General features: G+C 52.8%; 60 protein-coding genes, 1 pseudogene and 1 riboswitch (1 of these 62 cut by a window edge). Of the genes and pseudogenes, 35 read left to right on the top strand and 26 right to left on the bottom strand.

From position 1 onward, the window contains the following. Positions 1-881, top strand: the 3' portion of a protein-coding gene (pdxR, locus tag FPZ49_RS27945; RefSeq protein ID WP_144853417.1) for a MocR-like pyridoxine biosynthesis transcription factor PdxR. Its footprint begins 556 nt before the window's first position; the window shows 881 of its 1,437 coding nt (coding positions 557-1,437); the start codon falls outside the window, past its left edge; it ends in the stop codon at positions 879-881. A 204-nt stretch (positions 882-1,085) separates the two neighbouring features. Further along, positions 1,086-1,823: a hypothetical protein gene (locus FPZ49_RS27940; protein ID WP_144853416.1), complete on the top strand. Its 738-nt coding sequence runs from the start codon at positions 1,086-1,088 to the stop codon at positions 1,821-1,823. A gap of 372 nt (positions 1,824-2,195) precedes the next feature. On the opposite strand, the gene FPZ49_RS27935 is transcribed toward FPZ49_RS27940, so the two are convergent. Continuing rightward, positions 2,196-3,353 carry an LCP family protein gene (locus tag FPZ49_RS27935; protein ID WP_144853409.1) on the bottom strand — a complete coding sequence of 386 codons (1,158 nt, stop codon included), beginning with the start codon at positions 3,351-3,353 and terminating at the stop codon, positions 2,196-2,198. 253 nt (positions 3,354-3,606) lie between these two features. Between FPZ49_RS27935 and FPZ49_RS27930 the strand changes: the two genes are divergently transcribed. Genes FPZ49_RS27930 through FPZ49_RS27920 form a run of 3 tightly spaced genes read left to right on the top strand, consistent with a single transcriptional unit; the run spans position 3,607 to position 6,999 of the window. Further along, complete coding sequence (locus tag FPZ49_RS27930; protein WP_261381663.1) at positions 3,607-4,860, top strand: hypothetical protein; 1,254 nt, start codon at positions 3,607-3,609, stop codon at positions 4,858-4,860. Between the two features lie 7 nt (positions 4,861-4,867). Next, positions 4,868-5,581, top strand: a complete 714-nt coding sequence (locus tag FPZ49_RS27925; RefSeq protein ID WP_144853407.1) for a response regulator transcription factor — start codon at positions 4,868-4,870, stop codon at positions 5,579-5,581. Then, complete coding sequence (locus FPZ49_RS27920) at positions 5,578-6,999, top strand: sensor histidine kinase (RefSeq protein WP_261381662.1); 1,422 nt, start codon at positions 5,578-5,580, stop codon at positions 6,997-6,999. The genes FPZ49_RS27925 and FPZ49_RS27920 overlap by 4 nt, the downstream gene beginning before the upstream one ends. A 139-nt stretch (positions 7,000-7,138) precedes the next feature. Here FPZ49_RS27920 and FPZ49_RS27915 read toward each other — a convergent pair whose 3' ends face one another. Then, on the bottom strand, positions 7,139-7,774 hold the full coding sequence (locus FPZ49_RS27915) for a bifunctional 4-hydroxy-2-oxoglutarate aldolase/2-dehydro-3-deoxy-phosphogluconate aldolase (protein ID WP_144853404.1): 636 nt from the start codon (positions 7,772-7,774) through the stop codon (positions 7,139-7,141). A gap of 182 nt (positions 7,775-7,956) precedes the next feature. Here FPZ49_RS27915 and selD point away from each other — a divergent pair, with 182 nt between their 5' ends. The 4 genes from selD (at position 7,957) to FPZ49_RS27895 (ending at position 11,160) form a co-directional block, all read left to right on the top strand. Then, positions 7,957-9,015, top strand: a complete 1,059-nt coding sequence (gene selD / locus FPZ49_RS27910) for a selenide, water dikinase SelD (protein ID WP_144853403.1) — start codon at positions 7,957-7,959, stop codon at positions 9,013-9,015. 69 nt (positions 9,016-9,084) lie between these two features. Further along, complete coding sequence (gene mnmH / locus FPZ49_RS27905) at positions 9,085-10,119, top strand: tRNA 2-selenouridine(34) synthase MnmH (RefSeq protein WP_144853401.1); 1,035 nt, start codon at positions 9,085-9,087, stop codon at positions 10,117-10,119. 194 nt (positions 10,120-10,313) lie between these two features. Then, a complete protein-coding gene (locus FPZ49_RS27900; RefSeq protein WP_144853398.1) occupies positions 10,314-10,775 on the top strand; it encodes a DUF948 domain-containing protein in 462 nt (153 codons plus the stop codon). Next, a complete protein-coding gene (locus FPZ49_RS27895) occupies positions 10,765-11,160 on the top strand; it encodes a YtxH domain-containing protein (RefSeq protein WP_144853396.1) in 396 nt (131 codons plus the stop codon). Before FPZ49_RS27900 ends, FPZ49_RS27895 begins: the two co-directional genes overlap by 11 nt. A 57-nt stretch (positions 11,161-11,217) precedes the next feature. On the opposite strand, the gene FPZ49_RS27890 is transcribed toward FPZ49_RS27895, so the two are convergent. From FPZ49_RS27890 to FPZ49_RS27870, 5 genes are all read right to left on the bottom strand, one after another. Beyond that, a complete protein-coding gene (locus tag FPZ49_RS27890) occupies positions 11,218-12,393 on the bottom strand; it encodes a phosphodiester glycosidase family protein (RefSeq protein WP_144853393.1) in 1,176 nt (391 codons plus the stop codon). A 94-nt stretch (positions 12,394-12,487) separates the two neighbouring features. Then, positions 12,488-14,296, bottom strand: a complete 1,809-nt coding sequence (locus tag FPZ49_RS27885; RefSeq protein ID WP_144853391.1) for a putative bifunctional diguanylate cyclase/phosphodiesterase — start codon at positions 14,294-14,296, stop codon at positions 12,488-12,490. Positions 14,297-14,365: 69 nt separating this feature from the next. Beyond that, on the bottom strand, positions 14,366-14,488 hold the full coding sequence (locus FPZ49_RS27880) for a cyclic lactone autoinducer peptide (protein WP_144853389.1): 123 nt from the start codon (positions 14,486-14,488) through the stop codon (positions 14,366-14,368). After that, the gene (locus FPZ49_RS27875) at positions 14,478-15,041 is read right to left on the bottom strand and encodes an accessory gene regulator B family protein (RefSeq protein WP_144853387.1); all 564 of its coding nucleotides are present in this window, start codon (positions 15,039-15,041) and stop codon (positions 14,478-14,480) included. Before FPZ49_RS27875 ends, FPZ49_RS27880 begins: the two co-directional genes overlap by 11 nt. Then, entirely contained in the window at positions 15,004-15,597 is a 594-nt protein-coding gene (locus FPZ49_RS27870) for a hypothetical protein (RefSeq protein WP_261381660.1), read from the bottom strand. The genes FPZ49_RS27875 and FPZ49_RS27870 overlap by 38 nt, the downstream gene beginning before the upstream one ends. A gap of 346 nt (positions 15,598-15,943) precedes the next feature. Between FPZ49_RS27870 and FPZ49_RS27865 the strand changes: the two genes are divergently transcribed. Next, entirely contained in the window at positions 15,944-16,534 is a 591-nt protein-coding gene (locus FPZ49_RS27865) for a CPBP family intramembrane glutamic endopeptidase (protein WP_144853383.1), read from the top strand. Positions 16,535-16,588: 54 nt separating this feature from the next. Here the strand turns inward: FPZ49_RS27865 and FPZ49_RS27860 are convergent, their stop codons facing one another. From FPZ49_RS27860 to FPZ49_RS27850, 3 genes are all read right to left on the bottom strand, one after another. Beyond that, positions 16,589-17,239 carry a hypothetical protein gene (locus tag FPZ49_RS27860; RefSeq protein ID WP_144853381.1) on the bottom strand — a complete coding sequence of 217 codons (651 nt, stop codon included), beginning with the start codon at positions 17,237-17,239 and terminating at the stop codon, positions 16,589-16,591. 314 nt (positions 17,240-17,553) lie between these two features. Continuing rightward, positions 17,554-18,216 (bottom strand): hypothetical protein, encoded by a 663-nt coding sequence (locus FPZ49_RS27855; RefSeq protein ID WP_144853379.1) that lies wholly within the window; start codon positions 18,214-18,216, stop codon positions 17,554-17,556. 30 nt (positions 18,217-18,246) lie between these two features. Then, complete coding sequence (locus FPZ49_RS27850; protein ID WP_144853377.1) at positions 18,247-18,912, bottom strand: helix-turn-helix domain-containing protein; 666 nt, start codon at positions 18,910-18,912, stop codon at positions 18,247-18,249. 164 nt (positions 18,913-19,076) lie between these two features. Here FPZ49_RS27850 and FPZ49_RS27845 point away from each other — a divergent pair, with 164 nt between their 5' ends. Then, the gene (locus FPZ49_RS27845; RefSeq protein ID WP_144853375.1) at positions 19,077-19,514 is read left to right on the top strand and encodes a hypothetical protein; all 438 of its coding nucleotides are present in this window, start codon (positions 19,077-19,079) and stop codon (positions 19,512-19,514) included. A gap of 115 nt (positions 19,515-19,629) precedes the next feature. On the opposite strand, the gene FPZ49_RS27840 is transcribed toward FPZ49_RS27845, so the two are convergent. After that, positions 19,630-20,487, bottom strand: a complete 858-nt coding sequence (locus tag FPZ49_RS27840) for an AraC family transcriptional regulator (RefSeq protein ID WP_144853373.1) — start codon at positions 20,485-20,487, stop codon at positions 19,630-19,632. 58 nt (positions 20,488-20,545) lie between these two features. Here FPZ49_RS27840 and FPZ49_RS27835 point away from each other — a divergent pair, with 58 nt between their 5' ends. The 7 genes from FPZ49_RS27835 (at position 20,546) to FPZ49_RS27805 (ending at position 26,787) form a co-directional block, all read left to right on the top strand. After that, positions 20,546-20,974, top strand: coding sequence for a disulfide oxidoreductase (locus FPZ49_RS27835; RefSeq protein ID WP_144853370.1), 429 nt, complete (start codon positions 20,546-20,548; stop codon positions 20,972-20,974). A gap of 127 nt (positions 20,975-21,101) precedes the next feature. Then, positions 21,102-22,403, top strand: a complete 1,302-nt coding sequence (gene melA, locus FPZ49_RS27830; protein ID WP_144853368.1) for an alpha-glucosidase/alpha-galactosidase — start codon at positions 21,102-21,104, stop codon at positions 22,401-22,403. Between the two features lie 182 nt (positions 22,404-22,585). Further along, entirely contained in the window at positions 22,586-23,200 is a 615-nt protein-coding gene (locus tag FPZ49_RS27825; protein ID WP_144853366.1) for a Uma2 family endonuclease, read from the top strand. A gap of 17 nt (positions 23,201-23,217) precedes the next feature. Continuing rightward, positions 23,218-24,261: a polysaccharide deacetylase family protein gene (locus tag FPZ49_RS27820; RefSeq protein WP_144853364.1), complete on the top strand. Its 1,044-nt coding sequence runs from the start codon at positions 23,218-23,220 to the stop codon at positions 24,259-24,261. Positions 24,262-24,464: 203 nt separating this feature from the next. After that, entirely contained in the window at positions 24,465-25,274 is an 810-nt protein-coding gene (gene racE, locus FPZ49_RS27815) for a glutamate racemase (RefSeq protein WP_144853362.1), read from the top strand. A 147-nt stretch (positions 25,275-25,421) separates the two neighbouring features. Next, positions 25,422-26,498: a M14 family metallopeptidase gene (locus FPZ49_RS27810; protein WP_144853360.1), complete on the top strand. Its 1,077-nt coding sequence runs from the start codon at positions 25,422-25,424 to the stop codon at positions 26,496-26,498. A gap of 55 nt (positions 26,499-26,553) precedes the next feature. Next, positions 26,554-26,787, top strand: coding sequence for a hypothetical protein (locus FPZ49_RS27805; RefSeq protein ID WP_144853358.1), 234 nt, complete (start codon positions 26,554-26,556; stop codon positions 26,785-26,787). A 34-nt stretch (positions 26,788-26,821) separates the two neighbouring features. Here the strand turns inward: FPZ49_RS27805 and ytvI are convergent, their stop codons facing one another. Both ytvI and FPZ49_RS27795 read right to left on the bottom strand, forming a co-directional pair. Continuing rightward, entirely contained in the window at positions 26,822-27,934 is a 1,113-nt protein-coding gene (gene ytvI, locus FPZ49_RS27800) for a sporulation integral membrane protein YtvI (protein WP_144853356.1), read from the bottom strand. Positions 27,935-27,953: 19 nt separating this feature from the next. Continuing rightward, positions 27,954-28,328: a winged helix-turn-helix transcriptional regulator gene (locus FPZ49_RS27795; RefSeq protein ID WP_144853354.1), complete on the bottom strand. Its 375-nt coding sequence runs from the start codon at positions 28,326-28,328 to the stop codon at positions 27,954-27,956. Between the two features lie 237 nt (positions 28,329-28,565). Here FPZ49_RS27795 and FPZ49_RS27790 point away from each other — a divergent pair, with 237 nt between their 5' ends. The 7 genes from FPZ49_RS27790 (at position 28,566) to FPZ49_RS36085 (ending at position 32,903) form a co-directional block, all read left to right on the top strand. Beyond that, positions 28,566-28,868 carry an iron-sulfur cluster assembly accessory protein gene (locus FPZ49_RS27790; RefSeq protein WP_144853352.1) on the top strand — a complete coding sequence of 101 codons (303 nt, stop codon included), beginning with the start codon at positions 28,566-28,568 and terminating at the stop codon, positions 28,866-28,868. Between the two features lie 43 nt (positions 28,869-28,911). Continuing rightward, entirely contained in the window at positions 28,912-29,136 is a 225-nt protein-coding gene (locus FPZ49_RS27785; RefSeq protein WP_144853350.1) for a DUF1450 domain-containing protein, read from the top strand. A gap of 193 nt (positions 29,137-29,329) precedes the next feature. After that, positions 29,330-30,580, top strand: a complete 1,251-nt coding sequence (locus tag FPZ49_RS27780; RefSeq protein ID WP_261381659.1) for an MDR family MFS transporter — start codon at positions 29,330-29,332, stop codon at positions 30,578-30,580. A gap of 82 nt (positions 30,581-30,662) precedes the next feature. Beyond that, a riboswitch (cyclic di-GMP riboswitch) is annotated at positions 30,663-30,752 on the top strand. Between the two features lie 86 nt (positions 30,753-30,838). Further along, positions 30,839-31,138, top strand: coding sequence for a hypothetical protein (locus tag FPZ49_RS27775; RefSeq protein ID WP_144853346.1), 300 nt, complete (start codon positions 30,839-30,841; stop codon positions 31,136-31,138). A gap of 98 nt (positions 31,139-31,236) precedes the next feature. After that, a complete protein-coding gene (locus FPZ49_RS27770) occupies positions 31,237-32,055 on the top strand; it encodes a DUF2935 domain-containing protein (protein ID WP_144853344.1) in 819 nt (272 codons plus the stop codon). Positions 32,056-32,397: 342 nt separating this feature from the next. Beyond that, positions 32,398-32,703, top strand: a complete 306-nt coding sequence (locus FPZ49_RS27765; protein ID WP_222429975.1) for a response regulator transcription factor — start codon at positions 32,398-32,400, stop codon at positions 32,701-32,703. A 26-nt stretch (positions 32,704-32,729) separates the two neighbouring features. After that, positions 32,730-32,903 (top strand): hypothetical protein, encoded by a 174-nt coding sequence (locus tag FPZ49_RS36085; RefSeq protein ID WP_186446140.1) that lies wholly within the window; start codon positions 32,730-32,732, stop codon positions 32,901-32,903. A gap of 48 nt (positions 32,904-32,951) precedes the next feature. On the opposite strand, the gene FPZ49_RS27760 is transcribed toward FPZ49_RS36085, so the two are convergent. Next, positions 32,952-34,139, bottom strand: coding sequence for a THUMP domain-containing class I SAM-dependent RNA methyltransferase (locus FPZ49_RS27760; protein WP_144853422.1), 1,188 nt, complete (start codon positions 34,137-34,139; stop codon positions 32,952-32,954). Between the two features lie 202 nt (positions 34,140-34,341). On the opposite strand from FPZ49_RS27760, the gene FPZ49_RS27755 reads away from it, so the two are divergent. Next, positions 34,342-34,980: an O-methyltransferase gene (locus FPZ49_RS27755; protein WP_144853340.1), complete on the top strand. Its 639-nt coding sequence runs from the start codon at positions 34,342-34,344 to the stop codon at positions 34,978-34,980. A 64-nt stretch (positions 34,981-35,044) separates the two neighbouring features. Here the strand turns inward: FPZ49_RS27755 and FPZ49_RS27750 are convergent, their stop codons facing one another. From FPZ49_RS27750 to FPZ49_RS27740, 3 genes are all read right to left on the bottom strand, one after another. Continuing rightward, complete coding sequence (locus FPZ49_RS27750) at positions 35,045-35,227, bottom strand: hypothetical protein (protein WP_144853338.1); 183 nt, start codon at positions 35,225-35,227, stop codon at positions 35,045-35,047. A gap of 34 nt (positions 35,228-35,261) precedes the next feature. Next, positions 35,262-36,482 carry an MFS transporter gene (locus FPZ49_RS27745; protein ID WP_144853336.1) on the bottom strand — a complete coding sequence of 407 codons (1,221 nt, stop codon included), beginning with the start codon at positions 36,480-36,482 and terminating at the stop codon, positions 35,262-35,264. Between the two features lie 89 nt (positions 36,483-36,571). After that, a complete protein-coding gene (locus FPZ49_RS27740; protein ID WP_144853334.1) occupies positions 36,572-37,324 on the bottom strand; it encodes a metallophosphoesterase family protein in 753 nt (250 codons plus the stop codon). Between the two features lie 297 nt (positions 37,325-37,621). Here FPZ49_RS27740 and FPZ49_RS27735 point away from each other — a divergent pair, with 297 nt between their 5' ends. The 6 genes from FPZ49_RS27735 (at position 37,622) to FPZ49_RS27715 (ending at position 42,636) form a co-directional block, all read left to right on the top strand. Continuing rightward, on the top strand, positions 37,622-39,055 hold the full coding sequence (locus FPZ49_RS27735; RefSeq protein WP_261381658.1) for a CapA family protein: 1,434 nt from the start codon (positions 37,622-37,624) through the stop codon (positions 39,053-39,055). 33 nt (positions 39,056-39,088) lie between these two features. Continuing rightward, complete coding sequence (locus FPZ49_RS27730; protein ID WP_144853330.1) at positions 39,089-39,934, top strand: AraC family transcriptional regulator; 846 nt, start codon at positions 39,089-39,091, stop codon at positions 39,932-39,934. Between the two features lie 67 nt (positions 39,935-40,001). Then, complete coding sequence (locus tag FPZ49_RS27725; RefSeq protein ID WP_144853328.1) at positions 40,002-40,637, top strand: fumarylacetoacetate hydrolase family protein; 636 nt, start codon at positions 40,002-40,004, stop codon at positions 40,635-40,637. 112 nt (positions 40,638-40,749) lie between these two features. Next, on the top strand, positions 40,750-40,875 hold the full coding sequence (locus tag FPZ49_RS37070) for a hypothetical protein (protein ID WP_261381657.1): 126 nt from the start codon (positions 40,750-40,752) through the stop codon (positions 40,873-40,875). A gap of 39 nt (positions 40,876-40,914) precedes the next feature. After that, positions 40,915-41,478, top strand: a complete 564-nt coding sequence (locus FPZ49_RS27720; protein ID WP_261381656.1) for a phytanoyl-CoA dioxygenase family protein — start codon at positions 40,915-40,917, stop codon at positions 41,476-41,478. 18 nt (positions 41,479-41,496) lie between these two features. Beyond that, entirely contained in the window at positions 41,497-42,636 is a 1,140-nt protein-coding gene (locus tag FPZ49_RS27715; protein WP_261381655.1) for an alpha/beta hydrolase family protein, read from the top strand. Positions 42,637-42,695: 59 nt separating this feature from the next. Here FPZ49_RS27715 and FPZ49_RS27710 read toward each other — a convergent pair whose 3' ends face one another. Beyond that, positions 42,696-43,868, bottom strand: coding sequence for an HD domain-containing phosphohydrolase (locus FPZ49_RS27710; RefSeq protein ID WP_261381654.1), 1,173 nt, complete (start codon positions 43,866-43,868; stop codon positions 42,696-42,698). Between the two features lie 139 nt (positions 43,869-44,007). Here FPZ49_RS27710 and FPZ49_RS27705 point away from each other — a divergent pair, with 139 nt between their 5' ends. Continuing rightward, entirely contained in the window at positions 44,008-44,820 is an 813-nt protein-coding gene (locus FPZ49_RS27705) for a DUF92 domain-containing protein (protein WP_144853326.1), read from the top strand. A gap of 196 nt (positions 44,821-45,016) precedes the next feature. Here FPZ49_RS27705 and FPZ49_RS27700 read toward each other — a convergent pair whose 3' ends face one another. The 6 genes from FPZ49_RS27700 to FPZ49_RS27675 all read right to left on the bottom strand — a co-directional run bounded on the left by FPZ49_RS27700 (position 45,017) and on the right by FPZ49_RS27675 (position 53,234). Further along, positions 45,017-47,593, bottom strand: a complete 2,577-nt coding sequence (locus FPZ49_RS27700; protein ID WP_144853324.1) for a beta-propeller domain-containing protein — start codon at positions 47,591-47,593, stop codon at positions 45,017-45,019. A gap of 235 nt (positions 47,594-47,828) precedes the next feature. Further along, positions 47,829-49,502 (bottom strand): sensor domain-containing diguanylate cyclase, encoded by a 1,674-nt coding sequence (locus FPZ49_RS27695; protein WP_144853321.1) that lies wholly within the window; start codon positions 49,500-49,502, stop codon positions 47,829-47,831. 246 nt (positions 49,503-49,748) lie between these two features. Continuing rightward, entirely contained in the window at positions 49,749-51,539 is a 1,791-nt protein-coding gene (gene pepF / locus FPZ49_RS27690; RefSeq protein ID WP_186446139.1) for an oligoendopeptidase F, read from the bottom strand. A 220-nt stretch (positions 51,540-51,759) separates the two neighbouring features. After that, on the bottom strand, positions 51,760-51,942 hold the full coding sequence (locus FPZ49_RS27685) for a hypothetical protein (RefSeq protein ID WP_144853317.1): 183 nt from the start codon (positions 51,940-51,942) through the stop codon (positions 51,760-51,762). Between the two features lie 85 nt (positions 51,943-52,027). Beyond that, complete coding sequence (locus FPZ49_RS27680; protein WP_144853315.1) at positions 52,028-52,720, bottom strand: TerC family protein; 693 nt, start codon at positions 52,718-52,720, stop codon at positions 52,028-52,030. Positions 52,721-53,000: 280 nt separating this feature from the next. Next, positions 53,001-53,234 carry a hypothetical protein gene (locus tag FPZ49_RS27675; RefSeq protein ID WP_144853313.1) on the bottom strand — a complete coding sequence of 78 codons (234 nt, stop codon included), beginning with the start codon at positions 53,232-53,234 and terminating at the stop codon, positions 53,001-53,003. Positions 53,235-53,448: 214 nt separating this feature from the next. On the opposite strand from FPZ49_RS27675, the gene FPZ49_RS27670 reads away from it, so the two are divergent. Next, positions 53,449-54,192: a class I SAM-dependent methyltransferase gene (locus tag FPZ49_RS27670; protein ID WP_144853311.1), complete on the top strand. Its 744-nt coding sequence runs from the start codon at positions 53,449-53,451 to the stop codon at positions 54,190-54,192. 71 nt (positions 54,193-54,263) lie between these two features. Continuing rightward, positions 54,264-54,461 (top strand): cold-shock protein, encoded by a 198-nt coding sequence (locus FPZ49_RS27665; protein ID WP_144853309.1) that lies wholly within the window; start codon positions 54,264-54,266, stop codon positions 54,459-54,461. Between the two features lie 279 nt (positions 54,462-54,740). On the opposite strand, the gene FPZ49_RS27660 is transcribed toward FPZ49_RS27665, so the two are convergent. Both FPZ49_RS27660 and FPZ49_RS36480 read right to left on the bottom strand, forming a co-directional pair. Further along, complete coding sequence (locus FPZ49_RS27660) at positions 54,741-55,406, bottom strand: nitroreductase family protein (RefSeq protein ID WP_144853307.1); 666 nt, start codon at positions 55,404-55,406, stop codon at positions 54,741-54,743. Between the two features lie 351 nt (positions 55,407-55,757). Continuing rightward, positions 55,758-55,978 (bottom strand): annotated as a pseudogene (locus FPZ49_RS36480) (IS4 family transposase); the annotation flags it as partial.

Raw genomic sequence — 55,978 nt, 5'->3', positions numbered from 1 at the left:
CAGGCTCACAGCAATCGCTGTATCTCATTGCGCAATGCTTGCTGAGTCCAGGCGATGCGGTGGCGGTTGAGGCGCCGTCGTATTATTTTTCCCTGCCGATGTTTCAGTCGGCGGGGCTTCGCTTTATCCGGCTACCGGTGGACGGTGAGGGGATTTGCCCTGACGACATCCCGGAGTTGCATCGGAAGCACCGGCTGCGGATGATCATCGTGAACCCGAACTATCAGAATCCGACCGGTACGGTGATGTCCGCTGAGCGGCGGTTGCGCCTGCTGGAATTGGCCGCCGAGCACGGCATTCCGATCGTCGAGGACGATCCGTTCAGCTTGACGGCCTTTGACGAGGCGCCGCCGCTCCCGCTGAAGGCGCTGGATCGCAGCAGCAGCGTGCTGTATATCGGCTCGATGTCCAAAATCGTCGCCTCCGGGCTGCGGATCGGCTGGCTGGTCGCACCGCAGACGATCGTACAGCGGCTCGCCGATGCGCGGCAGCAGATGGATTTTGGGCTGAGCGTCCTGCCGCAGTGGCTGGCAGCGCAGTATGTGGGCTCCGAGCCCTTCGGGCAGCATCTGACGCAGCTTCGTGAGGCGCTTCGCAGGAAGCGGGATCTGACGGTGGCTATACTGGAGCGTGAGCTGGCTGGGGAGATTTCGTTTTCGGTTCCAAAGGGGGGATTGAACCTGTGGTGCTCACTGCACGGGGAGGTCGATGACAGCCAACTGCTGGAGGCATCGATCCGCCGCGGGATCCTGTACACGCCGGGCAGCGTGTTCGGCTCTGGGCCAGGGCATGCGCGATTCGCGTATGCCCGCCCGCGGGAAGCGGAGCTTGCGCGCGGCCTCGCCGCCTTTGCGGAGGCTTGGCGAGCCGTTCGCGGCTAGCGCGCAGCGCGGAAAACCCGCGCTAGAGCGGGGCCGAGGCGCCCAGGCTGGCGTGCAGCGCGGATTTTCCGCGTACGAGCGACCTGCCGGCGCCGAGGCCAGCGTGCAGCGCGGATTTTCTGCGTACGAGCGACCTGCCGGCGCCGAGGCCAGCGTGCAAAGCGGATATTCCGCGTACGAGCGGCCGCCGGCGCCGAGGCCAGCGTGCAGCGCGGATTTTCCGCGTACGAGCGTCCCGGCAGCGCCGAGGCCAGCGTGCAGCGCGGATATTCCGCGTACGAGCGTTCCGTCGGCGCCGAGGCTGGCGTGCAACGCGGATATTCCGCGTACGAGCGGCCTGCCGGCGCCGAGGCCAGCATGCAGCGCGGATTTTCCGCGTACGAGCGTCCCGTCGGCGCCGAGGCCAGCATGCAGCGCGGATTTTCCGCGTACGAGCGTCCCGTCGGCGCCGAGGCCAGCATGCAGCGCGGATTTTCCGTGTACGATCGTCCCGTCGGCGCCGAGGCCAGCATGCAGCGCGGATTTTCCGCGTACGATCGTCCCGTCGGCGCCGAGGCCAGCATGCAGCGCGGATATTCCGCGTACGAGCGTCCCGTCGGCGCCGAGGCCAGCGTGCAGCGCGGATTTTCCGCGTACGAGCGGCCCGTCAGCGCCGAGGCTAGCGTGCAAAGCGGATTTTCCGCGTACGAGCGACCTGCCGGCGTCCGGGCTAGCATGCAGCGCGGATTTTCCGCGTACGAGCGGCCCGTCAGCGCCGAGGTCAGCGTGCAGCGCGGATTTTCCGCGTACGAGCGGCCCGTCGGCGTCCAGGCCAGCGTGCAACGCGGATATTCCGCGTACGAGCGTCCCGTCGGCGCCGAGGCCAGCGTGCAGCGCGGATTTTCCGCGTACGAGCGTCCACGCCCGCCATCACCGTCGAATAGCTGCTCCTGCAGCAACTAATCTATGCCTAAGTCGCGCCCAAGCGCCAATAGTTGCCCCCGGAGCAGCTATTCCCGCCGGATCCCGCCAACGCCCGCCATCACCGCCGAATAGCTGCTTCCGCAGCAACTAATCCACGCCCGAGTCGCCCCCTAGCGTCAATGGTTACCTCAAGAGCAGCTATTCCCGCCGGATCCCGCCAACGCCCGCCATCACCGTCAAATAGCTGCTCCCGCAGCAACTAATCCACGCCCGAGTCGCCCCCTAGCGCGAATAGTTACCTCAAGGCAGCTATTCCCGCCATATCCCGCCAACGCCCGCCATCACCGCCGAATTGCACGCGCGAGTCGCCCCCAACGCCCCCGCACGCTTGCATCACCTAACAGCTGCCGCCTACCTAACCACCGGCTTCTTCGCTGGAGGATCCGGCTCCACGCCGAACCGCTCCCTCAGCCGATCATACGTGGCACTCGTGACCGTCGCACCAGAGCTCGCCGCGCCACTGCCGCTGACGCTGCCAAGACCGCCGCCGGCCTGCACGCCGCCGTCTTCTCTTCGCGCCTTCAGCGCAGCGATCGCTTGCCGCAAATCGGACTCCTTGGGCACGATGTAAGGGCTTTCCCATTCGCCGTCCAAATGGATGAATTCCATGGTGGCCGGCTTCAGCTTTTGCAGCGATAACACGAAGGTGCGAAGCTGATCGGACGGAATGTCCGTTTTCACGTTGCGGCCGGCAATATCGAGCACGCCGCCCCACTGCGACACGCCGGAGAAGGAGGTCAGCTTATCGATCAGCTTACTCAGCACCTGCTGCTGACGCATATTGCGCTCCAAATCCGATGACTCCTCCGTACCACGGTTCGACTTGCGGTAGCGCAAAAAATCGAGCGTCTGCTTCCCGCTGAGCTTTTGCTGACCTTTTTTCAAATTGATGTTCGTTCCATCCTCATCGTCCACATACTTCATATCCATATCTACGTCCAGCTCCAGCCCACCCAGCTCATCGACGACCTCGCGGAAGCCGTTGAAATCGATCATCACCATGTAATCAATGGGGAGATCGAACATTTGGCTGAACAGCGCCTTCGTCTTGGACAGCGCCGTAACTTGATTCTGATTGTAGTAGTAAGCATAAAAATAATTGATTTTGTGCGGCGACAGCCCCAGCTCCTTCGGCTTCAGCTCCACATCGCGAGGAATCGAAACGATCGTGGCGGAGCTGGTTTTCGGGTTCAAAGTAGCGAGCATCAGCACATCGGTATTCATACTTCCATCGCTGCCTTCCCGGTTATCGAGACCGGTCAACAGAAATGTCATCGGCCTCCACTCCTGGCCCGGCTGCGAAGAGCTGGGGATCGGTGATGCTCCATCTCCCGACGCTCCCGGCTCAAGGGAACCCGGCGCCCCTAAAGACATTTGATTCAGTGCATGATTGGCTTTATAGACTAAATATCCGGAAAAGCCTGCAGCTCCTACCCCTAGCAGGGAGAGACAAAGCAGCGCGGTTTGCAGAACCTTACGCCGCTTAGGCTTACGTCTGGATCTAACCATGGTCCTTCCTCCCGTTTAACTTAGAAGCGACACTGTCATCTACTTTAACGTAACACCTGCAGCAAAAAGTTTCAAATTCCACAAAAATTCGACGCTGACTGTAAAGGTTTTGTTACCCTTTTCTGGATCGCCCCCATTACAATGTATTCAGAACCCCTTGGACGCATTGATTTCCAAGATGGAAAAGGCTATCATTTGGAAAATGCTTGAGATCGGGCAGTTCGAATGAAGCGGATGTACAAGGAGCGAAACGATGCCAATGCGGATAAAATGGGCAGCGCTGCTGCTGCCACTCCTCCTATGCTCGGGCTGTCAGCTGATGCAGCAGCCGCAATCGTATATGCGTTTGCCGAAGCTTCCGGCTGAGCAGGAGGCGCTGAAGGCGACCATTGAACGGACGCTGCCCGCCGGGGCCGTGCTGATCCGTCCACGCAAGGTGAGCGGGAAAGGCATGATTCCGCTGGTGGATCTGGATGGCGATGGACGGGAGGAAGCGGTCTTTTTTTATAAAACGAAAATAAATGACCAAATCCACGGAGAGGTGTGGAAACAAAGCGCCGAAGGCTGGCAGTCCTTCGATAAGTTCGAAGGGGCTGGAAGTGAGCTGGACAGTCTCCAGCTGGAGGACGTCACGCACGACGGCAAGCCGGATGTGATTGCGGCCTATGCGACCTCGTCGCTGACCTCGCCCAAGGGGCTGGCAGTGTACTCCATGGGAAGCGGCAAGCTGACCAAAGCGTTCGATCTGCCGTTTACCGAGCTGGTAATCGATGATTTGAACGGCGACGGCGTCAAGGACATGACGGTGATTGAGCTCAAGGAGCGGGGCTTGGGAGCGACAGCGACGCTGTATCAGTATGACAATGGTCTGGCGAAGCTCGGGAGCGTGAGCTTGGCAGCGGGAATTAACGGTTATATAAACGTGGTGGCAGGAAAAGTGACCAAAGACCGGCGTGGAGTGGTTCTGGATTCGGCCCTCGGTGCTCACTCGTCACAGACGGAGCTGATCGTCTTCGATCAAGGCGGGCTCCGCTCGGTGCTGGATACAAAGCTCACCATGAAAGCCTATACAGGTAAAAGCGAAGACGCCGACCGCGACGGAATTCTAGAGATCGCCGGAATGCGCGCCCCGCTGGGCTATGAAAATAAAGCGCTGGCGGTCACGCCGTGGATTTATACGTTTGCCAAATGGGACGGCGCAGCGGGACTGACTCCGGTGCTGGAGCGGTACGCCAACAATGATAAAGGCTACGAGCTCGACATTCCCGAGCAGTGGAAGCAGCAGTATACGCTGGAGGTAACAGATACCTCTGCGACCTTCTGGACTTACCCGGAGCGAAAGCGGCTGGCAGAAATTCGCACCGTGCCGGTCAAAACGTGGACCGACAATGACGCCGAGTGGACGGTGTTAAGGCGTACGGCGGACAAGGTATATGCCGTGAATCGCGACGCAGCAGGGCTGGCGGACCGGTTCCGTTTACTGTCGGAAATGAATGAAGGGACGTGAGCGGCGTATGAGTAGCATTTTATTACTCGAAGATGAAGACTCGATCCGCAGCTTTATCGTCGTGAATTTGAAGCGTCATGGTCATGACGTGACCGAGGCGGTGACGGGGGATGAGGCGCTGCGCCAGCTGCAGACGAATCCCGGGTTTGATATCGCGCTGCTGGATGTGATGGTGCCGGGCAGCATCGATGGGTTCGAAGTGTGCCGCCGGGTTCGGGAGTTTAATGAGCGGATCGGGATCATATTTTTGACGGCCAAGGTGCAGGAGCAGGATAAAGTGATGGGCTTGTCGCTGGGGGCGGACGATCATGTCGGCAAGCCGTTCAGCCCTGTGGAGCTGATGGCTCGAATCGATTCACTGCTTCGGCGGGTGAATCGCCTAAAGCCTGCCGCATCGGAAGCGGAGGGACGGATCGTCTCCGGGCCGTTTGTCATTTTGCTGGCTCAGATGCAGCTCATCAAGTACGGGCAACGGATCGACCTCACACCAACGGAATTTTCCTTAATCCGCATACTGATGGACAAAGGCCGCACACCGGTCAGCCGCAACGAGCTGCTGGACGAGGTATGGGGCATCCATTACGTAGGCGATCCCAAAATCGTCGACGTAAACATCCGCAGACTGCGGCAAAAGATCGAAGACGACGCATCCAAGCCCAAGTTTATCGAAACTGTCTGGGGCTTCGGCTATCGCTGGCAGGGGGGAGTGGGAGGCCAGTGAAGCGAAAAGGGCTCAAATTTCAGGTCGTTTCCCGCTTTTTGATGGTCGTTTTGCTGACGCTCATTTTGCTGGAGGGCGTATTCTTCGTGGCGGTGCGCCAATTTTACTACAATGGCATCGTCAGCGTGCTGTCTAATCATGCGACGGTGTCCTCGACCTTTTACGCCAAGTATGCCGGGGATTTGTTTTATACGAATTTGAACCAGCATGTGACACGGATTTTGCAAAATTTTGCGTACGAGACGGCGGAGCTTGAGATTGTCGATCCAAGCGGCAAGCTGCTGGCCAGCACCGGGGAGTTTGCAGCTTCCGGGAAGCGGGAGACGAAGGATGTGGCGGAGGCGCTAAAAGGGCAGACCGGCGTATGGACAGGCAGCAATGAGGTAACCGGGGAGCGGATTATGGCGGTGTCGAGTCCGCTGATCGTGCAAGGGCAAACCATCGGCGTCCTCCGGTATGTGACTTCCCTCGAAGAGGTCAATCGCGTGCTGCGCTCGATTTATGCGGTTTCCGCTGGAGTGGGGCTTGTCGTACTTCTGCTGGTGCTGCTTGTCAGCCTGACATTCGCCAGCTCGATGGTGAAGCCGATCAAGCGGATGACGGCGGCAAGCCGGGTCATGGCCAAAGGCCGGTTCGATATCCGGCTGGACACGACGGACGGCAACGAGATCGGGGAATTGGCGGGCACGCTCAATTATATGGCCAGTGAAATTACCCGCAGCGAGGCGCTCAAAAATGATTTTATTTCCTCCCTCTCCCACGAGATTCGAACGCCGCTGAGCAGCATCAAGGGCTGGAGCGAAACGATTCTAACCGGCCCCATGGACGATCAGCAAGAGACGAGGCTTGGCCTGCAAATCATTTCCAAAGAAACCGACCGGCTGATTGGCTTGGTGGAGGAGCTGCTCGATTTTTCCCGCTTGTATCAAAAAAGCACGGTGCTCGAGCTGACTTCCGTGAACTTGAACGAGCTTTTGAGCGAGGTGGTGCTGCAGATGCGTTCCAAGGCCGAGAAAAAGCGAATCGCCATTGCGCTAAGCGGCAATTCCGAGCCTGTGACGGTGAAGGGAGATCGGAATCGCTTGAAGCAGGTGTTCCTGAATTTGGTCGAAAATGCGATCAAATTTACCCCTCCAGAAGGGGGGCAGATCATGGCAAGCTTGTTCCCGGTGGCACCCGAAGCTGAAATGGCTCGGGTGGACGTCAAGGACCATGGCATCGGCATCGCACCAGAGCATTTGGGGAGCATCGAGGGCAAATTTTATCAAGCGGATCCCAAAGCCGAAGGCACAGGACTCGGACTGGCTATCTGCCGGGAGATCATCGATTTACATCGGGGGAGCATGCAGTTTGAATCGACGCTGGGGGAAGGGACGACGGTGAGCGTGCAGCTGCCTTTGGATGGCACGGTATCCTAAGAAGTCAAACGAAGCACGATTGTGGTGCAAAACGAATCCTGCTTTTTAGCCCAACATCCGTGCCTACGTACCGCCAAAACAAAAACCAATCGCATCCCACTCCCAGTGTGCAGACGCAATTGGTTTTTTGTACAAAAGCTTACCCTTTAGAACGCTCCACGAGCCTGGCCGCTTTCTCCCGCACCCATCCGAAGTTGCCTGCCGCAATTTCCTTCAGATTGACGAGCGAGCCGCCGATGCCGACGCCAAAGCAGCCAATGCGCATGAACTCGGCGATGTTCTCCTCGTTCACGCCGCCGACCGCCATCATCGGAATGTGATTCAGCGGGCCCATCAGCTCCTTCAAATACCCGATGCCGAGACTGGCGCCCGGGAAAATTTTCACCGCCGTCGCGCCGGCCTTATGGGCCTTCACGACCTCCGTTGGCGTCATCGCCCCCGGGAAGATCGGCGCGCCGCGCTCCACCGCATAGCGGATCACGTCCTCGTCCGTGTTCGGCGTCACCAGATAAGACGCACCGGCGTCCAACGCCTGCTTCGCGTCCTCCACGTCGAGCACGGTCCCGGCCCCGATGTACATCGTGTCGCCGTAGGCCTCCTGCAGCTTCTCGATCATGCCGAGCGCACCCTCCGTGTTAAGCGTCACTTCCATGACAGGAATGCCCCCATCCTTCAACGCCTCTGCCAAACTGAGAATGTGCTGCTCCTCTACTCCGCGAACGATAGCGACAATTCTTACCGCTTCGATCAGCTTCATGCCCTGCTCTTTGTTCATTGGCTTGTCCTCCGCTCCGATTCTAAGTCGTTCTACGGTGTTCATTATAGCACTGCAGCAGGTGAGGACACCATTTAAATTTACATTCAGAGGCGGGGGTGCAGCGCTTACTTTTTTTTACGCCCGGACTATGATAATCTGTAAGTTAGCGAAATTCAGGAAAAAGAAAGGGCTGTTCTCACATGACAACGAACGAAAAAGTGAAGCTGACATCTTATTCCACCAAAGGCGGCTGCGGCTGCAAAATCGGTCCCGCCGACCTGCAGCAGGTCATCCGCACATTGCCACCTGCACAGCCAGATCCGAATTTGCTGGTGGGTCTCGATACGAGCGATGATGCAGGCGTGTACAAGCTGACCGACGACCTGGCGCTGGTACAGACCGTGGACTTTTTTACCCCGATTGTAGATGATCCGTACGCCTTCGGCCAGGTGGCCGCAGCGAATGCGCTCAGCGATATTTATGCCATGGGCGGCAAGCCATTGACCGTGCTGAACATCGTGGCGTTTCCGATCAAGAAGCTGGACAAAAGCGTGCTCGCAGACATTCTCCGCGGCGCGGGCGATAAAGTCAAAGAGGCTGGCGCGACGCTCGTCGGCGGTCACTCCATCGACGACAACGAGCCGAAGTTCGGGCTCGCCGTCACAGGCCTGGTGCACCCGGCCAAGGCCAAAACCAACGCGGGCGCCAAGCCCGGCGACAAGCTCATTCTGACGAAGCCGATCGGCGTCGGCATCTTAACCACCTCGATCAAGAAGGACGCCTTGACCGAGGAAGAGATCGCGCGGGTCACCCAGGTGATGACCACGCTGAACAAAACCGCGGCCGAAGTGATGGAGCCGTATGACGTGCATGGCTGCACGGATGTGACCGGCTTCGGCCTGTTGGGTCACGCTGCCGAGCTGGCCAAGGGCAGCGGCGTAGGGGTGCGCATCGGCAGAGCGCAGGTGCCGGTACTCCCGCGCGTCCGCGAGCTCGCGGAGGCGGGCTTCGTCCCGGGCGGCACCAAGAACAACTTTGCGCACCTCGAGGGCACCGTCACCTTTGCACAAGAAATTGATCAACTGGATCAATGGATCTTGTGCGACGCGGTGACGTCGGGCGGGCTGCTCATCGCCGTCGCAGCCGAGAAGGCGGACGCGCTGCTCGCAGACCTGCTCAGCGCGGGCGTAGAGGCCGCAATGATCGGTGAAGCGACGTCCGACCATCCCGGAGAGATCCGCGTGTCCGCGTCGCTGTAGCGCGTTTAGCGCACGCAGCCTCGCCATTCGCGTAACTATATCGTCTCAAGGACAAAGGAGCGAAGCCTCTTGTTTCAAGACATCACTGTGCAGGAGCTCTTGGAGCTGCAGAGCAAGCGGGAGCTGGCCCTGATCGACGTCCGCTCGCCCGGCGAGTATCAGGATTTTACGATCCCAGGTAGCTTGAATATTCCACTCTTTACCAACGAAGAACGTTCCGAGATCGGGACGATTTATAAACAAGTGAGCATCCAATCGGCCAAAGACCGGGGGCTGGAGATCGTGTCAGCGAAGCTTCCAGCCTTCATCAAGCAGTTCGAAGCCATTGAGCCGCGCAAAGCGGTGTTTTGCTGGCGGGGCGGCATGCGCAGCCGGACGTCGGCGACGCTGCTGTCGCTCATGGGCATCCGCGTGTACAGGCTGAGCGGAGGGATCCGTGCATACAGGCAATGGGTTGTGAGCGCCTTGGAGTCCTTTGAGTTCAAGCCCAAGGTGATCGTGATCGGCGGAAATACCGGCACTGGCAAAACAGCCATCCTCCACAAGCTGGCCGAGCTCGGTCATCCGGTGCTGGATATCGAGAAGCTGGCGGGGCATCGGGGGTCTATTTTTGGCCAAATCGGGCTCAAGCCGTACAACCAGAAAACATTCGAGTCGATGCTGGTCCACGAGCTGCTTCAGCTGGGTGATCAGCCGTACATCGTGATGGAAGCGGAGAGCCGTCGGATCGGCAAGGTTGTGATGCCTGAGTTTCTCGTGCAAGCCAAAGAGAATGGCCAGCTGATCATGCTGGAGATGCCGATGGAGGAGCGGATTCGCCATATTATGGCGGACTACCTCCCCCACGATCGAAAGGAAGAATGCCTGGCGGCCTTCGAGCACATTCGCCGGCGCATTCATACGCCGATCGCAGCGACCATCGAGCGTCACATGCTGATGAATCAATTCGAGGAGGCCGTCGCGCTGCTGCTGGAGTACTATTACGATCCCAGATATGAGCATGCGGAGGAGCGCTATCCGACCGAGCCGATTCGGATCTCGGCCGAGAATATCGACGATGCCGTGGAACAGATTGAACGGCATATTAAAGCAAGCCAATCCTAAGGCTTCCAGTCCCAGCCCTCGCGCTGGGGCTTTTTTCTTTTCCCGCCAGACCGACGGACGCCCTCCGAAAATTTTTTCCGCGACCTTGTGTCAAGACAAGACCGTCGGTCTTATACTGTAGTATCTCATGGGCATTCGTCTAGAAGCGCTGCATGAAAACACTCACGTTGCACAGAGGACGGGAGGTGAAGACCTTGTGGTGGCAAATCGGGCTGGGGCTGTGCATGCTGGCCTTTTTACTGCTCGTCGTGTACGCCGTGAAGCTGCTTAGGAGCGCCGACGCAGCTATGAAGCAAGCGGATCAAGCGCTGCGCTCCATGCAGCTGCAGATTCAGCAAACCACCGCCGAATCGGAGCGGCTGCTCAAAGCCTCCACGCTAGTGGCGGAGGACTTGCGAAGCAAGCTGGCTGCAGCGGACGCATGGTTCCGGGCGGCGAATGAATCCGGCGAAGCGATTACCAGCGTGTCCCGTTCAGTGAAGTCGATGTCGAAGACGGTAGAGGATACAGTTCAGGAAGCCCGCAGGGCGGTACATAGCAACCAAGACACCGTGAACGACGTCATGGAGCTGACTACGGCAGGACTTCATCTCTGGCACCGCTGGCAGGCGTACAGACAGTCAAAAGCGAAGGAGCGAGAAGACCATGGCAAATAAAAGAGGCAAGGATTTACTGGTAGGGGCAGTGGTAGGGACGGTATTGGGAGCCGTAACGGCACTCTTGTTTGCACCGAAATCCGGGCGTGAGCTGAGAGCGGACATCTCGGAGGGCGTTCAGAACATCAGCGAAAAAACACAGCAAATCGCCGGAGATGTAACGGAAAAATCGAAGCAGCTGGCGACAGACGTCATCGAGAAAACACAAGCCGCAGCAGAAACCATCGGACGTCATACCTCTGAGTGGGCAGGCAAGGCGAAAGATGCAGCGGTTCATGTCAGCAACGAAGTGAAGTCCTGGAGACAAAAAGAGCTTGCGGAAGACGAAGTAGCGGTAGCGGAAGCATCCGTAGCTGCGACAACGGTAGAGCAAGAAGAGCAATAAGTTTAAAAAAGAAACCGCCGAAGGGAAGCCAGACTTCTCCTTGGCGGTTTTGCTTTGTTACCATTTGGATGGATCGATTTTGCTTGGATCGAGGCCTTCCCAAATGTTCTTAATATTGGCCTTCTCCGGCTCATCAAACACAAGCCAAGCGGTTGGAAGGTAGCGTTCGCCGTACTCGCTGGATGGCTTATTGATAATCTTGTTATCCTTCACAAGGACCGTAGAGGAGCCGCCATCCATATTTGCTGCGGTCACAGCGCCGTGCTCGAGGAAAATCTTCTGGATATCAAACAAGGTCGCGCCAATACTATAACCTGGTTGACGGCCGTCCACGATAGCGAACAAAATGGTGCCATCCTCCGTCTGCGCCATACAAGTCCGCGGAGCGATTCCCCAGCCATCGGCTTGATTCTTGATCTGACCGACGCCGTTCACGATAAATTTGGGCGCAAATGTCACCGCTTCCTGCACGCCCATCTTAATCAGCTCGTTCGGAGAATATTTTCCGGCGATCATCCGTCCATCTTTGTCGATCCCGACCATGTGATTCGGAGTATTCATCCCGCCGTCGTTATAAAATACTTTCCCCCCGGACATCACTAGCCCGGTCGGTTGAAACCCGTTGCCCATCCATTCCGGGTCTACGAAGCCGCCGGCATTGACCCCAGCGATCGCACCGAGGCGCTGCACCATGGAAGATACCTTCTCGCCTTTGCCGACCTTCCCTGGGACGGCGATGCGCAGCTTTTTGGGATCGTGAATGATCAGCAGTTGTCCTTTGAAATTCGGCCCTGAGATCGGTTCCATCTCCACGAGATCTTGCTTCGGCGGAACCGGTACGGTTACTGCAGCGGCACCTGTTGGTGTTGGCGTCGCGGTAGGCTTGCGCTCGATATGGACAAGTCCTTTGTCCTGGATGGCAGAATAGCGATCGAATTGGGCCCAGTAGCGCTGCACCCGTCTATCCAGCTCATCGCTGCCGATCAAATATTTGGCCCAGTCCCGGTGCTGCGTCGTAATCAGCGTATCGGCCATCATGAAGCGGATGTTCGAACCGGTCTCCGTGAGGAAAAACCATAAACTAAACAGCATACTAAAAAGAAAGAGTGCAGCCATCGTATAAAAAAAGAGCGTAACCAGACTGGAGGAGCGTCGTTTAGAGGAGGCAGGCTTCTTCTTGCTCGGAGCCGCTGCCGTCTGCACTTGGGGATTGCCGGATAAATTAACGGACATTATCGGCTTCCTTTCAATAATTTGGTAGATAGGCCATCACTCATTAAACGAAAAAGAGAGCAAAAAGTTTCAGTTGGACACTGTCTTTTTGCTCTTAATTTAAATACAGCTGCTTATTCTCTTTCATCAAGAGCTCAAAATCGGACGCCGGAATGGGCTTACTAAAGACGTAGCCTTGAATTTCATCACACCCGTGGGAGATGAGGAATTCAAGCTGATCCTTCGTTTCCACGCCTTCGGCTAGGGATTTGATCTTAAGTCGATGAGACATGGCGATCAAGGCGGTAACGATGGCGGCATTATCTTCATCGGAAGTGACGTCGCGAATAAACGATTGGTCAATCTTTAGCGTATGCACACGGAAGCGCTTCAAATAGCTGAGTGAAGAATAGCCGGTGCCAAAATCATCAATCGAGATGCGAACACCCAGCTGCCTCAGCCTTTGCATCGTATCAATAATGTGAGGGACGTTGTTCATAGCGATATTTTCCGTAATTTCAAGGCAGAGCTGATCCGGTGCCAGTCCTGATTCATGCAAAGCGTCCATGACCAATTGAACAAAATTCACTTGATGAAATTGAATCGCCGAAATGTTGACCGAGACCACCAATGGAGGGTAGCCCATCATTTGCCACACTTTATTTTGCTCACAGGCCTGCTTTAGCACCCAGTTGCCGATCGGATTAATTAAACCGGTTTCTTCTGCGAGCGGAATGAACTCAGCCGGCGACACCAGACCCCATTCGGGATGATTCCAACGAACAAGCGACTCCATGCCGAACACCATACCATTACGAAGATCAATCAGAGGCTGATAGTACACCTCAAACTCATTGCGTTCGAGCGCTTTACGCAGCTGAATCTCCAGGTTGAGCCGGTGAATGGAGCGTTTGTTCATATCCGGCTGATAGTAGTGATACGAATTGCCGCCCTTCTCCTTGGAACGGTAGAGCGCGATGTCCGCATTTTTCAGCAGCGTGTCCGAATCAGCCGCATCATTGGGGAAGATACTGATCCCGATACTGGCGGTGACGAACAACTCATGGGTCTCGATGATAAAAGGTTCCTTCAACATCTCCGGGATCCCCTTGGCGAACTGGGCCGCGTCGTCGATGTTTGAAAGATGATCTAACAATATGATAAACTCGTCCCCGCCGAAACGGGCAGCGACACTGTTTTCGTTGACATAGAGCTGCAGGCGTTGAGCCAGCAGTCGAAGCAGCTGATCTCCAACATGATGCCCCAGAGTATCGTTGATGACCTTGAATCGATCCAAGTCGAAGAACACGACTGCAAGCATATGGCCATTTCGCTTCGCATCTTCAAAGCTTTCATTCAGCCGTTCATCGAACAATAGCCGATTCGGAAGGTCAGTCAGCGAGTCGTGATAAGCCATGTGGGCGATCTTTTCTTCCGCGCGCTTGCGTTCATTCACAGCACGAATCGTAGCGTACGATCGCAGCAGCTGGGCATCGTCGGTTTCATCCATGATTTTTGAAAATAATATCTCATGAAGCTCCGGATCGTGATCCTCGGAAGTAGTGTCAGCCGTTTTGATCAGCTGTACGGCGTTTTCCAAGTGCTCCTTGTGAATCCGTGCAGCGGAAGCCGTTTTTACAGGCTTTTGTTGCTGAGCCGTCAGATAGACAAGACCCTTCTTGTGATCGTATTCTTGAACATGATTTATATTAACAATATTAGCACTGTCTAACAGACGAAACCCGTCCTCAAATAACCATTCCTCCAGATTATCGAATGAGAAGTCAAGGTAATATTGTTCCGTTTTCGTATGGATGATAACTTCGCGGTCCCGAATAAGGTCGATTTTCACTACTTCGCTTGCATCGATAACCAGGACTTCAGACCCTCTTTTGCCATCTCGGGTGACAGGAATCTTTTGCATAGGGATTTCAGCTCCAGGGGAACAAAGATGAGGCTACCGAACCTTGCTCGGCAGCCTGCTAAGTATGTATTACTTTTTTAAAAGTTCTTCGGGAGTTTCAGGACGATTAAAAGTAGCTGTATTTGTAAAAACAAATAAAGAAGCAATAATTAAAAGTGCTGCATTTGCAATCTTAGCTGCCTTAAGCTTCATGTCTCCACCTCCCTTCTAGCATGGATACTAAGTAATATCCGACTCTAGTTAATGTAACTGCTTGCACAATAAAAATAGCTGATAGCATTGACGACTGAATGATAAAATTGCTACATACAATGCAAACACAAATTAATTTGAGAAAAGGATAATATTTCTTGTCAATTTTACTAACGTTCTCTATACCATTTGGGGCTTTTAATAGCATAATTACTAAACTAAAAAAATTCAATCCAAAACCAATATACATGAACTCAAAGTCAATGTGTGCTAAACCAGTTAATAAAACTATTGAAAAAAGACAGCAGGATAGTGAGGAACCTAGATGAACTCCACCACTAAAGTATCTTAAAACTAAGAAACAAATAAGAGTTATTAAAGCCTCTTTCAAATGATGGGTAGCAGAGCAAATCAAAAGCGTCATTAAGAATGAGGTTGCAGAATTTAATAATAAACTTAAAGCATAAAATAGCGCTTTTTCAGAAGCGGCTTCAGGATAAGTATCGCGAATCTTTCTAGCGATTTTCATCGCGGAGTAATCGATGAAGTTCATCTTTTACAGGCCTCTCATATTTATCTACAATAATTTTTTTGTTATGCTTATAAGCTGCAGCTATACCAATTAAAAATATTCCAGCCATTACAATCGAAAGCAGGTTATTAACTGAATCACTGTTTATTGACATTAATTCTATTTGCACAAGAACTAAACTAATTACAAGCACAGCTGATAGAATAAAATTATACCCTTTTAATGCTCTTCTTGATGCTAGATTTTGAACTTTAAAAAGAAAACCTATTTTCCTTCTGCGGAGGAGATAAATGAAAAGTAAAGTAATTACGGTAGAGGCTATTTGCAAAATTGCAAGTGATGTTGCTGAAGTGCGAATTAGCTCCTCATTGTATATGTGAAGCTTCGAGCCAGTCAAAAATACTATGGCTTCTATAATTGTTACAGCTAGAAAACCGGGGATACAGACTAGCATCGAGTAAAATATTGGAAGGCGATAAACAATCATAACTAGTATAATCTCTGTTGTTATCACCGGCATAATTGCAAAATCGCTAAGTTCATTTATATCTCTAAAATAAAATGAAATAAGAGACATGAGCAGCGCTATCCCTGAAATCTTATGTAAATAGTATAAGAATTGAAATCGAAACATGGAGAGTGAGAGAACCATCATTGCTGTTAATTCTATAGTGGAGAAAAAAACCTTTACGAAATAAGAGACTAACATATTTATCTCCCTTAATTAAGTTATTTTAATTGGCAATGATTGCATGTAAAATAGTAAAAAAGTCATATGATTCATTACAAGAAGTATATTAAGTTTAATACACTTTGAAAAGTGTTACAAGCATAAGATGTCGAAACTTGACTGTAAGAAATTTCATTTTGTAAAACCCTTATCATGTTAGACATAATAATAAATTGTTATCAGAGGTGAACATATGAATATTAAAAAAATGATTTATTTAGTAGCATTTTTTATCTTTATGGGGCCAAAGCCTACTAATATTGTTTTTTTTAATAATAAGATTTTTATTGCTTTTGCTCCATTATTTGTTTTGTTAGTTCTCTGGTATTGTTACAAAGAAGAAATTAGGAAGTATAATTTCAATGATATTAAAAATAGAGAATTCTTTTCAATTTTTATAAATTGCCTGCAATTTTCAATATATTCGCAAGCTTTGACAAGCATTATATTAGGTCAATCTGCAGGAGCATATGACAGCATTTTACAAACTTATCTTATCATGCCATTATATGCAATTATGGTTGCACCGCTAGCTGAGGAAATCGTATACCGCAAGATAATATTTAAGTATTTAGATAAACATTTGAATTTTTGGTTATCAGCAAGCATTTCCTCGGTAATTTTTGCTATTGGACATTTTAGTTTGAATCGGTTTTTGGGTTATTTTTTAACTGGAATGATATTTTGTTATTATTATAAAAAATCGCGATCCATTGTACCTTTAATAGCTGCGCATAGCGCGATTAATTTTATTTCTATTTTTGTAGCAACTATAAAATCATGAGTCGTTTGTAAAGTATCTTAGTAGATTTTGATTATAAAGTTCATGATGTATTTTCTAATACTCCATCTCTCTGCGATATGATAAGCGAAATAACGCTAACCACAATAGTGCGATAATAGTATCGGCCAGTATTACATAATGGCTGAAAAAGAAAACAGTTAGATTGGCAACCGCAAGCATTACAAAACTTGTTATAACCCAAAAAATCATTCGCTGATTTAGTTTAACAGCAGCTATGGGTTCTTTTGAGCGGGTATTAACGAATGAAAAACCAAATCTATACTTCTGCAAAATGTAAGACAAAATGATATTAAGTACAACAATAGCATAGGCAAGTCGGAATTCTTCACTTTGTAAATATTCCAACGTACTCTGCATACTGAAAAACTTAAACGCGAAAGTGGTAAAGAACTCAAAAAATACTTGAATGCAGTAAACAAAAACAACGATTAATATCGCATGTAGTAGGCGAAATCTAAAAATCAGATAGAGGCAGATAGAAGCAGCAATAGGTTGTATGAGTGCTGATAAATAAGTCACTTTATACAACTGAAGCAAAGTGGAGATATAAACAAGTGGCACCAATGACAGCGCAATTTGAGTTACAAAACTCAATACTTTCATACGAAATAACGATAAGCCTAGGATACAAAAACTAGTCCAAAACAAACTAAAGAAAATGGTTAATTCAATAATATTTGCCACAGTTACACCCCTACTCCGACATTTCTCTACGATAAGCCAACTGCAAAAGCAGCAGCCAAGTGATCGATATGAAAGGTATTACTACCAATGTATACTTGCTCATAAAATGTAAAGTGAGACTAGCGAGACCAATAACAAAAATTCAAGAAGAACGATTGCAATCATCTTTTGGCTAATGGTCCTGTAATCATATCTATGGGATTCGCGGGGATGAATAAAAACCCCCATCGAAGCTTTTGAAATACGTAAATAAATAACGCCATTGCAGCAATCAATATTAAGCTGACAGAAAACAAGGCATCGTCTTTAAAATCCTACTCCTCCAAATCCTTACGAAAAGCCACCCGCAAAAGCAGCAGCCAAATGAATAGCACCATCAGCATGGTCCATATGTAAAATTGGTTCTTGTAGTATACGGCCAAGCTGGATAAGCCAATAAAGAAGAAGCAGGAAAAGACGAACGCGAGCAGCTTCTCATTGCCGTTTTTGAAGCCAATGGGTTGTTTACTCGACCGAGGAATGAATGAAAATCCCCAACGCTGTTTGATCAAAACATAAATTAGGAGGAAGTTCATGATGCTGATCAGGAACCCGACGGAGAACTGATTGTCTTCCTTCAAGTTGTGGAGCACCTGATTCATATCAAACCAGGTAACAGCATAGTTTAATAGAAACTCCCATACAATGTTTACAGCAAATGGAATGACTACCATAATAAGAGAAAATACCCATTTAAAGCGAAAAATCAGCCCGAAGCACGCAATCGCGCATAGGGGCTGAATAATGGCGGTTAAATCAACTAGACCAAAGATTTGAAGCATGACGGATATGAAGGTTAAGGGTATTACCGATAGGATCAACGGTGTTATGTATGAAGTCCATTGGAAGCGGAAGAACGTAAGGCCCAGTACCAGCATCGACCACCAGATTAAGATATAAAGAAATACGTATTCCATTGGACTGATATTGCCCATCATTTAATCTCCTTGTGCCTTGGACGGCAGAACTTAAATATTTTTCTCTGTTGCCGAGAAGGACACTGTTTTTCTGGTTTTGCCGAAGGAGATCTCAAGACTCTTGCCCGTATTGTTAGCTACTTTACGCAAGATGAGGTCATGATATTTCCGCTGTCGAATGGCCGAGATCGTGACGCTCGAGCCTGCACCTTCCTCGTCGAAGTAAATCAGACCCTTGCGCTCATCATACTTGCGGATATGATTGAAATTCACGTACAAATCCATATCCATCTTCTTGAACTCGTGCTCTTCCAGCTGGTCCAAGAACGAGCTGAAATCAATCAGCGATTCAATGCTCTGGCATATTTTGATCTTATGAGTGTAGTATGTAATTTCCTTGGCACCGAGTTCGATATAATGAACGCTTGGCAAGTCCACATTGGCGGATTGCTTCGTAGGCGCATTGTGAAGATCGCCGCTTACCAGATGGCCGGCTTTTATCATCAGCTCCGTGTAAGGATAGCCATATGCGGCGGAAAGTTTCTGTAACGTATCTGGAGATGGAGTAATGCGGTCGTTCGTCGAACGGTTTCGTTCCAGCTCGAGATCACGGATATACGCATGAGAAAGCCCGCTTTTTCTAGCTGCCTCTCTTAAAGACATGACTCCTCGAAGATTTTCAAGAAATTTGCCAAAATCAGGGATAGGTTGTCCCATCCTGTTCAACTCCCCTCTAATTGCTATTGTAAAGGACAAAAGTCCTAAAAGGAATAGGATTCTAAAAAAACGTTAATCTGATTAACTAACTCTTGACTCCATGTAATATCGATACTACATTAGAAATAGTATATTTTTTTTGAGTATGGAGGGAGGGAGCAATAGTGAGAGACAAGATCATGAACCGTTGGAGCACTTATGAACCCTTCTATGTAAGCTTTAACGGCTATAAAGTAGCGGATATCGTGATCACAAGCCACGCGCTGAGCCGATGGGACGAACGTGTGGAAAGCGACCAAGGCGGTATTGAGCATATATGCGAATTTCTGTGGGACAAATTGAAGCATGAGCGCATTGTACCGTATTACGCGAACGAGAAGGATGTTTATTTGATAGATGACGATTTGGTTATGGTCGCAGAGTTTCTCGAGATGAAGGATGAAATCGATATCGCTGGTAATCCGCTGCACAAGATGGTTGTAGTGACGTTCCTTGGACGCGTATCCCAGGATATTCAACTGCGTGATCTAAAGGCTTACTACTCCTGGCTGCGGCATACGCGTCGAATGACGCTGGTCAAACATGGACGAAAACGCAAGTAAACATAGATCGCTTCACATGAAAAGAGGCTGTCCCTGTGGTCAGTCTTTTTTGCTGTTTTGAATTATACCATAATATCCCAAGTGGTGGAACTGGTTTTGCTAAAAAAACTTTAGACTATGTGCAGTCGTAGGGATTGAATTGCTGATCGTGCCGGTAGTCTGAAGGGGATTTGCCGAACCATTTTTTAAACTGCTTGGAGAAGTAGAGCGCATCAGAGAAGCCGACGGAGGATGCAACCTGCTCGATGGTTAAAGGCTCCTGCAGAAGCAGCTTGGCGCGCTCCATCCGGATTTTTAGCAAAAACTGCATAGGTGACATGCCGGTATGCTGCTTGAACATTTTGGACAAGTGGGTTCGGTGGTACCCTAGCGATTGCGCCATTTGCTCAATGGAAATTGGCTGGTAATACTGCAGCGTCAGCCAGCGGATCGCCTGTTCGACCTGCTGCACAATGATGGAGCTTTCCTCGTTCTGCACCGCTTCTCCAGCTTGATCCTGAGCGTATTCGGCAAACAGCAAGCGCAAATAAGCGCCTGCCTGCATGTCCGTTCCAGGCTTCGCTGCCTGAAGAGTTCGCTCGATTTGATGATAGAGGGCAGCCATGCGTCGCTGCTGCTTGGCCGCCGTCACCGGCTGATGCTGTGAGATCTCAAGCTGCTGCAGGTATTCATCTGCACGTGCCCCCTTGAAGCCCACCCAACGGTAGGCCCACGGTTCGTGCTCATCCGATCCATAGCTCACCAGCTCGCCCGGAAAAATAAAGAAGCTCTGGCCCTTTTCCAATCGATAATCCCGCCCACGGCTGCGAAACACGCCTTTGCCAGCTACGACAAAATGTACCAAATGATAGTCCAGCACCTGAGGACCGACCAGATGTGAGGCTTTGGTTTGTGCATGACCGCTGAACAGTACGGAAAGCTCGCCCCTGCCCGGAAAAGGATTGAAGGAGGCAAAATGAGTCACATGTGCCATATTGGAACACCCCGCTGCGTTTTGATATGATGGAAGAAGAAGGGAAGGGATTAAGAGAATGAACTGGAAAGCTACGATCCGTGAGAATGGTATGCATTTATCTTGGTTTGTCGCGCTGGTTGCGACGCTTGGGAGTCTGTATTTCTCTGAAATTTTACAATATGCGCCATGCAAGCTCTGCTGGTATCAGCGCATTTTGATGTATCCACTCGTGATTATACTGGGCATCGCAGCGGTGCGCAAGGAACGACATATGTACTTATACATTTTGCCGATGACGGTGTGGGGGGCGGGAATTTCACTGTATCACTATTTGATGCAGAAGACGGAGTGGTTCAAGAGCGGTGCAGCCGCATGCGGTCCCGTTCCGTGCGATGTAGATTACATTGACTGGTTCGGATTCGTGACGATTCCGCTGCTGGCGTTGACGGCGTTTGTTATCATTACCATCCTGCAGCTGCTGCTTTGGGCGGCCGATCGAAAATAACGACAAGTGCATCTCACTACATTTCTCCATATAAAAATGGTTTGTGTCCATATGCAATCCTAGCGGGTCGGAGTATAGTCGAATCAAGGAAATCAACTATACCGAGATTCTGGGAGGCATGTAACCGATGGCTAACAAGATTACGTTTTTGGGAGCAGGAAGCAGCGTATTTGCAAAAAATGTGCTAGGTGACGTTATGCTTACGCCTGCGCTGCAGGAATTTGAGCTTGCACTCTTTGATATTGATCCGGTTCGATTGAAAGATTCGGAGAATATGCTCAACAATTTGAAGGCATCGGTTGGCAGCCGCTGCAGTGTGAAAGCGTATTCGGACCGCAAGGAAGCGCTTCGCAGCGCGAAATATGTGGTTAATGCGATCCAAGTCGGGGGCTACGACCCTTGTACGATTACTGATTTTGAGATTCCGAAGAAGTATGGCTTGCGTCAAACGATTGCAGATACGCTCGGGATTGGCGGGATTTTCCGTAACCTGCGGACGATTCCGGTAATGCTTGATTTTGCCAAGGACATTCAAGAGGTTTGCCCGGATGCCTGGTTCCTCAACTATACGAATCCAATGGCCGTGCTGACAAATGCGATGATCACGTACGGCGGAGTGAAGACGGTAGGACTTTGTCACAGTGTGCAAGTGTGTATGCCGCACCTGTTCCGCCAGCTTGGAATCGATACGGAAGGCGTGCAAACGAAGATCGCCGGGATTAACCATATGGCGTGGCTGCTTGAAGTGACGAAGGACGGCGTTGACTTGTATCCGGAGATCAAGCGTCGTGCGAAGGAAGCTCAGAAGGAGATCCATAAGGATATGGTCCGCTTCGAGCTGATGTTTCGCTTCGGGTATTATGTCACGGAGTCCTCTGAGCATAATGCGGAATACCATCCATACTTCATCAAAAAGAACTATCCAGAGCTCATTGAGCGCTTTAACATTCCTTTGGACGAATATCCAAGACGCTGCATCCGCCAGATTGAGAAGTGGAAAACGATGCGCGAGGAGCTTGTCAACAACAAGAACTTGGAGCATACTCGCTCCAGGGAATACGCTTCCTACATGTTCGAGGCGATGGAGACGAACGTTCCGTTCAAGATCGGCGGCAACGTGATGAACACGGGCTTGATCACAAACCTTCCGAAGGAAGCAGTCGTAGAGGTGCCTTGTATCGTCGATTCCAGCGGTGTAACTCCGACCTATGTCGGCGACCTGCCGCCGCAATTGGCTGCGCTGAACCGCACGAACATCAACACCCAGCTGCTCACGCTGGAAGCTGCGATTACAGGCAAGAAAGAGCATATCTACCATGCGGCTCTGCTTGACCCGCATACGGCTGCCGAGCTGTCGATCGACGACATCGTGGCGCTTTGCGACGAGCTGATCGAAGCGCACGGCGATTGGCTGCCTAAGTTCAACTAAATCGATTTGTTATCAAAAGCCGGCCAGCGATGGCTGGCTTTTTTATGCTGTTTTTTCAGCTGATTTTTCGTGGCGGTATCATGTCGAAATCAGGGGGATATTCGGGGATTATCATTGTAAGCAACTGCATCCTTTGGTAAAATATATGCGAACAGGAATTCGGTTTCTAGGGGGCGTTGTGAATGGCATATCGGAAGGAAAAGCCTAAGCAGGGGAGCGAGCTGGAGAAGTTTCTGGTACGTGAACAACCCTATACCTACGAGGATTATGCTGCGCTGCCGGAAGACGAGCTGCTGCGGTATGAGTTGGCCGACGGCAAGCTGGAGCTGATGTCCAGTCCGACGCCAAGGCATCAGCTGGTGATATTGCAGATTGTTATTGCTGTGACGCAAACGTGCGGTAAAGAGTACTTTCTGATTCAGGATGTAGATCTGCTGATCTCCAATACCGAGGTGCGAAGAGCTGATCTTTCCATCATTCACAGGTCCCGTAAAGCGATTATAACGAACAAAGGAATCACAGAGCCGCCAGAGGTTGTGGTGGAGATCCTGTCACCTTTAACCGCGCGGACAGACAAGTATAGCAAAGCCAAGTCCTATACAAGCTTCGGCATCCCCGAATATTGGATCCTTGATCCACTGAACGGCCTGCTCGAGAAGCACGTGCTGGACAATAACGCATACCGACTTGCGAATCTTTATATGAAGGATGACTGCATCGACTTGGAGCAGCTGCCCTGTGCCTCGTTTACGTTGAATGAACTCCTGAGTGAAGCCGCTGAACTGCCGAACGATTAAGGAAAAGGAGGGCTCCGTTGAAGAAGACAAGCTGCGTCTTAATATTTGCTGCCTTAGCGGTCATGCTCGCTGCCTGCAATGGAGGCCCGAGCGCCGGGGGAACGGTGGCGGAAGGCCCGGCTAATCCCCCACCGTCCAACCATGACGCTTCCTCTGTAGAAGCTGCCGTTCCGCCGCAACCGATTACACCGGTGACTGGCAGCATGGAAGCGCCGAAAGAGCCGGCAGCCACGCCGCAGCCGAAGGAAACCGCAGCCAGCACGCCTTCATCGGCGACAGGCTCAGTCTACTCGAGCGGGCCGAAGAACCCGATCGCTGCGGTGGTGAACGACGGCAAGCCGAAGGAGCCGCCTAAGAGTACAGCCACCGGCGACCGCAAGGCGCTGTCCTGGTACTACATGAAGAAGCCGAAGGGGCAAGTGCCGAATTTTCCTCCGGAAACGAAGAACTTTTCTAGCGATATGAAAGCGCTCTGGGTCGGCACGGGGAAGAAGGTATACCTGACGATCGATACAGGCGGTCCGATGGGGGATACGGACACCCTTGTCAAAGCGCTCAGGGATAACCACGCCAAGGCGAATTTTTTCATTGCGGGATATAACGTGAAGAAGGATCCGGATTTTGTTCGCACACTGGTCGCGGATGGCCATTTGGTCGCCAACCATACGATGACGCACACGGATATGAATCTTCAGACGGACGACCAGATCCGTAAGGAAATTCAGGATTACGAGAAGCTGTACAAAGACGTGACCGGCAAGGACATCGAGCCTTACTTCCGCTTTCCGTACGGACGCTATAATACACATATTTTGAAGCTTGTTTCGGATATGGGGTATACCTCCGTATTCTGGTCGACCGCAATGGTGGACTGGGAGCCGCGCAAGAATGGGGCGGAGGATCCGTATAACGACATCATGAACAATCTGCATGACGGGAATATTATCCTGATGCACCAAGGCTCGCCGGAAAATATCGTGGCGCTGGATCGGATCATTAAAGCGGTCCGAAAGGCCGGCTACGAATTTGCATTGATGAGCGATATTGAACCGCCTAAATAGTCGAATCATGCCCTTATCTACATCCTCCGCTGCAGGTCGGCGGGTTTTATTTTTGCTATGGATTCTGTTAAGATGGAAGGATTGGCTCGGGCGCCTCGGCGCTTCTGCGATGAATGGCCATGGTACCTTTCATTTGAGTCGTTCATAAACTATACCATTATCAATACGTTTCATTACCCCAAGACAAAGGAAGCGAACACATCGTGCAGCAAGCGATAGCCATACTGGATTCAGGAGTCGGCGGTCTAACGGTAGTCAAAGAAGTCATGCGCCAATTGCCACAGGAGAAAATCATCTACTTCGGCGATACCGCCCGCACGCCTTACGGTCCCAGACCGGCTGAAGAAGTGACCCGCTTTACCCATCAAATCGTTGATTACTTAAAACAATTTCAGCCGAAAATGATCGTTATCGCCTGCAACACCGCTACTGCGGTAGCCATTGACGAGATTCGCGCCGAGCTGACCATTCCGGTCGTCGGTGTGATTCACCCGGGAGCGAGAGCGGCCATCAAGACGTCGCGCACGCAGCGTATCGGCGTCATCGGCACCGAGGGCACGATCAAGAGCCGCGCATATGAAGTAGCGCTTCGCCAAATTTCCCCTAACATTCAAGTGGTCAGCCAGGCCTGCCCATCGTTTGTGCCGCTGGTAGAGAAAGGCTTATTCCGCTCCGAGGAGACGCGGCGGACGGTCGAAGAGACGCTGTCCGAGCTGCGGCGGTATCCGATGGACTGCTTAATTCTGGGCTGTACCCATTATCCGTTCTTATCCGAGCTCATCTCCTCAGTGATGGGGCCGCAGGTTACGCTGATCAGCTCGGCGGAGGAAACGGCGCGCGAGATCAGCACCATTTTGTATCATAAAGGGATGCTGGCTACGTCCAATTCGATGCCTGTACACCAGTTTTTTTGCAGCGGGGAACCGCGGATGTTCAAGGCGATAGCACAGTCCTGGCTGAACGAGCAAATCAAAGTGACACCTGTAGTTTGGCAGGTACCGAATATAATTTAGCTTATCCGCATACACATTAGCTTACCTAGGCGTCCGTTGCGCCGCGGATCAGGGCCGAACGTGAAACCGGCGGCGAGTTCGTACGTACTGCCTAGGTGAGCACCGTGGTGGAAAACACCGGGTGTAATCTGTAAGGAGGGCTGCAGCATGTCTAGCCGACGTCACTTGGTACAAGCAGGAGAAACGCTCGCGGTCATTGCCGGCCGATACAACCTGGCGCTTGCAGAGCTGACCGCCGCCAACCCTGGCATCGATCCCCGCAGGCTTCGGATTGGACAAGCGGTCATGATTCCGGATCGTCCTGCGGAAGCGGTGGTGAAGACGACAGGGAAGTATGGATACGCGGAGATGGTAAGGGATCTAGACGCCCTGAAGGCAGCCTACCCGTTCCTTATCATGGACTCCATCGGCCACAGTGCAGCAGGGAGGACGATCCCTGTCGTCAGGCTGGGTACGGGCGACAAGGAAGTGCATTACAACGGGGCCTTTCACGCCAACGAATGGATCACCGGCTTACTGCTCATGAAATTTATAGAAGATTATGCTTCAGCATATCACCGAGGGCAACCTCTGGCTAACCGCGACGTGAGGGAGCTATTTGAGCAAACCTCGCTCTACGTGGTTCCCATGGTGAATCCGGACGGCGTGGAGCTGGTTCACCACGGACTGGAGCCTGGCGATCCCCACTACGAGCAGGTATATCGCTTGAATCAAGGCTCAAGTGACTTCTCCCAGTGGAAAGCGAACATCCGCGGCATCGATTTAAACGATCAGTTCCCTGCCCATTGGGAAGAGGAGCGCAACCGTCGATCCGTAGCCGGTCCCGGACCGCGGGATTTCGGCGGTGCCGCACCGCTCACGGAACCGGAAGCAATCGCGATCGAGGCGTTCACGCGCAGCCGGGATTTTCAGCTGGTGATGGCCTTTCACACGCAGGCGCAGGAAATTTATTGGAATTACCGGGATCTCGAGCCGGCCGGAGCAGAAGCCGTCGTTCAGCGCCTAGCGCAGGTCAGCGGGTATGTTCCTGTGAAGCTGACGGGAAGCGATGCGGGCTATAAGGATTGGTTTATCCAGGAATACCGGAGGCTCGGCTTCACCATCGAAGCGGGAATCGGCGTGAACCCGCTGCCGATCGAGCAGTTCGACACCATCTATGCGGATCTAATCGGTTTGATGCTGGAAGGGCTGGCGATTGGATCTGGGAAGGACAGCGCATACTAGGAAAACCGTGGGCTGGGCGAAACCCGGTCTCCACGTCACGAAGGAGGGATGCATCATGTGGAACCGCCTGCTGTCACTGAAACAATGGGGACATACCTTTCGCAGAATAGTCCCGCTGCTGCGGTCACCTCGCGTGCCTCTTCGGGAGAAGCTGCTGTTCGCCGTCCCGGCCTTGGTATACATCGTGATGCCGGACGCCCTGCCGATGCTGCCGATCGATGATATTGCGGTGACGCTGCTGCTGATGCAGTGGTTTACCGCTCGAGCGGAGCGGAAATACGGGGCTTAAGCCAATTCAGATAAAGAAAGACTTAGCCTTGAGGCTAAGTCTTTCTCCATTGTTCGGGCTCGTATTCTCCGGCCGGCATGCGGATCCACTTGTTCAAGTAGCCCTGCTCGTACAGCGCCTTGATTAAAATAATTAGAATCGGGGAAAGAATTAAGCCCGCGACTCCGAAGAGGGAAAGCGAAATGATCATGAACGAAAGCATCGTAAAGGCGGAAACGCCGAGCGAATCGCCGGTAATTTTGGGCTCCAGAATTTGTCTGACGGTCACCACAACAGCGAGCAGCACCGCAAGCGAAATGGCCAGGGTCGTCTGGCTGACGATCAGCAAATAAATGATCCAAGGGATGAACAGCGTGGACACGCCGAGCAGCGGGAGCACGTCGAACACGGCGGAAATGACGGCAATCGTGAAGGCATTGTTCACATTCAAGACGAGCAGCGCGACGAAGATCACGATGAAGGTAAGGCTGATCAGCTTGGCCTGCGCCTTCAGGTAGGTAAGGATTCCGGCCAACACGTTCTCCCGCAAGAACTGGAACGCCTTCTTGAACGTTCTCGGAGTCTTGTCCTCTGCCGTTCGTTTCCAAGCTTCAATCTCGCTGCTCAGGAAATAAGCGAGCACGATGCCGATCACGAAATTGACCACGAAAGTGGAAATGGAGGTCAAGGTGTTGAAGGTGGCGGTCAAGAAGCTCCGGGCAATTTCTGTCGCTTTTTTCGTAATGTCAGCGGAATATTCCTTGGCCTTCTCCAGCAGGTCCAGTTGGCCGGGCAGTGCGTCAAACTTGGTGTTCAGCTCGTCCGTCCGCTCGACCAGCTCCTTCTGCAGCACAGCGGCGTAATCGGGCAGCTTGTCCTTGAGGTTAATGATCTGGCTCGTAATGATAGCCCCGGCTCCCGTTATAACCCCCAAAATGACCAATATGAAAAGCACGGTGGCAATGGCCGAAGCGATTGACTTCTTGAGGCCCCTACGATGCAAAAAACGGGCCAGCGGCTCAATAATCATGTAGATTACGAAGGCCAGGAAGATCGGTGTGGCGATCCGGTACAGGTAGCTGAACAAAAACATAAACAAATAGATAGTCACGATCAACAAAGCAATATCGAAAATCGTCTTGTAATACTTCTTGTAAAAAGAAAGCATCGGTTCACCTCAGCAGCAATTAGACGTCAGAACACCATTTGGCAGCCCATAATTTCATTTCTTTGAGCATCTGGTGCAAGTCTTCCCCTTTAGGTGTCAATTTGTACTCCACGGTCACTGGGACCGTAGGATAGGCGGTACGCTCCAGCACGCCGTATTCTTCCAGATGACGCAAAGTGTCGGTCAGCGACTTCGGGCTGATCGATTTGATCTTGCGCTGCAGCTCGCCAAACCGTTTGGTCCCATCGAACAGCTCTTTCAAAACAAGGAACGACCACTTGCCTCCGATGACGTCCAGCGCTTTTTCAATTGAGCATGCGATGCGTTCGGGCTTCTTGGGGATGTAGTTTTGCAGGTTGCTTTTCTTGGATTGTTCGCTTTCTAACATGGACATAGCATTCATCCTACCTTTCACAAATGGTTCTGATAATCATAGTTAGTTAACTCAAGGTAAGTAGATATCATTACTGCTATTACAATGGATAAGATTCACTACTTTCCATTTTAAAGGAGAATGAAGCGAATGGCAAACGATGAATGGTACGAAAGACGGGAGGAGATCGGCCCAAATGTTGCTTTCGTGTCTTGGTTTTAATACAATGTATAAAAACGATAGTGGGAGATGTACCTGATGAATTGCAAAATTTCTCGCAATGCCGCCAAAGTCATCTTGGCCGAGTTGGAACAAGAAGAAGACAAGGAGCTTAAGCTCCGCATCTATATTACACACTCGCATGGTGACCATGCGCACTATGGCATGAAGCTGGATACGCCAACCGACAATGATGTGGTCGTATCTACCGATAAAGGGATCGATGTCATTCTGCAGAAGGACGAGCCGCTCTTGGACGGCATCCGCATCGATTATTTCTACGTGCCGGAAGAAGGATTTGCGGTGACCAATCCAAGCAAGGGGAATCACGGCGACCACTAAGCGCTGCTGATCCGCTCTGCTAGGAAGGGATAGTACACGAACAATGGCTAACGATATTCGCGTTTGCGACAAATGCAAGCACATGAAAATGAAAACGACGCTTCCTAAGCTGCAAAAGCTGGCGCCGGATGCAGACATCAAGGTAGGCTGCAAGTCCTACTGCGGTCCTTGCTCCCGGTTCGCTTTTATCTTTATCAACGGGCGGTACGTCACCGCGCCGACGGAGGATGAAGTGATCGAGAAAGCCAGCAAGTACATCAAAAAGTAACGGCAGCTGGCTAACGAATCAGGCTGTTCCTTAAGTAGAGCATCTACTTGAGGGACGGCCTTTTTTGTATTTCGACTGCATACTCATCCACTGCACATGGAAAATTCCCTGTGTCCACCCTCCACACAATCATGTATAATGAGCTTCAATGTCTATTTTAACCGGCGGTCGAAAACATGAGGAGGAACTCACGGTGCTAGCTACTCTGCGCAACTACGGAACGAGCCGTCTGCTTCCGTTTCTTAAAAATTATCACCCGATCGTCCACGTACTGCTAGTCGGAACCATCATGGCGCGTGCCGCGTCGTCAATGAGTATGCCGTTTCTGGCCATCTATTTATCCCGCGAGTCGCATCTCAGTCCCCTATTGATCGGCGCTATTGTTGGGCTCGGGTCGCTGGCAGGCACGGTCGGCGGGTTTGTCGGAGGCGCATTATCAGACCGATTGGGACGCAAGCGGATCATGATGATCGCGTTATTCGGCTGGGTCGTCGTCTTTATCGGCTTCGGGCTGGCACAGGCGCCGCTCGTCTTTATGCTCCTCAACATGCTGAACGGATTATGCCGGTCGCTGTATGAGCCGGTCTCGCAAGCGCTGATGGCGGATGTCACAGAGAAAGACAAGCGGCTAAAGGTGTTCTCGCTGCGATACATTGCCATCAATGTCGGCGTGGCGGTCGGCCCGTTGCTGGGGGCCTATTTTGGTGCGTTCGAGGCTTGGCTCCCGTTCATCATTACCGGATTCATTTACTTGCTCTATACAATTTTATTGTACATGCTCCTGCAAAAATTCGGCATTCAGAGCATCGAAGGCGATCAGCGAAGCGGCATTACTGTGGGTTCAGCTTGGAAGGTTATTGTGAATGACCGCGTCTTCCGACTATACACCTCAGGAGCCATCATCGGATCGATCGGCTATTCGCAGATGACCGTAACCCTGTCACAATATATCGAGCAGAGCGTAGCTCAAGGTGCCACGCTGTTCGCGCTGCTGATGAGCTTAAACGCCGTCACGGTGGTTCTGTTCCAGGCGCCCTTGTCCCGCTGGTCGGAGCGGCGAGAGCCCATTGCCTCGATCATCGCTGGTAACGTGATGTTCGCCCTAGGGGATGTCGGGTATGCCTTCTCGCACAATTGGACCATGTTTATGATTTCAATGTTCCTATTTACGCTCGGTGAAATCCTTAACTACCCGGCTGCGAACGTGTTGATCGACCGGCTGGCTCCGGATGGCATGCGCGGGACGTACTTCGGTGCGCAGTCCTTTTCCAATCTGGGGCACTTTATGGGACCGTTAATTGGCGGGTACATATTGTCGAAATGGGGCGGAAGTCCGCTGTTCTCTACCCTTGCGGTTGTGACCTTATTCAGCTCCTTTTTCTACTTCAAGGGGGAACAATTGCATAAAATAGTCCAAAAGACACGGACGAAAACGGTAAATTGAGCAATAAGCATCATTTAAACCCTAGGGCTTATCTTTTATGCTTTAGGAGAATACCTTGCATAAAAAGACAAATTTCGATCGAACTCGATAAAGGCAAACCAAGCGAAAGCCTGGGACGCAAAACTACAGGGGCTAAAGCGCTACTGCAACGCCAGGCCAGCCAGTTACCGAAGGAACGGCGATACGCGATTATAGATGCGGACTCCCGAACCAGCGGGGGTCTTTTTCATTGTAGGATAGGAAGGAGTGGAGACAAGGATGTCGGAGATGGGGCGAAGCATGATGACCCGAAAAGGATTTTATACGAAGGTCGGCCAAGACTTTGTGGGTGTGTATTCATCCAGCGAAGGACCCAAAATGTTCATTAACCGTGAGGTCTACGAGCTGATGTCGCCTTGGTGGGATGTGGAGATGGTCGCAGGGCGCAACCAGCACATCATTAACTTTTACTGGCGCGGAGAGGTCAAGCTCTCGGTCAAATGCCAAGCGGATAATAACGTATTTATGACACTGTACGACTACTTAAATTGCCGAATGAAAACGATTCGAAACGCCTAAAGGAAAAATTGGATTCGAACTAGGCACCTGCGGAGCGGCCAAAGCATACGATGCTTGTAGATTGTAAGCTTAGAGCCGTGAGGCAGGAGGAACGCCGAATGAACCACACCGAATCCGATTTTGCAGCATCGGCCTTGTTTGAGCATCGCTTCTGGCTGCAAGTACTGGGGGATCATGGTCGCTTCATCAAGACTGCGCTGTCACCGGACGAGCCGGAGGAGATCGGGCGGGCCGCTCGATTCATTCAAGGGTTTGACGCCCTGCTCCAAAGGGCACGGATCGAGTCCTCCCTTGAAAGCGTGCGTGAGCTGACCCGAGAGTCTTATGAAATGGCGAAAGAGCTCCGGGTGTTCAAGCTTCTCTTGCTTCACCGGCAGCTGCTGGGGAAGATCGGGCTGCAGCTGACGCCAACCTTTTTGAATCATATGGTCAATGAAGTGGAGCAGTATTTACGGCTATTCAGCCATCTGCTTCATGGGCTGCCTGCGCCGGTCGGCGAGGAGATTCACCACCACTTAGTTTGGCTCCAGGATGCGTATGGGCATGCCTCGGGGATCGCGGGGAATCTGGATTTGACCGAAAGCCGTCTGTTCGAGATGGCACGGACGTTCGATCAGCATTTTCGCGAATATTATGTCAAAGCGGTGGAGCTTGCCGGATATATGCGTGCCAATGTGCATCGATTCCCAGCTTTAACCCGGTTCAACAAGGAAGTGGAGCTGGAGATGGCGCTGTTCATGCAGTTCCTGCGGGAGCTCGAGGAGCTGCGGCTGACCCGCGAGGCGCTGGGGACGTTATCGCCGCTGATGGCGGATCATATGGCCAGAGAAGAATGCTATTACTTAATCAAATTAGCGCAGGCGAGCGAGCGGAAAGCACCGAACTGCAACCCTGCTAAACCTAGAACGGAAGCCTGATCACGGTCGTTGTCTAATAGTAGAAAAGCGGACACTCGTGGGTTGAGAAGCATGCGCTGCTCAATCTATTTTTATGCAGGACGAGCCTGCTCATAATTGCCTAACATTATCATGGCCCTAGAAAAACGAGGCTTAGAATCCACCGATCATGTGAAAAAGTGTTAGCCATTTATGAGGATGGCGACTACAAAATTAACAATCGGTACGCAAGAGTTTTAATAACTTCAGGGTAAGATGAAATTGTTGAAACAACGAGTGTCCATGATGATTCCACAGACGACGAAGCTGATCCTTAGGTTCCAATTTCCATAAAATAATATTGAAGATTAGGGTGTGATCTTATTGCGAACGGACTATATTTCTAAAGCATGCGGTAGAATCGCAAAAATCTACAAGCTGACCAATAGAGAAACCGAGATTTTGCAATATCTCTGTTTTTATGGCTGCAATAACATTGAACTGGCCGAGCGGATGTTTATTTCCGTCAAGACGTTGAAGAATCACATTCACTCCATTCAGATCAAGACCCAAAGCACATCGACTCGTAACTTGCTCGCGATGGTCATTCGTCGCATTTCGGAGGATCTGTCGGGCGGCGTTGAAGCGGTTAGCCCCATGGCCGAGCTGCCGCGGGTAGCAGCAAGATAATATTAGCGGAATCGGAGGAACCATTCATGACCAATCAGGGCATTTCGGAAGAGGAACTACACCTGCTGCTCGCGAAGGATCCACATGCGCCATCCAACGAGAAGCTTGACGACCAACCGGCAGGCGAGTCTGCCTTCTTGCCCCGTTCCAAGCGCCACCGCCGGAAGCTGAGCTGGCTGATCGGTATGAATCGTAAATAAGGCCACTTCAGTGAAGGCCGCTCAATCATATAAAAAAGCCTCGGTCTCCTACTTGGAGCCGGGGCTTTCCTGTTGTTCTTTGTCCTTGCGCCAGCCGTACAATCCGCCCGGAGCGAAGTATTGATATAATGCGCACTCGATGCGGCCATTGAACAGCTTGCGCCGCTTGTCGGCCGGCCGGCTCATATAATGCTCCACTTGTTTGCTGGGGCTTAAGATGAACGATGACCAGGTGGGCAGATGCAAGTAAACTTCGCCGAGCTGTCGCAGCGCCCGCTCGACTTCTTTGGCTTCGCCGAGCCGTTCACCGTACGGCGGGTTCGTAATGATGCAGCCATAGTCGCCCAGCGGTCGCGCTTTGCCGACGGGCAGCACCTGCAGGCTCACTTCGTTCGCCAGCCCGGCCGCCTTGGCGGCGGCCAGTGCCACATCGATCGCGTCCGGATCGATGTCCGAGCCTGCGATCTGGAGCGGGACATCATCCCGCACCAGATCGTAGGCTTCCTCGCGGGCCTGCTCCCACAGTGCCTCCGGCACGAGCGGCCACGCCTCGGCGTTGAAGCGGCGCCGTAAGCCCGGCGCCAGATTCCACCCGATCATCGCGGCCTCGATCAGGATCGTGCCCGACCCGCAGAACGGGTCGTAGAGCGGGCGCTCCGGCTGCCAGCGGCTGAGCTGCACGAGCGCGGCGGCCATCGTTTCCTTCAGCGGTGCTTCGGTAACAAGCTTACGGTAGCCGCGCTTGTGCAGGCCGGGGCCGGTCGTGTCCAGCGTGATGGTGGCGATGTCGTTCAGCAGCGCCACCTCAATGACGAAGCGTCCGCCGGTCTCGCGGAACCACTCGGTGCCGTAGGCCAGCTTCAGCTTCTCCACGACCGCTTTCTTCACGATGCCTTGGCAGGCCGGGACGCTGGACAGCTGCGACTTGTGCGAGCGGCCTTCAACCGGAAACTCAGCGTCCTCGGGAATCCAATCGGCCCAAGGAAGCGCTTTGACGCCTTCGAACAAGTCGTCGAAGGTCGTTGCCTTGAACTGGGCCATCTTGATCAGCACACGGTCGGCGGAGCGCAGCCACAGGTTGGCTCGGCAGATGGCTAGCGCATCGCCCGTGAAGGTGACGCGGCCGTTCTCGACGGTCACGTGCTCGTAGCCGAGCTCGCGGACTTCGCGGGCGACGACGGCTTCGAGGCCCATCGGCGTAGTAGCGATTAATTCTATGGGTCCGTGGCCCGCCATAGGTGCTTGCGGTGCGGCGGACGACACAGGGGAATTCGTTGACATAGTCGTTATTCACTCCATTGGATCAGTTCCAGCAGGTTATTGAAGGTGATTGAAGTTGAAGCATAAGATCAATTTATTTATTATAGGATATTAGATAGAATTATACAAACGGCCGCACCTTTAGAAGGGAAAGGCGGCAGGGAAGGTAGGAACGAACATGTCGACACCTCAAACGGCAGAGCAGTATGTAGACGCGCTGCTCGAGCAGGACGAGCAGCTGGAACGGGTCAAAGCGGGGATTCGAGCGAAGGATATGCCGGAAATTTCGATCGCGCCAGGGTACGGTCGATTGCTGACACTGCTGGTGAAGATGATCGGGGCGAAGCAGGTGCTGGAAATCGGCGCGCTGGGCGGCTACAGCGGGATTTGCTTGGCCCGCGGACTGCCGGCGGATGGCAAGCTCATCTCCTTAGAGCTGAAGCAGGAGTATGCGGACCTGGCTCACCAGCATTTACGCGAGGCCGGGTTCGGCGATATCGTGGAATACCGCATCGGGGAGGCGCTGGACAGCCTGGAAGCCTTGGGGGCGGAAGGGCAGCGGTTTGATCTCTTTTTCATTGATGCGGATAAGGGGAATTACCCGAATTACTTGGAGTGGGCCATCAAGCTGGCCAATCCTGGCGCCATTATTCTAGGAGACAATGCACTGATGCACGGCAAGACGATGGACCCTGCATCGAAGGGAAACTCGGTGACCCGCATGCGTGAGTTCAACGAGAGGATGGCTCGGGATCCTCGGCTGGAGGGCGTCCTGCTTCCGGCGTATGACGGATTGGCGATGGCCAGAGTCCGATAATCGACTGGCAATGAAAAAGCGGTCCCTGTGCAGCACTGTGCATGGGAACCGCTTTTTTCGTGCGTCAAGAAGCTTTCTTAAGGCCATGCTTCGGATGCGTGATGGGCGTTTGCTTGGCTTGGGATGGCTGGTCTTGCTGCAGCACGATGGGCTGGGGGGAGTGATGAACCTCCAGGCTGCCGTAATACCAAATCATGAATTCTGCACACACCAGGATGAATAACACCTTTTTGACATTGATTTTCAAAAAAAGAGCACCTCCTGCGGGGTAAAAACAGCACTTACGGTGAACGGTCGGAAGCGGGCTTCGCCGCTGCACGGTGAAAGAGCGTTTGGCGAACCCAGAGCGCATTGAGAAACAGCAGCAACGTGGCGATCAAGAAGATTCCGCGAATGCCAATCCAGCCCGAGAGCGCCCCGCCGATAATCGGCCCCAGCATGTTGCCCAGAGAGAGCGCGCTGGAATTGAACGCGAAGGAGCGGCTCTCCATCCCGTTGGGCGTATACTGGCGGATGAGCGTCTGGACGGAAGGCAGCAGCCCTCCCATGAACACTCCGAGCATAAAGCGTGCGGCAAACAGCTGCCAAATGTTCGTCACCATCGCCTGCGGGATGAAGAAAATGCCTGCCCCGACAAGGGCGATGGCCAGCACCTTGTTCGGACCCCAACGGTCGCCCATGCGGCCAAGCAGCGGAGAGGCGATCATATTGGAGAACCCGGTGACCGAACCGACCAGCCCGGCGTAGAACGCCAGCATTTCGGCGCTGTGATGCAATTCCTGGACGAAGAGCGGAATGAGCGGCATCGAGCTCAGGATGGAAAACTGAATCACGAAGGTGACGGAGTACAATGCCGGCAGCTCTTTGGTCTTGCTGAGCTCCTTTAAGGTTTGGAAGAGGGACTGATTGGATCGGGCTTGGGCTTTTCCTTTGTCGAACGTCTCCTTTACGAGGAACATGGTCAGCAAGGAGGCGATGAACAGTAAGCCGCCGGTTATGTAGAAGATCGGCCGAAAGCCAATCCATTCCGCAAGCAGGCCGCCGAAGAGCGGTCCCAGAATCGTTCCGGCCACCCCCCCAGACTGCAAGGTGCCCATAGCCAGACCCATTCGCTCCCGCGGTGTATTGGCGGAGAGCAAGGCGACGGCTGCCGGCACAAAGCCGGAGATCGTTCCGTTGAGCATGCGAAGCAGGAGCAGATGCCAGGGTGTGAGTGCGAAGCCCATGAGCGCCATGACGAACGCCATCCCGAAGCCGGAGCGCAGCAGCATCACTTTGCGTCCGTAGCGGTCAGCCATGCCGCCCCAGATCGGCTGGAAGACAAAGGAAGTGACGAAGTTGGCCGCAAAAATAAAGCCCGCCCACATCGCTACTTGGTGTTGGTCATGGATCCCCATTTCTTGGATATAAAGCGGCAGAAAAGGGACAATCATCGTCATGCCGCCCATCACCAGAAAATTGCCGAACCACAGGACAATCATGTTGATTTTCCAGCGAGCCAATGTGGTACCTTCTTTCACAATTTACCAATGGTATTATAATCTCCAATTATTGTAACACAATTATGACGTTTGCACACAGGATCGCTGGATTATTGCTCCAGCCCATGACGCATCTCATAGCGGAACCGATTCAGCCCCGGCATCTGCAGCTGCTCGGCCAAGGCGATGACCTTCTCGATATCGTAAGGGACGCGTACCAGCTGGATGGAAAAGGGAGCCGGCGCCTCGCTGTCTTTGACCCCCTCCAGAATGACGTAGCTTGCTTGAGGGAGCCCGTCATAGGGAGCCCCGACGCTGCCCGTATTGAACAGCAGCAAGCCTTTCTTGTCCTTGGACTTCAGCGTCTGGACGAACGGAACATGAATATCACCGTAGCCGACCACATCCGGTGTGACTTCTGGGTCGCCGTGAAATCCGCCGGTCAGCTCGGTGTTGGTGAACATGCCGAGCTTCTCTTTCTTATCAGCTTTGCGGAGCACCCGATGGTAGATGCTGTCCGCGGAGGCGTGCAGCAGCCGGATGCGTCTAGCGCTCATGAGCAGCTCGGCGGCCAAGGGGAGCTCGGCCAAATAGCGGAGCCGTTCGGACCCCAGCTGCTGCTGCTGCCAAAGGCCGGCTTCTTTATCTTGAGGCTGATTAATGCCGTGATCCCAATTGCCTTGAATGGTCAGCTCGCACACTGCGCGAATCCGATCGACCGTCTCTGCCGGCTGAGGGCCCTTGCCCACCAGGTCGCCGAGACAGATGATCTGCTTGATGCGGCGGCGGCGGATATCCTTCAAGACGGCCTCCAGTGCAGGCAGATTAGCGTGAATGTCGGAGATGATGGCGATTCTATTCATTGGCGAAGGAGCCTCCTCGTACTCTAGTATAGCTTCTATTTTAATGAGAGGGCTTCCAGATTACTAGACGCTAACCGTCGAAAGCAATCGAATTTTGGCATTTTAGCCCATGACCACAGCGCGCTGGTTTGGTATAATAAAGCAGATTGTCGTGCAGGTTGAAAGTCAAAGGAGTAGGTTATCATTTCATCATCGCGCTCACAAAAGCATAAACAGCAGAAAGAAACGAAACTGCAGCGGACGCAGTGGCTCAAAATCGGCCTATTAACGGTGATCACCATTGGTGCATTCGCTTATTTGATTCAATATTTAGACCGCCCGTCAGGGCAGGCGCCGGGTGAGGTGGCTGCGGAGGCCCGTGGATCGGGAGGAGGCGCAGGCGGGACCAAGTCGTCGCCGACGGTGCCGCCTTCCGCCGTCAGCACGGTAGATGCGGGCAAGCCGGCGGATCCGAAGCCACCGGAAACACAAGTCAAGCTGTCGTTCGTTGGGGATGTCATGTTTGCCAGCAAGGTAGAGGAGCTGCTGCAAAAAAACGGATACGACTATCCGTTCAAATACGTCAAGCAATATTTGGAGAAGGCGGATATCGCCGTGGCTAATCTAGAGACGCCGATCACGACGAGAGGCTCTGCCCAATCGAAGGAGTATGTCTATCGTTCGTCGCCTGCTGCGCTGCCGGAATTGAAGAAGGCGGGCATCGACCTGGTCAACCTGGCGAATAATCACAGCATGGATTACGGACCGGACAGCCTGCTCGACACGCTGGACCACCTGGACGGCCAAAGCTTGCTGCATGTAGGCGCCGGGAGAACGCTTCAGGACGCGTACAAGCCGGTGATTGTGGAGCAGCAGGGGATCAAGGTGGCGTTTCTCGGCTTCAGCCGGGTCGTGCCGGAGGCGAGCTGGTATGCGGCGAAGGCGAAGCCGGGCATTGCCGGGACGTACGACGCGAAGTTGCCGCTGGAAGCCATCGCTGCGGCACGGGCGGAGGCCGATCTGGTTGTCGTGATCTCCCATTGGGGCGAGGAGCGGAAGGAACGTCCGAATAAGACGCAGACGGACCTCGCGCACCAGTATATCGACCAAGGGGCGGATCTGGTCATTGCGAGCCATCCTCATGTGCTGCAAGGGTTCGAGCAATACAAGGGCAAGTGGATCGCATACAGCTTGGGCAATTTTATTTTTACGACCAACGAGAATGCGGAAACCTGGGACAGCATGATTCTGGAAGCGGCGTGCACGAAGGCGCGGGCTTGCAGCCTCAGCATGGTTCCGATTTTAACGAAATGGGCGCAGCCGATTCGCATGGTGGAGGAGGATGGCCGCAAGCTGTTTGAGCGGATGAGCCAGCTGTCCATCAATGCCAAGGTCGACACGGAAGGCCGAATCGAGCAAGGGCCTCTTAATTTGTTCGCAACGGACCCCGTCAAATCTCCAGCGGAGCCGTCAGGCGTCAGAACGGGCACTGGCGGAGGCACGGGAGCAGCAGGAAACGGCAGTGGAAGCGGCAGTACAAGCAGCGGCTCGACGGCCAAGCCTTCGACAGAGCCGGGCAAGAAGTCCGAGCCGCCGAAATCCGGTGAGACGCCGGGAAAAGCTGTGGAGCCGCCTAAGAAGCCAACTTCATCCGAGCCGGCAGCCAAGCCTTCGCAGACGCCGAAATCAACCGAGACTGCGCCGAAGCAGCAGCCTTCGTCTGTGCCTGATACGAAGAAAACGACCGAATAGCTCGCAGGCTGAGCAGGGAAGGAGAAGGGGCCGATGTCCTACGATCTTAACCGTCTGACCTTTCATATCGAATGGGTGCTTGGCAAACCGACGGTCCCTGGCTGGACGGATGTCCGCAACAATACGGGCGTTCATACCTTCTATTGGATCCACGAGGGCAAAGGAGTCTTCGTGACGGACCAGGAGCATGCAGTCAGCGGAGGTACTCTGGCTTACATGCCGCCCGGCTTGCAAATGTCGATGCGTTCGGATGCCCACTTTCCGCTGCAGATGACGATGGTGCTGTTCGACTGCGCCGAGGTGGAATATAAGCCGGGATGGGGCGGCGTGACACCGATTAGGGAGCTGGACCTTCCGTTTCTGCGCTCGTTCGAGCCGGAGCGGGCCAAGAAGCTTGGTGCGCTGTTTCGGCACATGCATCAGGCCTGGGTTCCCGGCTCCAGCGGTGGAGCCGTGCTGAGCAAGAGCAGTCTGCTTGCGGTTATGCACGAGGTGCATACGAATCTGGAGCGGGACGGTACGGCGCCCGATTCCGGCCAGCAGGCGTACGAGAAGGTGAAGGATCATTTGGAGAACGCCTACGCCTCCGAGGTCAAGATGGAATCGCTCGCTGAGCAGTACGGCATCTCGGTCTCCTATCTCCGCAAAATGTTCCAAAGGTCGCTCGGCATGAGTCCGAAGCAGTATCACAGCCACATCCGAAATGAGCATGCGCGCCGGTTTTTGATGTACTCGGAGCTGACGATCCGTGAAATCGCCGAGGTGTGCGGCTATTTGGAGGAGTATCATTTTAGCAAAACGTTCAAAAAGCTCAACGGCATGCCGCCCACCCGATTCCGGGAGGAGCACCGCAAGCTGGAAACGCGCGTTGAGATTTGACTGAGCGAGGCATATAATGAAATCGGAATCCATACGATCCGAATTCGATGGAAAAGGATGATCAGCCATGAACAACGAGACAATTCGCAACATTTACTGCGTTGGACGCAATTACGGGCTGCATGCGGCGGAGCTCGGCAATGACATTCCGGAGGAGCCGATGATTTTCACGAAGCCGACGCACGCGCTGGTCGCGATTAACGGCGAGGACATTGAGCTGCCGGGAACCCGCGGTGAGGTGCATTACGAGGCGGAGCTGGTGCTGCGCATCGGACGCGGCTATGAGCCGGGGCTCACGGTCGATGAGCTGGTGGACGGGCTGGCGCTCGGCATTGATTTTACGCTGCGGGACGTACAATCCGTCGTGAAGAAGAAGGGGCATCCGTGGCTGCCTGCCAAAGGCTTCCTGAATTCGGCGGCGCTGTCGGACTTCCGTCCGTTTCCGGGCTTCGAACAGACGAAGCAGGTCGAATACACGCTGGAGAAGAATGGGCAAGAGGTGCAGCGGGGCAATCTGAACGACATGATTTTCGATTTCCAGACCGTTATTGATTATGTTGCGCGTCACTATGGCTTGGGCCAAGGCGATATCATTTATACCGGAACCCCGGCCGGCGTGGCCGCCATCCAGGATGGAGACCGATTGGAGCTGCTTTGGGGCGGCGAATCGTTCGGCGCGTTTACTGCACGGCTCACCAAATAAGCTGGATAAAAGCACTCGAATTCCTGTTTGAACGGAGTTGGTGTGCTTTTTTCTTTTTTCTGTTACATGCCAGTCTCAAATGCTGCCGGTACTTGCTGGGAGACACGGCGTAGTGCCGTTTAAACAGCTTGGAGAAATGAAATTCATCCTGCGCGGCTTCCACGAGCGGCATCCAGCTGCTGCTCCGTCTCCGGATGGCGGGCACCGTGGAATGCCGCGCTTTTGCGGCATGTGCTGACGGCGGGCATTTTACCGGCTTGTGAATGGAACTAACGTGATGGACTTTGTCCGTGATTTTTTGGGTGGGGAAGCGATGACCTACGATTTCAAATGGCCTCGGGCGATTGCTCAGGGGGACAACACCGGCGCGCATTACGATATTGTGTACATGGGGCGGGGGACGAAGAATCTGTATACGATGTGGACGCCGCTCGGGGATGTGCCACTGCTTCAAGGCCCGCTGGCTGTATGCGTCGGTTCACATCGGTTTCACAAAATGAAAGAAACGTACGGGCAAATGGACGTCGACCGCGACAATATCGAAAAGGGCTGGATATCGGAAGACCCGCTGGAGATCGTCGAGAAGTTTGGCGGACAGTGGGCCACAACTTCTTTTGCCGCAGGGGATGTCATTATCTTCGGGATGTTCACCCTGCATGCTTCGATGAATAACTCGACGAATCGCTATCGCCTTAGTGCGGACACCCGCTATCAGCTCTGCTCAGAGCCGGTAGATGAGCGGTGGATCGGAGCCAAGCCGAAAGGGCACTATGCCTGGAACAAAACAACCCCAATGTCCATGAGGAAGCCAGAGCCAAGTGGGGCGTGTAGGGTTAGATGAAGCACGAGGAGGATGACGATGACAGAGCTGCCGACCGTAATGCATTTTGTTCCTGAGAGCGGCGAGCGTAAATTGCCTGACCCGCTGTATACGTTAGACGGAGACCGTGTAGCTGCAGTCGAGCAGTGGAGGCAGAAGCGCCGTCCAGAGATTGTAGAGCTATACCGGACATTTGTTTTTGGTAGAGAACCGCTGCAGCGTCCATCAACCTTACACTTCCACGTAGAAACGACGCCTGGCATGATGAATGGAGCCGCTGTCCGAAAGCAAGTCGAGATCCGCTACGAAGGCTCAGGAGGCGAAGGGAGTATTAAGCTGCTCCTGTTTATTCCGACGAACCGGACGAAGCCGTCGCCTCTATTTCTGCTGATCAATAATCGCGGTTTGGAGCATATGGATCCGGAAAGGGAGAACGTGTCCCCCTTTTGGCCGGCTGAAACCATTCTATCGCAAGGGTTTGCCGCTGCGGTATTTAACAACGCGGATGTAGACCCTGATGAGCATGACGATTTTCAAAACGGCGTACATGGGATCTTCGATTCCAAGTCGGAGGGCCGTAGTCCCGATGCATGGGGAACCATTGCTGCTTGGGCATGGGGCGCTTGTAGGGTTATGGACTATTTGGAAACGGATTCCGATATCGACTCCGCCGATGTAACGCTTGTCGGACATTCAAGAGGCGGGAAAACCGCTTTGTGGGCCGGCGCGATTGACGAGCGGTTCGCCAGAGTCATCAGCAATAACTCCGGTTGTACGGGGGCGGCTTTGGCAAGAGGCAAGAAAGGAGAGACGATCGGCCAAATTAACGAAAAATTCCCGCATTGGTTCAACGAAAACTATAAATGGTTCAAGGACCGGGAATACGAGCTGCCGTTCGATCAGCACATGCTCCTGGCGTTAATGGCCCCAAGGCCGGTATATGTAACCAGCGCTACGGAGGATTTATGGGCTGATCCGGAGTCGGAGTTTCTATCGCTTGTTTATGCCGAACCGGTATATAAGCTCTATGGGCTGGAAGGGCTGGGCATAAAACGTATGCCGCTGCCGGACTCTCCAATGCATAGCCGGGCAATGGGGTATCACCTGAGGACGGGGAAGCATGATATGACCGAATACGACTGGCTGCAATTTATTACGTTCGCGAGCACAAGCCAATAAATCAATGGGGCGGTCCAAGTAGCTGAAACCTACTTGGGGACCGCCCCTTCGTATATTTTTTAGGCTAAGGCCAGATCTGAGTATTGGTCACGCACCTTCAAAATCTTAGGCAGCTGCTCCATGAACACATCCACCACCTGCGGATCAAAGTGATGACCGCGCTCCTCCTTGAACAAATTCAGAATGCGGTCCAGCTCCCACGCCTTCTTGTACACACGATCGCTCCCGAGTGCATCAAACACGTCCGCAATCGCTGTGATGCGGCCAAAGATGTGAATTTCCTCGCCCTGCAGACCGCAGGGGTAGCCGCGTCCGTTCCATTTCTCATGATGCTGATGGGCCACGATGGCGGCGGTTTTGAGGATTTGCCGTTTGGAGCTTTTGAGCAGGTTGTATCCGATGAGCGTATGCGACTTCATGACATCGAATTCATCGTCGGTGAGCTTTCCGGGCTTTTTCAACACCGCGTCGGGGATCGCCACTTTGCCGATATCGTGCATAGGCGATGCTACTTTGAGCAGGTCCGCTTCTTCTTCGCTCATGCCAAGTCCGAGGGCCAGCAGGTAGGAGTATTCCGCCACCCGTTTGACGTGATTGCCCGTTTCCTTGGACCGGCTCTCGCCGATTTCCCCCATGGTGAAAATAATCTCCTTCTGCGTCTCCTCGATCTCATTGCTGAGCAGCGCCGATTCGAGCGACTTCCCGGCATAGGAGGCAGCCAGGGTCAAGTGATCCAGGTCCTTCGGTGTGAACTGCTCACCTTTCGTGAGCTTGTTGATCGCCTGATAAGCACCCATAATTTCGCCCTCGTTATTGCGGAAGGGAACGACCATCAGCGCCTTGGTGCGATAGCCGGTCTGTTGATCCATCTGGACGGCACCTTTTTGCAGTACGTCTTTGAATTCTTCGTTCGTATAGGCATCATCGATAAAAATCGGCTGTCCCGTCGTGACGGCATGTCCGACCAAGCCGGCGCTCATAGGCAGGCGAAGCGGGGGGACGCCATGGGCTACGGTCGAATACAGCTCTTGCTTATGCCGGTCGAGCAGCCAGACGGTACAGCGGTCGGATACAATCATCTCGCGTCCCATATCGGCCATCAGCATGAGCAGGTGATCCAATCGGCGCTCGTTGGCGATTTTGGCGGCATAATCGAAAATGACACGCAGCATCTCCTGCGGTTCCAAGTCTTGCTTCACCCTTATTTCCTCCAGCTCATACGATTCGTGCACTCGGATCCTCTCCTCTGATGACCGTTTTCCATAATTACCAAAATCATATTATAATGTCTGTAGCCTTGTAAACCTAAGATTTCGTCAAAAAGCTGCAAAATTCACCGGAACGCGTAATGGAAGAGAGGTGGAGGACACTATGCTCGAAGTAGTCATTGGACTCGTTGGCAGCCTCGTGATCGCCGGAGCGGCTTACATGAAGCGCTCACTGACGCTCTCCGGAATGGTGGCAGCCGTCATTCTAGGGACGCTGATGTATGCGGCCGGCAGTCTCGCATGGTTCGGAACGCTGATCGCGTTCTTTCTTTCGTCCACGCTGCTCTCCAAGTGGAAAAGCCGCAAGAAGGCGGCGCTGGAAAGCGGCTACGCCAAGAGCGGACGCCGGGACGCGGGGCAGGTGCTGGCCAACGGCGGGCTCGGGCTTGTGCTGTGCCTAGGCAACGCCATAACGCCTCACCCGGCGTGGTGGGCCGCCTTCGTCGGCGTCATGGCCACGGTGAACGCGGACACGTGGGCGACGGAGATCGGCGGCCTCAGCCGCACGCTGCCACGCTCCATCGTCAGCGGCCGTACCGTGCCCGCCGGCACTTCGGGCGGCATCACGCCGCTCGGCTTCGCCGCTTCCTGCGCCGGAGGCCTCTTCATCAGCGCCGTGGCCTGGGCGCTGCGCGCACCCGCAGCCCCAGGCTACGCCAGCACCGCTGCGGCGCTGGCGCTGCTGGGCCTCGCCGGAGGGCTGGCCGGCTCGCTCGCCGATTCGTGGCTTGGCGCCGTGCTGCAGGCCATGTACCGCTGCCAAGTCTGCGGCCGAGAAATCGAAAAAAACCGCCACTGCGGGACAGTAGCGGTTTCGATTCGGGGGGCGGCGTTCATGACGAACGACGCCGTCAATATGATCAGCTCGCTGATCGGCGGAGCTGTCAGCTTAGCGATTACGTTAGCCATCTATTAATCGTCGTCTCGGTCTTTGCGAGCATATGCTTTATTCGTGACATAGATGGCGCTCCACGAGATGACGAGGGCGACTACAACGCAGAGAATAATAATTCCGGTAACCATGCCGATTGTGCCTCCAAACGCTGCCAAGCCAGGCAGCAACCTAATTTCTCTTTAGCCATTGTACTTGATGGAGGCCCAAAAGCCAAGCCTTACGGCTTTGGCTTTTTTGGCGTTGGGGCCGGCAGGGTCAAACTCCCGATTTCGTGCAGATCCTTCAGGTCATTGGCCTTGAGCTGGCTCTGCGAGGAGGAATACAGCGTATCGCCAATGTACAAGAGGCGCTCAATGTTTTTACCGTATACATAGCCCTTGTACCCGGATTTTTGCAGATCCTCGGCGGTGTAATGCGTAATTTTGCCGCGAAGCTGGAAGCCTTTTTCAAGATCGAGCTGGTACACATAAGCTCCTTGGAAGGCGAATTCGCCGTAGGCGGTCGGATTCGATTTATCTTTGACCTCTGTTACGGTTATCGGGAAGGCTAGCAGGTTTTTCTCTTTGGAGAAGAGCAGCGCCTTCGGGTTATGCAGCAGCTCCGAATCCGTCCCGCGATCCCCGATCGACTCCTTGAACATTTCCTTCGGATTTTCCACATCGGTCACATCAAACATCGCCAGCTTCATGCCTTGATAATAAGCGATACCGGTATCCGTGCCTGCCGGTGCGTTCTTGTTTGGAAGCACGACGGCATCTTTACCGAAGCCAATGATGTGGTTCTCATCATAAGGCTGTAAATAATCGCTGTAACCTGGAATTTTCAGCTTGCCGACGATTTTAGGTGCTGTAGGGTCCTTCAGGTCGATGACAAATAGCGGATCTACTTGCTTGAAGGTGACCATGTAGGCGCGATTGCCGGCATACCGGACAGAGTAGATCCGTTCTCCTGGCGCGATGTCCTCGATTTTTCCAGTGACGCTCATCGCTTCGTTTAAGACGTACACATTGTTTTTCGACGTGAATTCGTCGTTGCGCCATGTCTCGCCGCTCGTCGTGGCGATGCGGAAGTAGCCGTCCTGCTCATCCATGGAATATTGATTCAGCGGATGGCCCGGCACTTTGCCTCGTCCCGTGTACCGGACTGATCCATCGTTCATTGCGAATTTATAGATGGCGGTGCTGGAATCCACTGGCCTAGGAATGATCGGAACCGGCATGACGGCTGGCGTTCCTGGTGATGTTGCAGGCATAGGTACAGGGTCTGTCGTCGCTGCCGCTTTTTCATATTCGTTCACGGCAATGTACAAATTCGACTGTGAAGCGTACACGTTTTGCCCGGAGCCCAGATAGCTGGTCACCTGCATTTTTTGGTCCGAACGGCTGAGGTTCATGCCGCCTACGAGCAGGTAATTCGGTTCAATCGCTTTAGGGAAATAGCGGATATCCTCATAGCCGATCGAGACCAAACTGTCACCGGCTGCTGAATCGCGGTAAACCGGCGTAGCAGCGGCATCCTGCTTCTCGGCCGGGGTCGCGTCCGTGCGCAGCAGGCCGTAATAGTTCATATATTTATTCGTCACGACGTACAGGGAGTCGCCCACTTTGCGCGAGGAGAGATAGTTGCCCTCGAGCTCCGCTTCGCGCACCTGCTTCAGGTTCGTACGGTCCCCCAGCTCATAAACGAGCGTCTTGGTCATGGAGCGTCCACCGCGATAACCCGGATAGATCAACAGCTTTTTGCTGCTGATGCTGTTTATGCTGTCTGCAGGAAACGCCTGCACACTCGGCTGATCGACCGCCGGCATTGGCACAGCTGCTCCACCGGAGCCTTGATTCTGCTGAGGCTGTGATCCAGCAGGGACCGGGGCAGGGTAGAAGGTGCTTCCCACGACAACCAGGTGCTGATTATCCACGTAAATTTCCCTTGGGTTAAAATTAGGATCAGACCAATAGACGCTGCTGACGACAGTCATGCTCTCAGCCGGATACGCCTTGGAGACGAGGACTCGGTTCCGGTTAACTTGATAGATGTACTGGCCATCGGTTTTGATCACATCGGCCTCGTCCACTCCTTGAACCTGCACGTTCGTGGAGGAATATCCCGGTGCGGCATCCGCCACCGGAGACGCCGGAGCAGCTGTTGGTGCTTTAGCACTTGCACTTGGTGCGGCTGCACCAGCCGCTGGGGCAGCCGATTTCGCGTCCGAAGCCACGGCAGCCTCGGATCTGACCATGGAGGTGACGCCTAGCATGGCGCCGGAGCCTACACCTGTAGCACTGCTTGCGACTGCGGAATCCTTCAGCAGCTCCTGCAGCCGGTCCAGCGAGCCGACGGTCGGCAAGCTTTTGTCCGCGTCCACGATCGATACGCTTAGGTTCAGGCCGTCCCAATACACATTGAAGTCGAACGTTTCGCTGAAAAAGCGCAGCGGAACGAGCAGCTTGCCGTTTGCAATCTGCGGCCCCTCGCCGATCACGACGGATTGTCCGTTACGCTTGGCTTCCTTGCTGCCGACGGTCAGCTGAATGGAGCGCTCGCCCTTCGAGGCGGAGGCTGTCTGATCGGTCTCGTCCCAATCTACCGTCACGCCGAGCGCCTCGGAGAGGTCGCGGAGAGGTACCATCATAGTGCTCCCGACCAGCTGCGGAGCTACCGTAAAGGTCACCGGACTGCCGTTTAGGATGAGTGCGATCGGTGCAGCCTGCGCCACAGCCAAGCTGGTCGCTCCTGGAGCCGTCGAGGCCAGCAGGGACAGCGCCAAAATGCCCCCCAGAAATGGTGTCTTCCTCACAATAAATTCCCCCTTATTGCAACTGCTATCGAAGCTTTTACGATAACAGTTGTCAATGTTATTGCAACTGCCAACGAATCTTTTTACGATAACAGTTGTCAATGTTATTGCAACTTGTTCCAATCTACCTATCTAACGCAATAAGGGATCCGGATGTTTCAAATTTTTCCTCCAAAGGAACAAATTTTTTTCAACAAAAAACACCGTCCCTTCACGCCGGAAGAAACGGTGCCCGTTATTTCGATGCGTTATGACTGACGACCCGGTTGCGGCCCTCTTTCTTTGCTTGATACAAGGCTTTGTCGGCCTGGATCAGCAGCTCCAGCGGGGACAGCTCGCGGGTAGGGACTAGCGTGGCCACTCCGAGGCTGATCGTGACGAACGGCGATACATCTGAGGAGCCGTGAGGGATGCTCTGCCGTTCGATCTCGGCCCGCAGCTGCTCGGCCACGACCAGGGCGCCGACCTCATCGGTGATCGGCAGAATGATGACGAATTCCTCCCCGCCATAGCGCGCAATAATATCGCCTGGGCGGCGAGCGCCTTTGCGCAGAGCATCCGCTACACGCCGCAGACACACGTCACCTTCGCTGTGGCCATAGGAATCATTGTAAAGCTTGAAATAGTCGATATCGAGCAGGATGATCGACAGCGGCGTTTCAAGGCGGGCGGCCAGCTTCCATTCCTTGGCATAGCTTTCGTCAAAGTGACGGCGATTGGAAATACCGGTCAGCGCGTCGATCTTGGATATCATCTGCAGTCGTTCATTCGTTTGCATCAGCTGGTATTCCGCCTGCTTGCGGATTGAAATGTCCCGCGAGACGCATAAATACTCAGGCGTCCCCTCCGTTCCGGGCTGGATGATGCGAACGGTCGTTTCAAACCAGATGTACTCTCCGTTTTTTCGGCGGATGCGATAGGAAGAGACGGTCGTATCCGGCTGATTCGCCAGCAGCAGCACGCCCTCACGGACGAGCGAATAATCCTCTGGATGGATCAAGTCGTAGATGTTCCTGCCATGCAGCTCGTCCGGCTCGTAGCCAAGCAGGGCGCGGCAAGCAAGCGAGACATACATGTAGCAGCCGGTGTTATCATGCTTGGAGATCATATCCGTGCTGTGCTCCGTGATCATGCGGTACAGCGCGTCACTTTCGCGCAGCTTGCATTCGGCTGCTTTGCGGTCAGAAATATCCCGAAAGTACACGGAGAAGGCTTCGGCAGAGGGGTGGGTATGCAGCTCCAGCCAGCGATCCAGCGGGGCGTAGTATGTTTCATAAGAGCTCGGCTCCGATGAGCTTGCGGCTTTCAAATATTCGGTGTATACCTCGGATTGTTTCAATTCAGGGAATAAATCCCATATAATGCCGCCAAGCAGCTCATACCTCGAACGCCCGAGGAACTGTTCCGCTGCCTTATTCACATAGGTGAAGCAGCCGCTGGAATCCAGTGAGATAAAGCCGTCGGAGATGCTCTCCAGCGTTTGAATCATGAGTTTATTCGAGCGGTCGGCCGCGGCTTCCGCTTCTTTTCGTTCCGTAATATCTTGGACCTGTGTAAAAAAATATTTGCTGCTATTTTGCTGCGAATGAATTACAGAGGCGGTTATGTACGCCCAGATCGTATTACCGCTGCGATGCCGGTAGCGCTTCTCGAATTGGTATTGCAGCTGAATTTCATTCAGCATTTTGGAGGCGAACGAAAGACTGTATTCCAGATCGTCCGGGTGAGTGACGTCGGCGAGCTTCATACCGACCAGCTCCTCCTCGGAGTATCCCAAGATGCGGCAGAGGGCGGGATTTACACGGATAAAAACACCGTCCGTTGACATGACGGCCATACCGCTGACGGAAAGTTGAAATGCGCTGATAAACAAGTCTTTCTCCTCTTGCACAGTCCAGCTATCAACCATTTCAGCGTCTTCCTTCCTGTGAAAAAGTAGAGTAGAGCTGGTCTTAAGTAAGGTAAGCTCACAACAACTATCTTAATGAATGCGAAAGGCTAGTTCAATGAATATTGACACAATTTAGAAATTTAATCGAATCTTTAGTTGAAATTTAAAAAAAGAGGTAAAAACACATCCGCTTTGGACGCCGAACTCCGGTGCACACAAAAAAGCTGAGATCAGGCTTACCGCCAAAATCTCAGCTTTCTAAGTTTATTTCGCTAAGGTTTCCATTTGCTCCAGCAGCTCTTTAAAGACGCTCATCGCTTGCTTGATCGGCTCTGGGGTCGACATATCCACACCCGCGCGTTTCAAGATGTTGATCGAATAGTCGCTGCCGCCGCTCTTCAGGAAGCCGAGGTAACGGTCCACCGCCGGTGCGCCTTCGTCCAAAATCTGCTTCGCAAAGCTCGTCGCCGCCGAGAAGCCGGTAGCGTACTTATACACATAGAAGCTGTTGTAAAAATGGGGAATCCGCGCCCATTCCATCTCGATATCTTGATCGACCACCATGTCTTTGCCGTAGTAGAGCACGTTGAGATCATAGTAGATTTTGCTGAGCAGCTGCGGAGTTAACGCTTCGCCTTCTTCCGCTTTCTCATGGATGATTTTCTCGAATTCGGCAAACATCGTTTGACGGAACACGGTGGTGCGGAATTGATCCATGTAGTACGTCAGGAGATACATTTTCTCCTTTTTATCGGTGGATTTGTGCAGCATATAATCCATCAGCAGCGCTTCATTGAGCGTCGAGGCCACTTCCGCCAGGAAAATGGTGTACTGCGCATAGCGATAAGGCTGATTCGCATCCGATAAGTACGAATGGAGCGCATGCCCCATTTCGTGCGTCAGCGTGAACATGCTGTTGAGATTGTCCTTGTGGTTAAGCAGTACGAACGGATGCGTGCCGAAGGCCCCCCAGCTGTACGCCCCGTTACGCTTGCCCTCATTCTCGTAGACGTCGATCCAGCGGTTGTCGAAGCCCTCCTGCAGTACCTTAAGGTAGTCCTCGCCCAGCGGCTTCAAGCTTTCCTTGACCGTCTGCTTCGCCTGCTCATAGGTGATATCCATGTCGAACTCGTCGACGAGCGGAGCGAACAAATCATACATGTGCAGCTCATCGACCTTCAGCAGCTTCCTGCGAAGCTCCATATACCGGTGCATCAGCGGCAGGGATTCGTGCACCGCATCGATCAGGTTGGTGTACACTTCCTTCTTGATGTTGTCGCCGAAGAGGGACATTTCCAGAGCGGAAGGATACTTGCGAACCTTCGAATAAAAAATGTTGTTCGTCACATTCGCAGCCAGCGTCGAAGCGATCGTGTTCTTTTGTTTGGCGTACGTGGCATACATCGTCTCGAATGCCTGCTTGCGCACGCTGCGGTCCCGGCTCTCCAGGAATTGAATATAGCGGCCGTGGGTCAGCTCGACCTCTTCGCCTTTCTCATTCTTCACCTTCGGGAACTTCATATCCGCATTATTGAGCATGCCAAAAATCGTGCTCGGAGCTTGCGCCAGATTGCCTACCTGGGCGAGCAGCGCTTCTTCTCCTTTGCTTAGCACGTGCTGCTTTTGCCGGATCATTTCTTCGAGCGTACGTTTGTAAAAAGCAAGCTCCGGATCGTTCACCAGCTTCTGCAGCTGTTCGTCCGATAAGCTTAAAATTTCAGGCGAAATGAACGAGGTCGCTTCATTCGCTTCCACGCTGAGCTTCTTGGATTTATCCGATAAGGCCTGATATGTAGGGTCAGCCATGTCTTCGTGGTGCTTCATGTTGGCGTATACATACAATCGCTCCGCCTGCAGCGAGATTTGATCCTCGAGGTCGAAGCAGGTTTTGATATCGGCGGCGTTGTTCAGCTTGCCCTGAAACTTGGCGACTTCCTTCATCGCCTTCTTGTTCGCTTGATATTCCTTTTCCCAGGCTTGCTCATCCTTGAAAATGTCCTCAAGATTCCAACGGTTTTCCGCGGGAACCTCACTGCGCTTCAGTACTTGATTCATGGGAGCCCTCCTTGACGTTTGAGATGGTTTCGCGATGCCGCCCGCATGAACCGCAGATAGCATCAGCGGCCCACTAAGCAGCAAGCTGGTTAAAAGCAGCGGGATAAAACGCATTGCCGCTCACGCTCCATGGAAAAATGTGTCGCTATAGTATGACCGGAGCGCGGCTTAAATATTAGTATATGGAATTTATAGGAAGAAGTCTAATGGAGCCAAAGCGTTACCCCGCTGCAGAAAAGAAGCTGTATACCATCAGAACAAACGAGAACGCCACCATCACCAGCGCAAGGATGGCTAAGGGACGCTTGACCCCGGCAGGCAAGCTGTCTTTTTTCATAATCAGAATCAGGGCCAGCGCAAACGAAATGATCATAAACGTCACAATGGACGCGGAATTATCCATCACCAATTCACCTCAACCACTATCTTCGCCAAGGATAGCGCGTTTCCTTCCACCGCTTTTCAAAATTATGGCACAGCTGCGCCTGCTAACCCTGGCCTCGCTCTTGGACGGAGACGAGCGAAGCGCGCGTATTTTTCCAGCGACCTGCCGCGAGCACTCCAAAGACGGTGAGGGCGACGATGATCCATTTCAGCACGTCATATTCCGCGAAGAACGTTTTGACCAACGGATCGCCGGTCAGCATTTTGCCTGCTGTAAAGGCCAGCACACCAGAACCGATGTACGTAATCCAAGGGAATCGCTCGACCCAACGGATGAAAAGGGTGCTGCCCCAGACCATAATCGGCACGCTGATGACTAGACCCGTGATGACAAGAATGAAATCCCCATGCGCGGCTCCGGCTACCGCAATGATGTTGTCGAAGCCCATCACCGCATCGGCGATCATGATCGTGCGGATGGCGGCCCAGAGCTGGGACTTGGCTTCAATGTCGTGCTCCTTTTTGTCAACCAGCAGCCTGTAGGCAATCCAGATCAATGCGAAGCCTCCAACGAGCAGCAGGGCGGGGAGCTTCAAGAGCCACAGCACCGCCAGAGTCGCAGCAGCACGGATTACGATAGCCCCGACCGTCCCCAGCAGTATGGCTTTTTTCTGATAAACCTTCGGAAGATTTCGGGCCGCCAGCCCGATGACGATCGCATTGTCCCCGGCCAGCACCAAATCGATCAGGATGATGCTGAGCAACGCTGTGAAAAAATCCGCTGTCAAAAATTCCATGTGGAGCCACTCCTCTATTGTGTATTTTTTTACATAAAAAATGACCTCTACCGCATGTGGTAAAGGTCATCATCATGCAAAAAAGACCTTTACCGTTAATCGGCAAAGGTCTTGCTAACAACAGAATCGTTGCCAATAAAGCCGGGGTTCTGAATCAGGACCCGAATTGACGACTTTACTGTGACAGCTACTCCCCTTTGGAGGACATCCTTATGTAATTGAGCTCATTATATCGAGCAGACAAGCTGTGCGTCAAGCCTCTTTGTTCAGCAAGCCTGTATTACACGTTGCGGAACGCTTCCATGATGCTCTCGTGCTCTTCGCTGCTGCCATCAAATTTTTCTTTGGCAAACCGGTTCTGCGCCCAGTGCATCATCTCCGGACGGCTGAGAAACGTATGGCATTCCTCGCCCCATTGGTCAGAAATTTCCCTTAAAATCAGCTGCTTTCCGTTAACCTCAACAGTCAGCATATTCCATTTGTCCTTCTTATATATCGTATGTTTTTTGATCATGGCTGAAAGCTCCGTTTCCATTCAATAATAGGTCTATGAGCGAAAATGATACCTTATTAAACGCCGAAAATCAAGGCAGACAGGGCTCCGTGAGGAATTTATTGCCAGTATTCGTTCAGCGTGCTACAATGTGCGATAAGCTTCAGCACCATGCCGGAGGGCGGGTGGAGGCTTGGAATTCATTTTTAGATGAGTAGAGGAGAGTTGAGATGAGATGAGACATGAGAAGAGAAAGTATGAGCAGATCGGTGTAGCGATGACTTGCCGCTCCTATGAGGAGTATGTGCGCATGTTTGCGCTGCGGGAAGAGATGCTCGGCAGTGGACCGATCCTTGATGTGTCCGCGGGAGCGTCGTCGTTTGTCGCTTATGCTTGCGGAAGAGGAAAGCAGGCCGTGGCTGCGGATCCGCTCTATAGGATGGCCGTTGAGGAGATTCGGGAGCATGGCAGGCAGGAGATTGAGACTTCCACAGCCAAGCTGGCGGGACTTGAGGATCGCTTTGATTGGACGTTTTACGGCAGCTTGGATCAGCATCAGGCGATGCGAGAGCGATCACTGCAGCGTTTTGTAACCGATTATGAGCTGGATACGGATCATCAGCGTTATATCGCCGCTGGACTGCCCTCGCTTCCTTTTGAGAGCAATACGTTCGAGCTAGTGATGTGCAGTCACTTCTTGTTTTTGTACCACGAGCAATTCGATTACAGCTTTCATCGGGATGCGGTGAAGGAGCTGTTCAGGGTTTGCCGGCCGGGAGGCGAGGTACGTATTTATCCGATTTATACGCTAGGCTGGGAGCGATACCCGCACTTGGATTTGATTCTCGAGGAGCTTCGCGTGGAGGGGGCAGAGGCCTCTGTGCTTCGTTCCGGGCTGCCGTTTATTCCGGGTTCCACCGAGCTGCTTTGCTTAAAAAAACAAGGCTTAAACGGCGATATTAAGCGTTTCCTAAGTTGATTTATAATGGTTTCGGTGCTATAATTAACACATTCGCCCATGATGGCGATACATCTAGGAGGTTGTTTTCATTGAAAGGTACAGTAAAATGGTTTAACGCAGAAAAAGGCTACGGCTTCATTCAAGTTGACGGTGGCGACGATGTATTCGTTCACTTCTCCGCGATCCAAGGCGAAGGCTTCAAAACTTTGGAAGAAGGCCAATCGGTTGAGTTCGAAATCGTTCAAGGCAACCGTGGACCACAAGCAGCTAACGTTCATAAATTGTAATTTCTAAATTTAACTATATAGCCTAAGCCGTTCATCGGTGATGGCATGCATCGATATAAGTTTCTTTCGGAAGGTGCCGCATGAAGCGGTTGCTCGTTGGAGTTACATCGATCAGATAGTTTTCTTTAGACAACAATTTGGTGTAGCAAAGGAAAAGAAGCAGTTCCTCGCGGACTGCTTCTTTTTTGTGCCTCCCAAGCAGGGCTGAGGGAGTTAAAAAAGGATGGTTCCTGTGCTGCGAAAAGGGCCTGGACCCATCCTTTTGTGGTGTGTGCGTGCTTAGGTGACGATGGTAAGAATGTCGTCGACTTCTTTGCGAGCCAGACGTGCAGGGCGTTCTGACGGGTACCCCAGAGCGATGACCATATTGATTTGGCACTCCGGGCGAATGTTCAGGTAGGTTCGCAGCTGCTCTTGAGCCAGCAGTACCGGTCCAGTCATCGGGCAAGTCCCCAAGCCGCGGGCGTGGGCGGCCAGCATCAGGTTCTGAGCGGCCAGACAGCTGCTCTTAATACCTTCCTCTGCCCAGACGGCATCCTCCACTAGTTGAACTGGATCGAAGATCCGCTCCCGGAATTTGGAGTTGTATGGCGTAGCCAAGCAAACGATCAGGACAGGCGCGTCCGAGAAGGCAGTAGCGTAAGGCCCGAACGACTTGGTCAGCAGGCGGGCTTCCTTGGATAAGCCGCGCTCTTCGGCTTCCGCCGCACGTTGGTGCAGCTGCTCCCAGGTGATGCGCTCGATTTCTTTGATCATGTCCCGGTTTTTGACCGCGATGAACTCCCAGGTTTGCGAGTTCGTATCACTCGGCGCGTAGCGGGCGCAGTCCACGATTTCTCGGATATCTTCGACGGAAACATCCTGTTCCGTATATTTGCGAATGCTGCGGCGATCCAGAACGATAGACTTGAATTCCTCATATGAAGCGTTAACGGTGTTGTTCATTTCAGTTCATCCTTTCCACGGCTTAGTACTTGGTACTAAGAGCCAACCTATATTATAGCGATGTTTCGGTGCGGTGACAACAGGGAGTCGCACGATATCGCCAGTGGAATCGCATTATGGTATACTATTCCAATCGGATGTGAAGCACACACCGCTCAGTTAGCAGGATCGGCCTGCGGACTGGGCGTTTTTTGTTTTAACAACTAGTATGGTCAAAATGGGGGCTTGCCTATAGCAATGGATGCGGAGTATTGTATATCGCTATTTACCCAGAAGTTTGTGATTCCTGCGACAAAACAAAGAATAGCGATCCCGTAGACCGCTATTCCGAATTTTATAATGATTATTATCTCAACTTTCGCAGCTTGAAATTGGCAAATAGACCTTGATGTAACTAGGCAAACCCGCGGTCCAATTCTGGAGTTGACGATGAATTAGCGTTGAGATTCGCTTTCCTGCCTTTGCGGCAACTTCATTCATCAGTTCGACCAGTTGTTGAAGAGCGACGACCCAGTCCATTGTTCCAACTTCGTCGCACAACAAATAAAACAGACCTCCAATCGTCCGTTGGT

It is taken from the genome of Paenibacillus cremeus (assembly GCF_007786445.1).
GTDB classification, from domain to species: Bacteria; Bacillota; Bacilli; order Paenibacillales; family NBRC-103111; genus Paenibacillus_G; species Paenibacillus_G cremeus.
The sequence above is the reverse complement of the archived record's forward strand: the minus strand, read 5'-3'. Positions and strand labels throughout refer to the sequence as shown.

What these genes read in the sequence shown, in the direction of transcription:
- FPZ49_RS27935 (WP_144853409.1), bottom strand. Translation starts at nt 3,353, where the DNA reads ATGGTTAGATCCAGACGTAAGCCTAAGCGGCGTAAGGTTCTGCAAACC.
- FPZ49_RS27930 (WP_261381663.1), top strand. Translation starts at nt 3,607, where the DNA reads ATGCCAATGCGGATAAAATGGGCAGCGCTGCTGCTGCCACTCCTCCTA.
- FPZ49_RS27925 (WP_144853407.1), top strand. Translation starts at nt 4,868, where the DNA reads ATGAGTAGCATTTTATTACTCGAAGATGAAGACTCGATCCGCAGCTTT.
- FPZ49_RS27915 (WP_144853404.1), bottom strand. Translation starts at nt 7,774, where the DNA reads ATGAACAAAGAGCAGGGCATGAAGCTGATCGAAGCGGTAAGAATTGTC.
- selD (WP_144853403.1), top strand. Translation starts at nt 7,957, where the DNA reads ATGACAACGAACGAAAAAGTGAAGCTGACATCTTATTCCACCAAAGGC.
- FPZ49_RS27895 (WP_144853396.1), top strand. Translation starts at nt 10,765, where the DNA reads ATGGCAAATAAAAGAGGCAAGGATTTACTGGTAGGGGCAGTGGTAGGG.
- FPZ49_RS27890 (WP_144853393.1), bottom strand. Translation starts at nt 12,393, where the DNA reads ATGTCCGTTAATTTATCCGGCAATCCCCAAGTGCAGACGGCAGCGGCT.
- FPZ49_RS27885 (WP_144853391.1), bottom strand. Translation starts at nt 14,296, where the DNA reads ATGCAAAAGATTCCTGTCACCCGAGATGGCAAAAGAGGGTCTGAAGTC.
- FPZ49_RS27880 (WP_144853389.1), bottom strand. Translation starts at nt 14,488, where the DNA reads ATGAAGCTTAAGGCAGCTAAGATTGCAAATGCAGCACTTTTAATTATT.
- FPZ49_RS27875 (WP_144853387.1), bottom strand. Translation starts at nt 15,041, where the DNA reads ATGAACTTCATCGATTACTCCGCGATGAAAATCGCTAGAAAGATTCGC.
- FPZ49_RS27870 (WP_261381660.1), bottom strand. Translation starts at nt 15,597, where the DNA reads ATGTCTCTTATTTCATTTTATTTTAGAGATATAAATGAACTTAGCGAT.
- FPZ49_RS27865 (WP_144853383.1), top strand. Translation starts at nt 15,944, where the DNA reads ATGAATATTAAAAAAATGATTTATTTAGTAGCATTTTTTATCTTTATG.
- FPZ49_RS27855 (WP_144853379.1), bottom strand. Translation starts at nt 18,216, where the DNA reads ATGATGGGCAATATCAGTCCAATGGAATACGTATTTCTTTATATCTTA.
- FPZ49_RS27850 (WP_144853377.1), bottom strand. Translation starts at nt 18,912, where the DNA reads ATGGGACAACCTATCCCTGATTTTGGCAAATTTCTTGAAAATCTTCGA.
- FPZ49_RS27840 (WP_144853373.1), bottom strand. Translation starts at nt 20,487, where the DNA reads ATGGCACATGTGACTCATTTTGCCTCCTTCAATCCTTTTCCGGGCAGG.
- FPZ49_RS27835 (WP_144853370.1), top strand. Translation starts at nt 20,546, where the DNA reads ATGAACTGGAAAGCTACGATCCGTGAGAATGGTATGCATTTATCTTGG.
- melA (WP_144853368.1), top strand. Translation starts at nt 21,102, where the DNA reads ATGGCTAACAAGATTACGTTTTTGGGAGCAGGAAGCAGCGTATTTGCA.
- FPZ49_RS27825 (WP_144853366.1), top strand. Translation starts at nt 22,586, where the DNA reads ATGGCATATCGGAAGGAAAAGCCTAAGCAGGGGAGCGAGCTGGAGAAG.
- FPZ49_RS27810 (WP_144853360.1), top strand. Translation starts at nt 25,422, where the DNA reads ATGTCTAGCCGACGTCACTTGGTACAAGCAGGAGAAACGCTCGCGGTC.
- FPZ49_RS27805 (WP_144853358.1), top strand. Translation starts at nt 26,554, where the DNA reads ATGTGGAACCGCCTGCTGTCACTGAAACAATGGGGACATACCTTTCGC.
- ytvI (WP_144853356.1), bottom strand. Translation starts at nt 27,934, where the DNA reads ATGCTTTCTTTTTACAAGAAGTATTACAAGACGATTTTCGATATTGCT.
- FPZ49_RS27795 (WP_144853354.1), bottom strand. Translation starts at nt 28,328, where the DNA reads ATGTCCATGTTAGAAAGCGAACAATCCAAGAAAAGCAACCTGCAAAAC.
- FPZ49_RS27790 (WP_144853352.1), top strand. Translation starts at nt 28,566, where the DNA reads ATGAATTGCAAAATTTCTCGCAATGCCGCCAAAGTCATCTTGGCCGAG.
- FPZ49_RS27785 (WP_144853350.1), top strand. Translation starts at nt 28,912, where the DNA reads ATGGCTAACGATATTCGCGTTTGCGACAAATGCAAGCACATGAAAATG.
- FPZ49_RS27775 (WP_144853346.1), top strand. Translation starts at nt 30,839, where the DNA reads ATGTCGGAGATGGGGCGAAGCATGATGACCCGAAAAGGATTTTATACG.
- FPZ49_RS27770 (WP_144853344.1), top strand. Translation starts at nt 31,237, where the DNA reads ATGAACCACACCGAATCCGATTTTGCAGCATCGGCCTTGTTTGAGCAT.
- FPZ49_RS36085 (WP_186446140.1), top strand. Translation starts at nt 32,730, where the DNA reads ATGACCAATCAGGGCATTTCGGAAGAGGAACTACACCTGCTGCTCGCG.
- FPZ49_RS27760 (WP_144853422.1), bottom strand. Translation starts at nt 34,139, where the DNA reads ATGGCGGGCCACGGACCCATAGAATTAATCGCTACTACGCCGATGGGC.
- FPZ49_RS27755 (WP_144853340.1), top strand. Translation starts at nt 34,342, where the DNA reads ATGTCGACACCTCAAACGGCAGAGCAGTATGTAGACGCGCTGCTCGAG.
- FPZ49_RS27740 (WP_144853334.1), bottom strand. Translation starts at nt 37,324, where the DNA reads ATGAATAGAATCGCCATCATCTCCGACATTCACGCTAATCTGCCTGCA.
- FPZ49_RS27730 (WP_144853330.1), top strand. Translation starts at nt 39,089, where the DNA reads ATGTCCTACGATCTTAACCGTCTGACCTTTCATATCGAATGGGTGCTT.
- FPZ49_RS27725 (WP_144853328.1), top strand. Translation starts at nt 40,002, where the DNA reads ATGAACAACGAGACAATTCGCAACATTTACTGCGTTGGACGCAATTAC.
- FPZ49_RS27720 (WP_261381656.1), top strand. Translation starts at nt 40,915, where the DNA reads ATGGACTTTGTCCGTGATTTTTTGGGTGGGGAAGCGATGACCTACGAT.
- FPZ49_RS27715 (WP_261381655.1), top strand. Translation starts at nt 41,497, where the DNA reads ATGACAGAGCTGCCGACCGTAATGCATTTTGTTCCTGAGAGCGGCGAG.
- FPZ49_RS27705 (WP_144853326.1), top strand. Translation starts at nt 44,008, where the DNA reads ATGCTCGAAGTAGTCATTGGACTCGTTGGCAGCCTCGTGATCGCCGGA.
- FPZ49_RS27695 (WP_144853321.1), bottom strand. Translation starts at nt 49,502, where the DNA reads ATGGTTGATAGCTGGACTGTGCAAGAGGAGAAAGACTTGTTTATCAGC.
- pepF (WP_186446139.1), bottom strand. Translation starts at nt 51,539, where the DNA reads ATGAATCAAGTACTGAAGCGCAGTGAGGTTCCCGCGGAAAACCGTTGG.
- FPZ49_RS27685 (WP_144853317.1), bottom strand. Translation starts at nt 51,942, where the DNA reads ATGGATAATTCCGCGTCCATTGTGACGTTTATGATCATTTCGTTTGCG.
- FPZ49_RS27680 (WP_144853315.1), bottom strand. Translation starts at nt 52,720, where the DNA reads ATGGAATTTTTGACAGCGGATTTTTTCACAGCGTTGCTCAGCATCATC.
- FPZ49_RS27675 (WP_144853313.1), bottom strand. Translation starts at nt 53,234, where the DNA reads ATGATCAAAAAACATACGATATATAAGAAGGACAAATGGAATATGCTG.
- FPZ49_RS27670 (WP_144853311.1), top strand. Translation starts at nt 53,449, where the DNA reads ATGAGACATGAGAAGAGAAAGTATGAGCAGATCGGTGTAGCGATGACT.
- FPZ49_RS27660 (WP_144853307.1), bottom strand. Translation starts at nt 55,406, where the DNA reads ATGAACAACACCGTTAACGCTTCATATGAGGAATTCAAGTCTATCGTT.